Origin of the sequence: Neolewinella maritima, assembly GCF_923081025.1 — a bacterium.
GTDB classification, from domain to species: domain Bacteria; phylum Bacteroidota; class Bacteroidia; order Chitinophagales; family Saprospiraceae; genus Neolewinella; species Neolewinella maritima.
This window is the reverse complement of the sequence record NZ_CAKLPZ010000001.1, coordinates 1,954,876-2,012,546: the sequence shown is the minus strand read 5'-3', so window position 1 is coordinate 2,012,546 and position 57,671 is coordinate 1,954,876. Positions and strand designations below refer to the sequence as shown.

Sequence of the window (57,671 nt, the reverse complement as noted above, 5' to 3'; positions counted from 1 at the left end):
CTCCTGCCGGCTTTGCGGCCCAGGCGGCGGTTGTAGCGGGTGAACAGATTGCCCCCCGGCGAGTCGCCCGTGCTGAAGTCGTCGACCGTATAGTCACTCTGCGCTTCCCCCGTTCCATCGCTGATCTGGGTGCGGGCAATACCCCGATTTTCGGAGCCGGTCAGGTAGGCGGAGCCCCCCACACGGAACCGCGAGGTCGTATCCAGTTCCTGCTCGTATTCGAAGCCCAGCCGGTGGCTGTAGTTGGATGCCGCATCGGTCTGTACGCTATTGATCTGCCGCTCCTCGCTTGCGCGGGTGAAGCCCTGCCGTTCGGTGAGCGACTGCGTTTGCTGCCGATCAAATAGTGTGTAGTCGAGCGTGAGCTGTCCGTTTTCGCCCATAGAGCGGCCGAAGTTGATGCCTGTAGCGATACTGCGGTTTTGTCCCGGGGTTTGTCCGCCATCGTAGTAGGGTAGTTGACCTTCATCACCCCAGCTAATAAAGCTGCCGCGCCCGGAGCTCCGGTTGAAGTTTTGAATTTCGTCGCCCGTGAAGCCTACTCGGTTGACATTGTTGATCGTACCGAGCAGTCCTAATTGAGTGGCGTCGCTGATGCGGAACAGCTTGCCACCCGCATCGTAGCGGGGGTCTGCATCCGCATTACTGGCTACACCGCCGCCACCGTACAGTTCGCCGAATACCTTAGCCTTGTAGTCATCCTTCATCTCCAGGTTCACGGTCGTGTTTTCCTCTCCGTCGTCTACACCAGTGATCTCCTCCGCGTCGGATTTCTGATCGAATACCTCCACATTTTTTAGGGCAGCCGCATCCAGGTTCTGGGTGACCAGGGCGGCGTTGCCCGCAAAGAATGGTTTACCGTTGATCATAATCTCCTGCACGGGCTTCCCGCGCCAGGTGAGCTGTCCGTTGGCGTCGATGCTCATACCCGGTAGTCGGCGGAGTAGATCCTCTACCTTGGCGTTCTCGCCCACGGCAAAGGCCCCCGCATCGTAGAGCATGGTATCGCCCTTCATGCGGATGGGTATGCGGTCCGCAGTGACCTCAACACCACTGAGCAGGAAGCCAGCGGGGTACATCCGCAGTTCGCCCAGACCCAAATACTGATCCGATTCCGTGACGGTGATGGACTGATCCGGCCGCTCGAAGCCGAGAAAGCTCACGCGCAGCAGGTATTCCCCCGCTGGTACTTTCTGCATCAAAAACTCCCCCTTGGCATCCGTGGTGCCGAATGCGGTCAGCAAGGTATCGGAAGTACGCAGCAGAATTGCGTTCGCGCCGGGTAGCGTAGTGCCGGTGGTATCGACCACGGTGGCACTGATCTCGGTGCTCTGCGCGAACAGTCCGGTAGTAAGTAAAAAAAGTGTGAATAACAGGGATAGGTGTAGGTGTTGCATAGCCAGGGTAGTAGGAAAGTAGGGCGATTAATAATTGCGTTGCCAGCCACGCCGTCGCCGCTCCATCGCTTCCTTGCGCTTGGCGGCGATCTTTTCGAAGCGTTCGCGGCTGATCGTATCGCCTTCGGTGGGCTTTTCGAGTTCCAGCTCCGTGGGATTAGGCTGCATGGTGGTCATGGTGTACTCGGTGTATACTCCTTCGTTCTCCACCTTGAGGTAGACGATGGCGCCGGGTAGGCCACCGTAGCCACGCGGACCGATCCCCAGGGGGATCGTCTCCGTAAAGTAGGCCGTCAGGGTATCCCCCTCCGGCGATACGGTGAAGGCCAGCTTGCTGGGCAGGGTATAGGCCATGTTCAGCTGCTGATTAGCGGGTATCTCCCACTCCGGGACCAGCCACTCATCTTCCATGATAAAGCTGCGGTCCATGATCCGCCGCTGATCCGTTACGGTGCTATCGACCACGCTGGTGTAGTAGACATCCGGGTTCTCCGTATCCGCCCCCCACCAGCCCCGGCGGTTATCCGTATCGGGCGCTTTGGGCAGTTGCTGGTAGCTGAAGGCTTGTTCGTTGAAGGTCAGTCGGCCGGTCTGGTCGAAGACCCCCTCGGTCTTCATCTTCTCTACCCGCTTCTTCTGCTCGATGCTCATACCGTCCCACACCTCAAACTCCCGGTGTTCCAGGTAGTCGATCGTACCGGCGCTGATCTGGGCGCGTACGCAGGTGCAACACAATAAGAGAAGGGTAATGAGTGATAAATGGGGCATAGGAAATATATAACGGTATACCGTAATATACTAGCTGGATGCAAAAGCGTGGCATAAGGACGTGCAGGAAATGTTTTATTAACTATTTATTCACATACCCCGCACCGGCGTCCGCGCCCGTGAACCAAGCACCCCTGCTGAATTGTTTACCTTTGTTCCCAAAGACGAACCACCGATGACCGTAGCCGAACGACAGGATCTGATCTCGCGCGTAGATGCCGCCCTGGACGAAGTACGCCCCCACCTGGCCATCGATGGCGGCAACATCGAGGTGCTCAACGTGAGCGACGAGCAGATCGTGCAGATCAAGTGGCTCGGCGCCTGCAACGGCTGCTCCATGACCGCCATGACCATGAAGGCCGGCGTAGAACAGACCCTCAAGAGTCGCCTGCCCCAGATCAATGGCGTCGTAGCGGTGAACTAGCCGAGGTGCAGCTTTTTTACGATCCCACCCTTACCGTAGGTACCCACGCGCTGCGCCCCGAAGAGGCTCAGCATGCCGCCCGCGTACTCCGCAAGCGAAGCGGCGACGTACTCGATCTGGTCGACGGAACGGGCGGCTGGTATCAGGGCGAAATCACCCAGATCGATAAGCGGAGCTGTATGCTGGACGTCCGCCTGCTCCGGCAAGAAGCCCGGCGTACTGCCCACCGACTTACCCTATTGGTGGCTCCGACCAAGAACATCGATCGCTTCGAGTGGATACTGGAAAAAGCCACTGAGATCGGTATCGACCGCATCCAGCCCATCCGTACCGAACACTCCGAGCGTAGCCGCCTGCGTACCGACCGGCTCGAACGAGTGCTGGAATCCGCCATGAAGCAAAGCCTGAAGAGCTGGCTGCCCGAGCTCGGCGAACTAGTCCCGTATGCCGAAGCTATTGCAGCGGCCCGGGGGGACCGCTTCCTGGCCTATCTGGGCGATGATCAGTCTGAGCTACTCCGCGACCTGCTGCGACCCGCCGACGAACTAACTGTAGCCATCGGGCCGGAGGGAGGCTTCAGCCCGGCCGAAGCAGCACAGGCCAGTGCGGCCGGTTTTGTATTTGCTAGCCTGGGTCCGCACCGACTGCGTACCGAGACCGCCGCCATTACTGCCGTACACACGCTGGAATCTGCCGCCTGGTAGATAATCCAGGGGACTACTTTCGGCGTTAGGTTAGTATGCGCATGTTTCTTCTCCTGCTGTTGGTTTCCCTGTTTGGTAGCTCGGCCACCAGCCCTCCCGCCGAGACCCTCCGCCTGGGCTTACTTAAGTATAACGGCGGCGGCGACTGGTACGCCAATCCCACCGCACTGCCGAACCTGGCCCGCTTCTGCAACCGCGCCCTGGGCACGCAACTGGATCCGGACTACGGTACGGTCGAAGTAGGTAGCGCCGAACTGTACAACTACCCCTGGGTACATATGACCGGACACGGCAACGTGGTTTTCTCCGCGGCCGAGGCCGAGAACCTGCGCAACTACCTCACCGGCGGGGGCTTTCTGCACATCGACGATAACTACGGCATGGACCCCTACGTCCGCGTAGCGCTGGAGCAGGTCTTCCCCGAGACCCGCCTGGTGGAGCTGCCCTTCGATCATCCGGTGTACCACCAGACCTACGGGTTCAAGAATGGCCTACCCAAGATCCACGAGCACGACGGCGATCCGGCCCAGGGCTACGGCATCTTATGGCAGGACCGACTGGTTGTCTTCTACAGCGTCAGTAGCGACCTCGGTGATGGCTGGGAAGATCAGGCGGTGCACAACGACACACCGGAGATCCGCGCGGCCGCCCTGCAGATGGGGGCCAACCTGGTCGAATACGCCTTCCAGCAGTAGGCCCGTCTAGCGCGGCAGCAGACCGATCAGTTGACGTTCGTCGTGCAGGACTTTATAGAAGTCGTTCACGCGTCTACGCAGCCGCCTGCGCTGGCTACGCAGAACTTCGGGATACGTATCGACGAGCTCCCGCACCTGTTGTTCCCGGTCAATGAAAACCTGGGCACCGGCCAGTAGCTCGTCCGCGGTGATGTGACGTCCCAAGAACCGTGGCTGGTACACCGATCTCAGTCTGTGTACTTCATTAGGCACTGCATAGCTAGTACCTACGAAGCCAGCGTAGTCGAAGTCGTAGGGGATCGGTATCAGTTGATTCGTCCCGTTGATGCTCAGAAATTCTACGTTATGGCGATTGAAGACGTTCCAGTCCGTATTCAACACCAGGTAGTTGAACAGACACATATTGACGTAGGCGGCCTTGTCCAGTCCCCGGGTGCTGATCTGCTCGGATTCGACAAGGCGGGCGCTGTAACGCGCTTCGAGTTGCTCCTCCGTTTCGATTAGAAAGCCGCGAAGTATGTCCTCGTCGGGTACGGTGATCCGCACGGGCACGGTGCGGTGATGGTACGTACTCAGTAGAGCGTGCAGATCGTAAACCAACTGTTCCCGACGCAGGTAGCTCTGCCCCATAGTCCCGTCGGAGCACTGCAGGACCAGCTTTAAGTCATTGAGGGAATCCGTATAGCCGGCTGCCCCGAGTGCTTCCTTATCCAGCTTGATCCGTAGGGAGGGGAGCCGGCAGACCTCTAATCTGATGTTGCCCCGCGTCCGGATGCGGCCGGGGAGGGTGTGTACATCGACCTCCAGAAGAAGCGACTGATAGGCCTTGTCGGATTTGTGGCGCAGAAGTTGCTTCCAGTCGGTGTGCAGGTTCAGCGCTACGGTATCCTGCGTGCTGCTCAGCCAGTCAAATAGCGAGGACTGCGCGTTCGTGCTGTTGATAGCGGCAGCGAAGGCAATCAGTATGACCCACCACCGACGCATCTATTTCGTGCCGGCGGTGATCAGCGGGATCCGCAATCCTTTGAGGGTGCCCCGGTAAGGTGTGCCCTGATCCAGGATTAGCACCTCGCCCGCACTGCCGAATTTGATGCTGGAATCTACCGCGATCACCCGGTTATCGTAGAACCCCTGTATAGCGGTAAAGCTCGTATGCCCCACTACGATGCGCTTGGCATCCAGCTTTCGGAGTACATACCCCAGATCGCGCGCCGAAAAGGTCCCCTTAGTGAAGTAGCCCCGGTACCAGAGGGGCCCCAGCCGACCGTGCAGCAGGTCCATGCGGTTGCTGCCGCTGACTACGTCATCCATATCGTCGGCGTCGATGAGGTAGGTATGGTAGAGTTCGTTGAGCTTGGTGATACTGCTGACTTCGCGCACCATTTGCCGGCTCAGCCCACCGTGAATGAACACCGTCTTGTCGATCTCCACGGCCAGCGGCAGGCTCCGTAGCCAGCGACCCAGGTAGGTGTTAGGTCCGTAGAGCTCCCGGTAGAACTTGCCCATCAGGCTAGTGGTCACCCGGTACTTCTTATGGAGGTAGCGGTCGTCGCCCTCCAGCACCATGGTCTCGTGATTGCCGAGCAGGAAGTGTACCATCCCGCCCGCGCGCTCGGCCTGTACCTGTAGATTGTGGATGAGCCAGAGTGTTTCGGTCACCTGGTCACCGCGGTCGAATATGTCGCCCACCACCACCAGGTGACCGGTTCCGAACGACCAGTCATTTGCAGTATTGATAACGCCATTGGCCAGCAGCAGCTCACGACCGGTATCGAACTGACCGTGAATATCGCTGAGCGCAATCACCTTGTCTATACCCTCATAGTGCATGATGGACTGCTGCTCGAACGCACGGCTTACATCCACCAGCTCCGGTCTGAAGGAGGTGAAACGGGGAAGTGCCGCATAGTTTTCCGGTGTGTATACTAGTTCATCCGCCGTACGCTGTTCGGTATCGACCCAGCGGGCTACTACGCCGTCGTCCTCGTAGAACAGGTATGGTCCGTCGGGGAGCGGTAGCGTATCGGCGCTCAGGGCCAGGGCAAGGGAAGCTAGGAGAGGCAGCACGTGGTCGTTGATTAAGTAGTCCTAAAGTTAACTCCCTACGCACCAAGCGGTTGTATCCGACGTGTTAAGACTGTTTAGACTTGATTTCTGCGACCGCGGTCGCAGGTGCGGTACCTATACCGAACAGCGGTACTTTTTGGGCCACCTTATGCGTTGACGCGTTGTACTTCAAAGTCCCCGAGATGCGCCAGTTATTCGTCAGTTTGTTAGTTGTGTGTAGCTGTAGTCTGATGGCTCAGTTCGGTGCAACTGCCTATTACAACTTCAACGATGCGCGACTGCTAGACTGGCCGGGAGCGGATCTGGGTACCGATCGATTGCGCTACGACAACAGCGTGGAGGCCGCCCTGCACTACTGGTTTCGCCTTCCTAAGCGCCGTATAGAATTTCAGCCCACGGTCTACTATGCGCGACAGCTGTCTGGCTCGACACCCGCCAGCAATGAATTAGGAGCTCAGTTTAAGACAAATATTTACCTGTTCGATCTGTCCACGGACTGTAATTGTCCTACCTTCGGTAAGCAGGGTCCGCAGTTGCAGAAGGGCTTTTTTATGCAGCTCAGTCCGGGAATTAGTAGCCATCAGTTCACCGATCAGGACCGTCACACGGCGTTTACTGTCGGCGGCGGCATCGGCGTAGACATCGGTATCAGCAACTTGCTTACGCTGACGCCCATTGCGGCGGTTCGGCACACGCTCGGTGGTATACCAACTTTCGAGCAAACTACCACCGATGGCATCATGGTCACCGGCGGGGACCAAAGTTTGACGAGCTTCCAACTTGGCATACAGGCGACCTTTCGCCTTGACAAACGGCATTACTAGACCGGGGCAGACATCGTAAATGTATCGAATCTCGGTTTGATGCACAGCACGTGGACTAAGTACCTTGGAGCGTATGCTCCGACCGCTTAATCAGTACAGCCGCAACGTCACCAACAACCCCGAGCAGCCCGCCGCACGGGCTATGCTCTACGGTATCGGTCTCACCGATGCCGATATGGACAAAGCACAGGTCGGTATCGTATCCACGGGCTGGGAGGGCAACCCCTGCAATATGCACCTCAACGATCTGGCGAAGGAGGTCAAGCAAGGAATCAATGCCGAATCGGAGTTACTGGGCCTGATCTACCATACGATCGGAGTCAGCGACGGTATCAGTATGGGCACCGACGGCATGCGGTACAGCCTGCCCAGTCGCGACGTGATTGCCGATAGTATCGAGACGGTCGCCGGCGCCCAGTGGTACGATGCGCTGGCTACCGTAGTCGGCTGCGACAAGAACATGCCGGGTGCGATGATCGCACTGGCCCGGCTCAACCGTCCGGCTATCCTGGTCTACGGCGGTACCATCAGCCCGGGCTGCTACGAAGACGAAAAGCTGGATGTGGTGTCCGCCTTCGAAGTGCTCGGCAAATTCCAGACCGGCCAGGTCACGGAGCAGCAGTACACGGAGGTGATCCGCCACGCCTGTCCCGGAGCCGGAGCCTGCGGCGGCATGTACACGGCCAATACGATGGCCACGGCGATCGAGGCTATGGGTATGGCCCTGCCATACAACAGTAGCATCCCCGCCAATCACCCCGACAAGCGGGCCGATACCGCCCGGGTGGGAGAATACATGCTCCACTTGCTCAAAAAAGATATTAAGCCGCTCGATATTCTCACTAAGGAAGCCTTCGAGAATGCCATCGTGACCATCACCGTACTCGGGGGCAGTACCAATGCCGTACTTCACCTGCTGGCCATGGCCCGCACTGCCGGCGTGGACCTCACGATCGACGACTTTCAGCGCATCGGCGACCGCACGCCCTTCCTGGCCGACCTCAAACCCAGCGGGAAGTACGTCATGGAAGACCTCTACTACGTAGGTGGCGTACCCGCGGTGATGAAGGAGCTGCTAAAGCGCGGTATGCTGCACGGCGACTGCCTTACCGTGACCGGCAAAACCCTTGCCGAAAACCTCATCGAGGCTGAAAGTCTGCGCCCGGGGCAGTCCATTATTGCTCCCTTCGACCAGCCCGTCAAGGCGACCGGGCACCTACAAATCCTCTATGGCAACCTGGCTCCTGAAGGTAGCGTAGCCAAGATCACGGGAAAGGAGGGCACCCACTTTATGGGCCCGGCCCGGGTATTCGACTCGGAGGCTGCCGCTAATACTGCCATTGGACAAAAGCTGATCCAGGCCGGTGATGTAGTGGTGATCCGCTACTGCGGGCCGAAGGGTGGTCCCGGTATGCCCGAAATGCTTAAGCCCACCAGTCAGATCATGGGGCAGGGCCTGGGCAAGGAGGTGGCCCTGATCACCGACGGTCGCTTCAGTGGGGGTACGCACGGCTTCGTAGTCGGGCACATCAGTCCCGAAGCACAGGTAGGCGGTCTGCTCGCTCTGGTAGAAGATGGGGATATCATCAACATTGATGCCGATCGCAATGTGTTAAACCTGGAAGTAGACGAGCAGACGCTGAACGCCCGACGTGAGCGCTGGAACGCTCCTCCCCTGAAGGCCACTTTCGGCGTGCTCAAAAAATTTGCGAACTGTGTCAGCAGCGCCTCCCTGGGCTGCGTCACGGACCTTTAGTAGCTGTAAACTATCCTAGTATGATCTCCACCGCCACCCACCGCGCCCCTAGTCCGACCACCTCGGAGCTGCCTAACCCGGCCGTCCGGATGAACGGTGCCCACGCGCTGCTACAGTGCCTGGTGAACGAAGGGGTCGACACGATCTTTGGCTATCCCGGCGGAGCCATTATGCCGATCTACGACGCGCTGATCGACTTCGAGGACCGGCTTACCCATATCCTGCCCCGCCACGAGCAGGGGGCCATTCATGCCGCCGAGGGCTATGCGCGTATCAAGCGGCAGACCGGGGTGTGTATGGCTACTTCCGGCCCAGGTGCCACCAATCTCATCACGGGATTGTGTGACGCGCAGCTGGATTCGCTACCGATTGTAGCCATCACCGGCCAGGTGCCCGGTTTCCTGCTGGGTAGCGATGCCTTTCAGGAAGTAGACGTAGTTAACAGTACGATTCCGGTCACTAAGTGGAATTACCAGATCACGCGGCCGGAGGAAATCGGCCCGGTGCTGAAAAAAGCCTTCTTCATTGCGAATAGCGGTCGACCCGGACCGGTAGTCATCGACATCACCAAGGATGCCCAACTGGCGATGGTCGACTTTGTCTATCCGGACTCGCTATCGATCCGCAGCTACGTACCCCATAATAAGCCCAAACGCAAGCAACTGCGGGAGGCCGCTCGCCTCATCAACGGGGCAAAACAGCCCATGATTTTGGGGGGACACGGCATTCATATCGCGCATGCGCAGCCTGTGTTCCGGCAGTTTGTAGAGAAGACGGGCATTCCGGTAGGCGTGACCTGCCATGGGCTTTCCGCTCTACCCAACGACCATCCGCTGTTCACCGGTATGCTGGGTATGCACGGCAATTACGGACCTAACCTGCTGCAAAACGAAGCCGACGTGATCGTGGCCATCGGTATGCGCTTCGACGATCGGGTGACCGGCCTGCTGGCTAAATACATCCCCGACGCCAAGGTCGTACACATCGAAGTGGACCCCGCCGAACTGAATAAGAACGTCAAGACCGACGCGCCCGTACTGGGAGACGCGCGGGAGGTACTCGAACAGCTGCTGCCCCTGGTGGAAGAACGCTCCTATCCGGAGTGGGTAGCGCGCTTCCGCGAATGTGCACGTATCGAGCACGACCGCGTGATCGCCGAAGCCATCACCCCGACGGCAGACGGCCAGATCCGCATGGGTCAGGCCATTCGCGAAGTCAGCCGGCAAACCGATGGGCGCGCGATCGTAGCCACCGACGTGGGGCAGCACCAGATGATGGCCGCGCGCTATTACGAGTACAAGGGCCACGACCAGTGGGTCAGTTCCGGCGGAGCCGGTACGATGGGCTACGGACTACCCGCCGCCTTCGGTGCCAAGTACGCCGATCCCAGCCGACAGGTCGTCGCCTTCATCGGGGACGGTGGCTTCCAGATGACGCTGCAGGAACTAGGCATGTGCGCCCAGTGGAACGTCGGCGTCAAGATCGTACTGCTCGACAACAACTTCCTCGGCATGGTACGGCAGTGGCAGGAGTTGTTTCACCAGCGACGGTACAGTGCGGTAGAGCTCCAGAACCCGGATTTTGTCACCATAGCCAAGGGATTCGGAGTGCCGGGCCGGAGTGTCCGTGACCCGAACGAAGTAGGTGAAGCTATCGCCGAAATGCTAGCTCACGACGGACCCTACCTACTGCACCTGCACACGGTCAAGCAGGATAACGTATTTCCCATGGTGCCCAGTGGAAAATCGATCAGCGAGGTCATTCTCAGCGCGGAGGATCTGTAGGTGATGACGAGGTGAGGCGAAGAAGTAGTGCAGGGTGTCATAGGGAGGAATGGGGTAGTGGAGCACCGTGTTTCCTTCCTTACTACCGCACCCGCGCCCCCGCTCCGCTCCAAAAATCCACCACCTATAACACCTACCCTAACCCCTTAACCCCTTAACCCCTTAACCCCCTAACCCCTTAACCCCCTAACCCCTTAATCCCCCCTGACCCCCCCTCTAGCATGACTAAGACCTTCACTATCACCGTGTTTACCGAAGACCAGACGGGCTTGCTGTCGCGGGTAGTGGGTATCTTCAATCGACGCAACCTGAGCATTAGCAGCCTGACGACGAGTGCGAGCAGTGATGAATCGATCTTCCGCTTTACGATCGTGGTGAAGGTGACGGAGGAGATGGTGATCAAGCTGGTGGCCCAGCTGGATAAGCAGGTCGACGTGCTTAAGGCCTTTTACTACGATGACGACGATATCGTATACCAGGAGATCGCGCTGTACAAGGTGCCCATCGAGGTATTTACCAATGGGCGCAACGTAGAAGTGATGATTCGCCGGCACAACGCGCGGGTACTACTCATCGAACCGGAATACGTGGTGATCGAGAAGACCGGTCACGAATACGAGACGGAGGCCCTGCTGACCGAACTACGGCAGGAAGGACTGTATGAGTTCGTGCGCTCCGGCCGCGTGGCGGTGGTCAAGCCTATGGAACGGCTCAACAGCTACCTGCAGGAACTACAGGAGGAGGGGGAGTAGCGGCGGTGCGCTATCTTGACCCCATGACCTACCAAAACCTACAGTTAAGCCAGCAAGATGGCATCCTGACCATCACCCTTAACCGCCCAAAGGCCCTGAATGCCCTTAACACGCAGACCGTGCAGGAGCTTCAAAGTTTCTTTAGCAGCGACTACCGCGATCAGGACGACTTCCATGGTATCATTCTCACCGGAGCCGGCGACCGCGCCTTCGTAGCCGGCGCGGACATCAAGGAATTTCTGGGTGTAGCCGCGGACGGCAACGGAGCCGCCATGGCGCACCGGGGCCAGCAGGTGTTCGCCCAGATCGAGCGCTTCCACGTGCCGGTGATCGCGCTGGTGAATGGCTTCGCCCTGGGAGGCGGCTGCGAGCTGGCCATGGCCTGTCATATGCGGATCGCCACGTCCGCGGCCCGCTTCGGGCAACCAGAGGTGAACCTGGGGATCATCCCCGGATACGGCGGTACCCAGCGGCTGAATCAGTACATCGGAAAGGGAAAGGCGACGGAATTGATTCTGACGGGTAACATGATCGACGCCGAGGAGGCGCACCGCCTCGGACTGGTCAATCACGTCCTGCCCACCCTCGACGAAGCCCGCGACAAGGCCATAGAGCTACTCACTACGATCGGCGGGAAAGGACCCATCGCCATCCGCGAGTCGATCCGGGCGGTGAACGCGTATTACGACAATCCGGAAGGCTTCGCCACGGAGGCTGAGGCCTTCGGTAAGGCTACTATGACGGAGGATTTTAAGGAAGGCGCGGCTGCCTTTGTCGAAAAACGCAAAGCCAACTTCCAGGGCCGCTAAAGAAAAAGGGGTTGAAGGACCACCTGTCCTTCAACCCCTTTAATACTGGAGCGGCTAGTGGCTAGAGTACTTCCTCCAGCTCCACGTAAAACAGCAATTCGCTATCGGGTGCAATGCTGCCATCGGGTGTACCTCCGGGGCCGTATGCCAGCTCCGATGGAATGATGAACGTAGCCCGGTCACCCACCTGCAGCAGGTCGATGCCTTCGTCCCATCCCGGGATCACGCGGCCCTGGCCCAGGGGAAACTGAATGGCAGATCCCCGCTCGAAGCTCTGGTCGAAGATCTCACCGTCCGAAGATAGGCGGCCGATGTACTGTACCGACACCGTCTTGCCGGGAGCGGCTTCCGCGCCACTACCTTCTTCGTGCAGGATGTACCGCAGTCCGCTGGGGGTAGTCTGTAGTTCGCCATCCAGCTTACCGGCCTTGTAGTCGTTGTAGACCTGCTCGGAGAAGGTCAGGCGTTCGTCCATACGACCGCGCACTTCCTCGGCCTTCACCCGTGCCTCTTCGGCGACGGCTTCCTGACGGGCAGTGAACTCATCCTGATCGATGATCTCGGTCACTTCCAGATCGTACAGCAGGACGGAATCGTTTTCCATCCCGGGGGGCTTGCGGGGGAATTGGTCGAGGTTAGCGCGGATGAGCACGCGCTCGCCGACGCGGATGTTGCGCAGTACGTCTTCGACCGGACCGGTCTCCGAGGTGACGATCGAGTCCGAGAGGGCCTGGATGACCGGTGGTGGGCCACCGCCTTCCTTGGTGTTGATCAGGACGCTATCGCCCTCCGTCTTGAGGATGGCATTGAAGTAGATGAACTCACCGGCCTCGGCTAACTGGCCGTCGTCGTTTGTGGACAGGTAGGTGTAGCGGCTGCCGGCCTCCGTGGTCTGGGTGCCGTCCTTACCTCCCGTGCTATCGCAGCCGGTTGCCCACAGCGTAAAGCCCGCAAGCAGGATGAATAATAAGTTACGCATAGTCTATTGGTTGTTAAATTGGTGGTAGCTCGCTTCGATCTCCTCGGCGTAGCGGGGGAGTGCTTTCTTGAAGCGGTTGATGGTAGAACCCAGGGGAGCAAAGCTTGCGCCTCCGGCGGCATTGCGATGGCCGCCGCCCCGGAAGAGGGCCTTACAGATCTGTTGTACGTCCATCTCTCCCTTCGAGCGGAGGCTCAGTTTGACGATGGTGGGTTGTTCGTGAATGAAGGCGGCGATCATCATTTCCGGCATCCGCAGGATGTAATTGACCACGCCCTCCGTGTCGCCCCGCTGGATGTCGAAGTGCTCGTAGTCCTCCTTGGTCAGGTAGATCAGCCCGGTGCGATACTCCGGCAGCAGCTCCATGCGGTTGGCCAGGCAGTGGCCCAGCAGGCGCAGTTGCTTTTCGGACATGTTATTCCACACGTGGTCGGCCACCTTGTAGGCATCGGTACCCGCTTCCAGTAACCTGGCTGCCGTGCGGAAGAGTAGGGGAGTGGTACTGTACTTGAACCCACCGGTATCGGTGAGAATGCCGGCGTACAGACAGTCGGAAATGGTGCTATTGACGCGGTTCGCATCGCCGAGCTCATCGATGAATTCGTATACCATCTCGCAGGTAGAGCTGCGCTCCGGCCGGCTGAAGATGGGCGCGGCAATGGGCTGGGGATCCAGGTGGTGATCGATCATGATGCGCGGCCGCGCGTCGTCCTTCATCGAGTCGGCCATCTTATCGACGCGGTCGAAGGAGTTGAAGTCGAGTAGGAAGAACAGGGTCGCGGAGGCAATACGGGCTTCGGCCTGCTCAGTCTGGTCGTCGTAGATCACGATCTGCTCCACCTCCGGTAGAAAGCCAAGAAACTCAGGGTAATTGGAGGGCAGCAGGATCGTGACGTCGTGCCCCCGCCCCCGCAGGTAGTGCAGCAGGCCCAGGCTGGAACCTACTGCGTCGCCATCCGGGTTGCGGTGGCTGAAGATCACGATCTCTTGGGGGGTTGCCAGCAAGTGGCGAGCCTCCTCTATGGAGTTGGGCATAAGCAGGGGAACAACGAAGGCGCAAAGTTCCGAAAAAATGATGGGGTGGCCAAAACTTCCTACTTTTGCGGCCCTAATCAACTTAGCGCAATCACCATGGCCACCAATCGCACCTTCACTATGATCAAGCCCGATGCCGTCCGCAACGGACACATCGGCGCCATCCTCGCCCAGATCAACGAGGCCGGCTTCCGCATCGTAGCCCTCAAGTACACGAGCCTGAGCACCCAGAAGGCCGGTGAGTTCTACGCCGTACACGAAGGGCGGCCCTTCTACGACGAGCTGGTCAGCTTCATGAGCAGCGGCCCCATTGTAGCGGCCATCCTGGAGAAGGACAACGCCGTCACCGATTTCCGTAAGCTCATCGGTGCCACCAACCCGAAGGAAGCCGAGGCCGGTACCATCCGGGCGAAGTACGCCAGCAGCATCGGCGAGAACGCCGTACACGGTAGCGACAGTGATGACAATGCCGCTATCGAGGGGCAGTTCCACTTCGCCGGTACCGAGGTATTCGCCTAGCACCCGCGTGCCCGCCCTGCCTGACTTTGCTGCCCTGCGCGTCCTCGTAGTCGGTGACGTGATGATCGACCGGTACCTCACCGGCCGGGTAGACCGCATCAGCCCCGAAGCACCCGTACCCGTCGTACGCTGGCAGCAGCAGGAAGACCGGCTAGGCGGGGCCGCCAACGTAGCACTCAACGTGAAGGCCCTCGGCGCCTGGGCCGCGGTCGCCGGTGCGGTGGGTACGGATCCGAATGCAGCCTCGCTACACGATCTACTAGTGGCAACCGGTCTGCCCGGGCACTTCATCGTGGCGGATCCAGACCGGCCAACTACCGTCAAGACCCGGGTGATCAGTCAGGAACAGCAGTTGCTGCGCGTAGATCAGGAAAGTACGGAGCAGTTGCCCAACCATATTGCCGCGCAGCTGGTGACGGCCATTGCGCAGCGGGCGGATGAAGGGGGGCTAAGCGCACTGATATTGCAGGACTATAACAAGGGGGTGCTTAGCCCTACGGGCATCGCCGAACTACTGCAACTGGCCGGGCGGCACGGCATCCTTACCGCCGTTGATCCCAAAGCGGATAATTTTTGGAACTACCGGGGGGTGGACCTATTCAAACCTAATCTGCGGGAGGTGCAGCAGCAGCTGGACTTTGCGGTACGCCCCCGTCTGGACGACCTGGACCGAGCGGCAGCCGTGCTGTTTGGTCGACTGCAGTGCAAGCAAGTTATGATCACCCTGTCCCAGCACGGCATCTATACCCACGACGGGAGTACCTCGGCAATCCACCCTACGCCGGCCCGCCGGATCGCTGACGTCAGCGGAGCGGGGGATACCGTAATAAGTGTGGCAGCATGTGCACTAGCCAGCGGGATGAGCGTTGGTATGGCAGCCCAACTGGCTAATGTAGCAGGTGCTCAGGTCATTGCCCGCCCGGGCGTAGTGGCCGTAGAGCTGAACGAACTGCGGCAGGAGTGGGCGAGACTGGGTTGAACACCCTCCGACGGACCAAGTTATATACCAACTTCACGTAAGACACCCTATGTATTTATTCGAATTATTTGGCCTGGAGCTGGACTTTCAACCCCTGTTCGACGAGCTTCAGCGCTGGTGGTCCCTGCTCCTACGCAACCTGCCTAACCTGCTGTTAGCCGCCATCGTAGTGGTGGTGGGGTACATCATTACCGGCTTCACGAAGAAGTACTTCAACAAGATCAGCCGACGGGTCATCGCGGACTCTACGGTAGCCGGACTGCTCAGCTCGGTACTCACAGCACTACTCATCCTAGCCTTTCTGTTCCTGACCCTTTCGGTCCTCAAGCTGACGGGCATCGTGACCAGTCTGCTCGCCGGCGCGGGTGTGGTGGGATTAGCGCTGGGCCTGGCGTTCCAGGATCCCATCCTCAACCTCTTCAGTGGTATCCTTCTATCGGTTCGGAGTCTGTTCCGGGAGGGCGATCTGATCGAGGTGAACGGACACCTGGGCAAGGTGAAGGAGGTGACGCTGCGGCACACTACGCTGATCACCCTGCAGGGACAAGACGTCATGATCCCTAACAAGATCGTCGCGCAGGACATCATCAAGAACTACAGTAAACTGGGCATCCGCCGGGTAGATTTGAGCTGCGGGGTCAGCTACGGGGACGATCTGGAGAAAGTTCGCGAGATCACCCTCAATGCCGTGAAAGAAAAAGTCGACTACGACAAGCACCGCAAGGTAGAGTTGTTCTTTAACGAGTTCGGAGACAGCTCCATCAACTACACGCTACGCTTCTGGTTGTCGGACGGCAAGAGTGGACAGGCCGACTACCTGGAGGCCCAGAGCGAGGCTATTATGGCCATCAAGCAAGCGTACGACGCCAACGACATTATGATCCCATTCCCGATCCGCACGCTGGATTTTGGCATCAAGGGAGGAGAAAAATTGTCTACCATGTTGCCAACCGAACATCAGGAGTGATCCGCTGTTTTACCCTAAAGAGAGTGCAAACCGACAACTACATTGTCAACTAACACGCACCAGGGCCCCGCACTCCGGCCCCAAATTTTAAACCAAAGTATTACAATATGAAAATTCGCAATCTAACCTTAGCCCTTCTTCTCAGCTTCAGTGGCATGTTCTACAGCTGTGCTGAAAACAGCCCCGCAGACAATGCCGCCGACGAGATCGAGGTAGAAACCGAGAACGCGCTGGCCAATATGGGCGCCGAGGTTCGCGAGGAAAGCAATGAACTCGACCGTGAATTCCGCGACGCACGTGCCAACATCGACGCCCGGATGACCGAGCTCGAGCGTGACATGGAAGACGCAAACGACGAGATGAAGGCCGAAATGCAAGAAGAGTACAACGAGCTGGAAGGCTACCGTGACGACATCGATGCCCGTATGGACCGCGTCGGTAACAACATGGAAGCTGGCTGGAAAGACTTCAAAGGTGACGCCAAGCAGGGCTGGAGCGAATTCAAGCGCGAGTCCGACGACCTGATGATGAACATCGAGCGCACCTTCGACCCCGAGGGTGACCTGGAGTAAGCGCTAGCCGCTACTACAATCGACCACCCGGTGGAGCCTGGCTAAGCACCTGCTCCACCGGGTTTTTTGTTTCTATAAATACACGTAATAATGATTCGCAAAGGAAGTAAAGTAAAGTGGAAGTGGGGAAACGGGGAAGCTACCGGTAAGGTGGAAGAAACATATACCGAGAAGGTCACCAAGACCATCAAAGGCAATGAAGTGACCCGCGATGGAGAAAGCGGAAATAAAGCCCTGTACATTAAGCAGGATGATGGAGATGCCGTACTCAAACTGGAATCAGAAGTAGAAAAAGCCTAACCCCATGGACCAAACACCAATCAACAAATCCAGCTACGACGTACGCCCGGAAGGGACCGACGGGACCATCAACGAAATCGCTATGCTGCACCGTCAGTCAGCAGGCTACTACCGCGATATCGCGAAGGCACTAAAGCCCGATGCCGATACCGCCGGGAACTACTTCGAAGAACTAGCCGCCTACCACGAAGAGATGATGGGTAAGCTTAATAGCATCCTCGCCGATATAGCGGGTGGGGTACACACACCCTCGCGCAGTTCCGAGACGCTACTCAAGAAGCAGGAAGCAGCACTCAACCGCGCCCTGATCGCTAAGAATGTATCTGAATTAAGCAGTCTGGCGCATCAGAACGAGCAGGCCATCAGCCAATCTTACGAACAGGCCCTGGGGAATACCCAGCTACTGGACTTCGCCGAGGACATCCTCCAGGCGCAGCATCAGGAGATCCTCGTTTGGGTCAACCGCGCAGACCGTTACATGACGGTGCCGCAGGACCGCAACGAACACTACGACGACAACGATAAATAATGAAACAGCTACTTGTACTTCTGCTACTGAGCAGCACCTGTCTGGTGGGTCAGCAGACCGCCACCATCAAGGATGGTACTACCACCTACGACAAGAAGACGCTGCCTTCTATGACCATCCAACTGGATGCGCCGGTGGACCGGGTCTACGACGTATGGGACGATTTCTGGGACGAGCGGTACGATATCGACATCGACCGCACGGACAAGGATAACGACAATATCGCCTATCTGGCCGAGCAGGTAGCACTGCGCAGTATGGGCGATAAGCGCATGGATGTATACTCCAGCGTAGGGGGTACGAAGGAACGTGCCATGGTCAACCTGAGTCTTGCTTATTCCGATACTGATGTGGTCACCGCCACGAACCACGCGGGCGACTACCGGACAGCTTCCGCACTGCTGCAGGAGTTCCGGACATACTTCTACCAGCGCTACTTTGACGGTCAACTGAACGAGACGCAGGAAGAATTGGCTGACCTGCGTGACGACTCGCAGGACGCATCTAAGGATGCGGAAAAGGCACGAGAGAAGATTGCCAAATACGAGGACAAGATCGAAAAGCTTCGGCGTAAGATCGAGGACACGCGCGAGGACGTAGGAGATGAATTACAGACTGCGGAAGAAAAAAGCCGCCGCGTACGGGAGCTGGAGGAGAAACTTCAGGAGCTTCGGCTCGCCCGTAAGAAGTACTTAGGCTAACTTTGCCCCACTTAATCGAACTATCCCTTCATGGCCCAGACCACCGAAACCACCTCACACGAAAATCCCCCTAAGCTCGATGCACCCATCGCCCACGATTTTAACGTGGACAAGGAGGGACGGAAATACGGCATCCTGCTCGGTATACTCGTGGCGGTTTACCTGCTGATCGTCAACGCCATTACGACCGAGCTGTCCATGAGTCTCCGCTTTGCCAAGCACCTACTGATCATTCCGGTCGTCTGGTATGCTACCAAGGCATACGCTGATGCGATCTACTCCTCCAATAGCATCTTCAAGGCGGAGATCGGCCTGCTGTTTCGCATTGGTGTCTGGGCTACCATTGTACTGGCGGTGGGTAACATCACGCTATCTGCGATCAAGCCGGAGCTGGGTTTCGAGCAATTCATGAACGATAACGAAAGCTTCGGAGATGCTATGATGAATAGCTTCTTCGTTGCTATGGAGACACTGGTCTTCGTGCTCATCATTGGATTTGTCTTCATGCAGTACTACAAACGCGGTGGCTCACCGGAGGATTGATGCCTGGCCGGCCTTCACATACATCGTCTTCCTCCGCCCGCCGTGGGGTAAGCTTTCAGCGCATCGCGTACTTCCTGATCTGCCTGTCTATCGTGCTCTATGCACTATATGCAGGTAGTTCTTTTTTTATACCCATCACCTACGGGGTCTTTTTCGCCCTCATGCTGCAACCGGTGTGTAAGCGCTTTGAGAGCCTGATCGGTAATCGCATGGTGGCAGTGATCCTGACTCTGGTAGCCTCCAGTATCCTGATAATCGGGGTGATTGTGTTCTTCTTTAATCAGGTCCAGGCTATCCTGACGGAGGCCGACGATATCTACTCCGGACTGCAGGAGACGCTCTACGAATGGGCGGAATACGGTGGAGACACCTTCGGGCTGACTGGTGCCGAAGTGGAGACCTACATCGATCAGGCCATCACCAGTGTATCGGACGAACCCCTCGGCATCGTATCGACTGGTCTGTCTACCAGTGGGGTGTTGCTAGCCAACTTCTCATTAGTCGCGATCTATACCTTCTTCTTTTTACTGTATCGCACGGCGGTGAAGAACTTTGTGCTCGGCCAACTCAGTGACCAGGACCAACAGGAGGGGCTAGAGACCATGAACGAGGTACAGCAGATCGCTAAGAGCTACCTGGGGGGCATGGGCCTGGTGATGCTCATTCTGGCCGTGCTGAACAGTCTGGGACTTTTCGCGATCGGCCTAGACTATTTTCTGGTGTGGGGCTTTCTGGCCGCCATCCTGGGCATCATTCCCTACATCGGTACCGTGATTGGAGGTATGCTGCCCTTCATGTTTGCCATCGCCACCACGGAGAGCCTCTGGCAACCGATCATGGTGGTCGTGCTGTACATGACCGTACAGTTCGTGGAAGGTAATTTTATCACGCCGAAGGTACTGGGGGGCAGTGTAAAGCTCAACGCGCTGGCTGCGATCATCGCCGTAATTCTGGGCAGCTTCTTCTGGGGCATTGCCGGTATCATCATCGCTATTCCGCTGCTGGCGATGGTGCGCATCGTACTCACGCACATCGAGCCACTGCGCCCGATTGCCCTCCTGCTCAGCGACGATCTGTACGAGCGATCGGAAGAATTTCTGGGCCCGCTCAATGGTCCTAAATTTAGGCTGGCCCTACTGTTTAGCGGAAAAGCACCCTTTGTACTGTCCAGCCCGCGCACCCGACTAGGGCATAAAGGAACGAAGAGCAAAGGCCACCCCGATGCCGAGGTAGTTGCCGATCCCGAATCCAAGTAACGACACCGCCAGCGCAGTAGCGAGTAACTGACGGTTGCCCAGGGCAGCCGCCACCTGCACCACGAATACGGGGCCGTACACAGCTGCCACATAGCTCAGTACTACCGTATCGCGGTCGAGTCTACATACCGCAGCCAGCAGCAGATGCAATAGGGTAGTGGCCCCCATGGCAAGGACGGAGAACCACAAGAGATCCAGGCCATATTCCATCAGGGTCCGGAAGTCTGCCAGCATACCCACGCACAGACAGAACACCAGAATAAAGTACTCTCCCAGCGGATAGGTATCGCCTAGCCTTCGCGGCAGCCGGGTCATGGATACGCCCAGACTCAGCGTAGTGATGGATAGTACAAGCAAGGTAGAAGAGAAGGGGTCACCGGTCATCAACCAACTGATGGCCACACTAAGGGCTACCACGAGCAGGGCCGCGCTAAGTTGGACCAGTCGACGCTTCCGGCTTATACGCCCCGGTAGTTCCGCTGCACCTGCGTGCTCGCCCACTGCCTGAGTTTGTACCACGGGAAAAACGCGGGCATACAGCGCAGGCAGGAAGGTGATCAAGCCCAGTAGGTACAGGCCACCGACCACTACGTCGGCCGCCTGCAGCAGTACGAGATAGTCTGCCGGAGCGGAGAGAGCCAGTGCTACCGCCTGTAGATTTGGCGTACCGCCGGTGTACAGCCCGGTCAGCATACCGGCGACCATCCAGCTATTGGGCACGGTGTCGCTGCACAGTATGGCTACGGACACGGTAGCAACAACTGCCGCCAGGGTACACAACCCGAAGGCCAGGATCATACGACGCGCGTGGCGAACTGCCTGCCGGGGTCGAATAGTAAATAAAAGGAGGGGTAGCCCAATCAGCATACTACCTCCGGCAAGCTGTTCGAGCGTACCGGCCGGCACGCTGAGTATGCGAAGGTTGGCGATTAATATGCCCAGAGCGTAACAGAGCACGATGGGGCTGCACCAGGCAGGAATACGCTGCAGCCGCTGGGCAAAGGCGGCGATCGGCGGAAAACCGAAGGCCAGGACGTAGATCAGAAGGGTCGCCCCATCCATTTAGTACCGCAGGTGCAAAAACTCCCCGCGGCCAGATCGGCGGGCGGAGACCACGTAAATAGTACCGAAGTCCTCAGCGTCAATAGTGACAGTAGCGCCCGGGCCAACTAGCTCGGTTAGGAGGTCAGGCGTAGTGTTACTGTGTCCCACTACCAGAACGGTCCGGCCGGCGTGCGACCGGACCAGGTTCTTGGCCAGGGCAGGCAGGCCACTGGCATCGTACGTCTGAATATCAAGTCCATGGTCCTGGGCGGTAGGTCCGGCGGTAGCCTGGGTGCGGCGGGTATCGGTAGAATACACGGCAGCAAGGTCTGCTTCAGAGAGCATCAGCTGTAGGCGCTTAGCGCGCTCGGTGCCCGCGGCGGTCAATTCCGGGTCTTCACCAGCGGCTTTTTCAGCGTGGCGGACCAGGATGACGGTGGTTGTCGCGGCGGCTGCCTCTGCTGACGCATCACTGGAAGAGCCGGCGGGATCGCAGGATGCGGTGGTCAGGAGCAGCAGGGAGAGGATCAGGTACTGGATCATATTCCTTCCTTCATTTTTTCCGCGTTCTCGGCTACCTGCAGGCCTTCGATGATCGGTTCCAGGTTACCGGCTACGATTTTGTCCAGACTGTGAAGCGTGAGGTTGATACGGTGATCGGTCACGCGGTTCTGCGGGTAATTATAGGTGCGGATCTTTTCGCTGCGGTCGCCGCTACCTACTAGTGACTTGCGGGCGCTAGCAATTTCGCTGGCCGCGGCGGAATCCTGTGCATCCTTGATGCGCCGGTAGAGCTGGGCCATGGCGATCTCCTTGTTTTTGTGCTGGCTCCGTCCGTCCTGACTTTCCGAGACGATGCCCGTAGGCAGGTGAGTGATACGGATGGCGGACTCCGTCTTATTGACGTGCTGACCACCGGCGCCGGATGCACGGAAGGTATCGATCTTGAGGTCTGCCTTATTGATATTAATATCTTCCTCCTCCACCTTAGCCAAGACGGCTACCGTGGCGGCGGACGTGTGTACGCGTCCCTGGCTCTCGGTACGCGGTACGCGCTGCACCCGGTGCACTCCGGATTCGAACTTGAGGCTGCTGTATACATCATCGCCGTGCACCTCGAATACGAGCTTGGAGTAGCCGCCGGCGGTGCCTTCATTTTCGTCGATCACCTCCACCTTCCAGCCCTGGGTATCGACGTAGCGCTTGTACATATCGAACAGGTCGCCGGCGAAGATGGCGGCTTCGTCACCACCCGTGCCACTGCGGATCTCCATGATGATATCACGCTCGTCTTCGGGGTCCTTGGGGACTAGCATTATTTTGACCCGCTCGTCAAGGTCCTCCTTAGCGGCCCTGAGCTCTTCATACTCCAACTGGGCCATTTCGCGCATCTCCGGATCGGGGTCCTTACGCATGCTCTCCGCGGTACGCAGGTTGTCCGTCAGATCCTGGTATTCCAGGTACGTATCGGCTACTGGTTTGAGCTTGCCGTACTCCTTATTCACCTTGGTGAAGCGATCCGGATTAGTGATCACCTCCGGGTCGGAGAGTTGCTCTTCGAGGTTCTTAAAGCGGTGAAAAATGGCTTCGAGCTGGTCGATCATAGGGGCGCACTTGGCTGGGTCGGGCCAAGGTACGGCGGGGCGGCTACAAAAATTCCAGGTGGCCCTTTTTCATCCGTACGCGGACAGCCGGGGCCAGGTCGATATCCTCGCGTTGCCGCCGTTGTACCGTGAAGTTCGACGCCCGCAGGACATCGGATCGCACCCGGCCGAAGCGCGTGGGTAGACCGGCGGACTCATCCCCCATTGCCAGTACCGCGGCCAGTGGCCCCTCGAGGTCTTTGGTGAGTCTGTGGCAAAAGGGATCCAGGGCCAGACGCACAGCGACCTCGCCGCGGCGATCGACGACCGCACTCGGTACCAGACTATTGGCGGGCGTGAGCACCGTGAGAATGCGCCCATGGTAGCTCAGCAGGGTGTCCAGCTTAGGGTGGAGCTGGGGAAACCAACTAAGTAGGGTAGCGCGGTCGCTGAAGATGAGCTCCGGACGGTTCGTAGCGGTTACGGGGCACACCGAAAGCATGCGCTTTACGGAGGCGAACTGTCGGGTGTCGGTGACCATCTGCCAGAGGTTAGCCGTGGGCAGCAGCACGAGTCCGCCGGCGCGTAGTGTAGGAAGTGCACCCACACCGCGTGGGGGAAGACCGGGGTGCGGGGAAGTGGGGGTAGAAGTACGGATCATTCAGTGGAAGTAAGCCTTCAACCGATAAGGATTGAAGGAGGAAAACAATCGTCCAGGGGGCCAAAAGACCCTCCAAAGAGTATAGCGACGGCCGACCGACACCAACGGGTAGTGTTGGATAGGCCATTCAGCAGAGGAAACTGTATTTTGGCCCTAAGATTGTTTTCGCACTCAAACTTTCATCTTGACCCGCACGCCGCTACATTATTTGTTCACCGCTGCCGTGGCACTACTGTTCCTACTGGCACCGGGAAACCTACGGGCGGACCATATTGTCGGAGGTGAATTTCAGTACCTGTTTATCGGCTGGCTTAACGACGATCCCAGTACGGGCATCCGACGCTATCAGGTGTACCTCAATGTATACCGAGACTGCATCGGCGGTGGAGCCTGCTTCGATGGCGGGGACAATCTGGACCGTAAAGCACCCAAGGAGACCTGCGTAGTACAGCCGGGAGAGCCCGCAAAGTCGGCCGATATGCACATCACGGTCTATGATGGCGACCGGGTGGTACCGGAGTATTCGAGCCTGTCCGTCCCATTCGTCGGTGGCTTCAGCGATGTATCGGTCAATTTGGGTAACCCCTGCCTGGTCCTCACCGAGGAGGTCTGTCAGGAGCTCCATACCTACACCTTTACCCTGGAGCTGCCCGTGTCGGATGATCCCTACACCATCGCCTACCAGCGCTGCTGCCGCAATGAGAGCATCCGCAACCTACTGAATGGCAATTCCATTGGTGCCACCTACTTTATCCAGATTCTGCCCGAAGCGCAGCTCCGCGAGAACGATAGTCCGCGCTTCAACATCTTTCCCCCCATTGCCATCTGCATCAACGCGGACTTCCGGATCGACCTGGGCGCGGAAGACAATAACGGCGACAGTCTGGCCTACAAAATGTGTGACGCCAAGATCGGCGCCGGCCGGGATGAACTGGGACCGGGCCCCCGTACCCCCACGCCATTTGACGATCTGGCCCCCCTTATCGAAAGCCCCTTCCCGTACACCTCCGTACAGTACCTGGAACCGCGGTACAACGTCGATAACCAGCTGGGTGTAGGAAGTCAGCTACGCATCGATCCCGTCACGGGAGAGCTCAGCGGCCGGCCCCTATACCCCGGTACGCACGTTATTGCCGTCTGTGTCGAAGAATGGAGCAGGGACAGTGTGCCCGTCTTCCTGGGAGAAACGAAACGGGAGTTCCAACTCAGCGTGAGCCGGTGCGGCTCCACCGTGAGTGCCGACCTGCTCGAGACCGAGATCGATGAGCAGGGCCGCTTCTACATCAAGCAGTGTGGGTTCGGGCCCAATACGATCATTAACGAAAGCACGCTCGAATCGTCCATCACCTCCTACGACTGGGAACTGCTGGGCCCGGGCGGATCACCGCTCTCCGGTACCAGCAGGGACTTTAATACCAATATCAACCAGCGGGGGATATACGAAGGCCAAATGTTTCTTAACCGCAATTCGTTTGCGGAAAACTGCAAGGACACCGCGCTCTTTCTGTTGGAGGTACTGCCCGGTATCGATCCCGATTTCGAGACTACCGAGGTCGTATGCGATCCCGAGCCCGTGCTGTTCACCGATCTGAGTACTACGGAATCCGGCCAGCGCATAACGGGCTACGCCTGGGACTTCGGCGACTCTACCGCTCGGGGTAGGTCCCTGAACCGGGCGCCCAGCTACCTCTACCAACGGGGTGGTGAGTTCAACGCGGTGCTTACGGTCACCGACGAAAATGGCTGTGCGGATAGTATCTCTAAACCGGTGCCCTACTTTCCAAGCCCACGAACGCTGTTGCTCGAACCCGATCAGGGATTTGGCTGCGCGCCCTACACCAAAGATTTTATCAACCGCTCCATTCCCATCAGCGATGCCTACACCTTCGAGTGGCAGTTTGGCGACGGGGGCAGCTCCGACGCACGCGATCCGACGCACGAATACGAACAGCCCGGTCGCTACGACGTCTACCTGGGGGTCACCTCACCCATTGGCTGCTTCGTAGATACTATTTTCCAGGAGCTGGTGGACGTGCGGACTTCTCCCATCGCCGACTTCGGATTTCTACCCGAACGGCCGACGAATGTGTTGCCGGACTTTACCGTCACGGACCGTAGTATTGGTGCCAATAACTACCGCTACACGGTTACCAACGGGCAAGGAGACCAACTCTTCACCACTCCCCTGGCCGAGTTCGATTACCGGCTACGTGATACCGCTACGCTGTACATCAACCAGCTCGTCTCTCACCCCAGTGGGTGTCAGGACTCGATCACGAAGAGTATCAGTCTGTACCTGACCAATGCCTTCACCGCACCGAATGCCTTCACCCCCAACGGAGACGGGGTCAACGATCAGTGGCGCCCCGAGGGGTACTGGGAGGGGGCCAGTGACTACCGCCTGCGCATTTGGAACCGCTGGGGAGAGCTCATTTTTGCCACCAGCGATGTAGAGGGTGCCTGGGACGGTACCTTCAAGGGGTCCAACAGCCCCGGTGGGGGATACCTCTGGGACGTAGCCTTCGTCAACTCACAGGGAGAGGTCGAGTCCTTCAAGGGGGGGCTGGTACTGATCAGGTAAACGCCATCGCTCCAGGTCCAGACTGTCCGGTAGCCGAACGATAGATTCCATAATAAATCCATTGTACTGCAGTGCGCGGCGCGATGCCACATTGGTTGGCTCTACGTGCGCCAACGGCCAGATACCCTCCCTGCGTGCTAGATCCCGTACGAGTCCGATCGCACGGGTAGCGATCCCCCTGCGCCGGTACGCCCGGGCTACATTATAGCCTAGTTCGACCTCGTCTTCGATCTCCAGGATGCCCTTACCCCCGATACTACCCACGATATTATTTTCTACAACAATCAGGTACGGAGCAGTCCAACGGTACTGTCGGTCCTCGCCGGGGGGTAGTCGGCGGGCCGCATCCAGCACCACCCGGGGGGGCAGCGCCGAATCCACCACCGAGTAGGATCCGAGGATCGTACTGTCAGTTAGCAGCTTGCCGAGTTCGTCCCGGGTGGGTTGGAAAAGTTCGATCACTGCGGCGGCGGGGGTAAGACTTCGGCACGGTGAAGCAGCCAGTTACCCTCCGTGTACTGCCAGTGGTGCCGAAACTGTTCCTGGTAGCTACCGGGTTCACCGGCGTAGGTCCACGAAAAGGTTCTCAGTCCGGCCACTTCGGGCTCGGTCCCTGCTACTACAGACGAGCTATCGACGGACAGCTGAAGGTTCGGAAAGACGGAGCGTAGCTCCCCTAGTTCCCCGATAAAGCGCTCCTTATCCTTCGTGGTAGCCGGCTGTGCGTAGGTGATGACAAAGTCGTCGGTCAGCAGGCGTTCCAGGATGGCAGCGTCGAGTTGCTCGTAAGCGGAGTGAAATAGGGCTTCCCGTCGCTGCACGGCATCCATATCATGCACGTCATCACTACCTTGGGCGGGGCCGCAGGTGCAAAGCAGAAGAGAGAGTAGCCATACCGGTAGGATAACGCGCATACCTGTGTAACGTCAGCTAACCAAAAAGGTAAACCTATGCTTCGATTTGTCAGTCTTGTCTCGCTCGCCCTGCTGGGTTTACTGTGCACCTGCGGCCCCGCCCCCGCAGATGCAGAGCAGGAAGTGGTGACGGCCGAAGGACTCATCGATCGGGCGATCCAGGCACACGGTATGGAGCGATGGGATAGCCTGGTCAGCGCACGCTTTGTCTTTCGCGAGCGAACGTACAGCGTTGATAACCGGCAGGGCAGATTTGCCTACACCCGCACCTTTCTGGACTCTTCAGGCCTCACCGTGCGGGATACACTGAGCAACGACGGGCTGATCCGTGATCAGGCAGGAATCCGAATACCACTATCCACTAAGGATAGTGCCGCCTACGCAGGATCGGTGAACTCGGTGCGGTACTTTTTTATGCTGCCTTACGGACTGCAAGACCCGGCCGTCCGGGCTACCTTACTGGATACCGTGACGATCGATGACGGGCTTTACCACCGGGTGGAGGTACGCTTCGATGAGGAGGGTGGGGGAGATGGCTTCGACGATGTGTACCACTATTTCTTCCGTGATGACACCGGCGAGCTGGATTATCTGGCCTACACCTTTTCAGATGACGACGGTGGACTGCGCTTCCGCAAGGCCATCAATAAGCGCCGGGTGGGCGGGGTGCTCGTGCAGGACTACATCAACTACGGCGTAGACGGACAGGACGACCGTGCGATCGACGACGTGGACGAGCGGTACCGGCGGGGTGAACTACCGGAGCTAAGCCAGATCATAAATACGGAGGTACGGATCGAAGGAGGAGGGCAGTAGATCCGTGACAAATCTGCGCTGCCGCCACCAGGGGTGCGGAAGACTCAGTCGCGCGTCTTCGTAGCGCAACTCATCCAGAAAAATTAAGTCGATATCGATGGTACGGGCACCCCAGTGGACGCTGCGTACCCGACCCAGTGCATGCTCTATTCCCTGGGTAATATCTAGAATATGGTGAAGCTGGTAGGTTAGTGCAGTTGATTCGTTGAGGCTGTGTATGTCGCAGATTACCAATTGATTGAGGAAGTCTGGCTGCTGCGTATTTCCCCAGGCGGCAGTTTCTATAATTGCGCTCTCGTAGATCAGACCTCCCAGACTCGCTGCCAGCTGGGTACGCGCGGCGGCGAGGTGAGCCGTTCGGTCTCCGAGGTTGGAACCGAGGGAGAGGGTTAGTTTTGCCATTCCCCAAAAGTACGTATGACACTACCACCCTATACCGTAATCGAAGGCAACATCGGTGCCGGCAAGACCACCCTGGCCGAGCGACTGGCTGCACAGTTCGGCCGTCGGCTGATCCTGGAGGAATTTGCGGATAATCCCTTCCTACCGCTATTCTATAAGGACCCGGCGCGTTACGCCTTTCCGGTCGAACTATTCTTCATGGCCGAACGGCACAAGCAGCTCGAAGCCGAGCTGGCGCACCGGGAGTTGTTTACCCAGGCCGGTACCGTGGCGGACTACGTATTTATCAAGACCCTGCTGTTTGCACGGAACAGCCTGTCGGACCAGGAATTTCGCCTATTCAACCGGCTGTTCTCCGTGATGGATGCCGGCTTCCGGGATCCCGACCTCATCGTCTACCTACACCGCCCGGTCGCTGCGCTGCAGGCTAATATTCGTCGGCGTGGCCGGTCGTTCGAAGCCGAGATCACGGATAAATACCTGGGGTCTATTCAGACCGCTTACTTTCAGTACTTCCGCTCGGTACCTCACTTGCCCGTTGTGGTAGTGGACGTAGGTGATACGGACTTCACGCAGCCAGCTGCCTATGCACAGCTGGTCGAGCTACTCACGACGAAGGAATACGCTGCGGGCATGCACACTATTACTCCTTTCGCTCATCTCCAATCATCTCTTTAGGCCAGCGTACCCTGGACTTGAGGTGATAGGTGGATAGGCGATTGTGGTAATAGTATAGCATGGAGAAGTTATCACTCACTAGTCTGCCCCGGGAGTCGTACTTGAGTGGTTTGTCGATATGGTAATTACCGATACTGTCGATCGCATGGGCTAGGATGCGGTCCGGTGCTTCCCGCAGTTCATTCGATACTTTGGCGTTTCCTTCTAGTTCCATGTCCAGCAGCCGGTCGCGGATTTGGGTCATGACTTTGATCAGGGCATCCGTGCGGAAGTAGAAGTCTTCCGCCGGAAGCCGTAGGATCGCGTAGAGGTCATCCTTTGGAAAGCTGCGCTCGAGCATCGCGTAGGCCGTGTAGCTCACCAGATGACTCGGTAGGACGATGCCATCGGCGTGGTAGCGTGCTACGATGCGGTTAGCGAGCAGGCGGGTGTACTCACTCTCCCGCTGCAAGTCCTTATTGACCTTGCCGTGCTGATCGCGGAAATACTCGCGCGTACTCACGTGGCGACCACTCATGGCATAGCTCTTGCCGTCACTGTCGACCCGATTGCCCACTACGTCCATCGGCTGGCCGAGCGAGATGGTGATCTCATTGCCCTTGCTGAATACTCCCCAGATAAATTTCAGGATGCTGCGCAGCGAATGAAAGCTATCCTTCGCCTTGATGTAGCGGTCCTGTCCTTCCCGGCGCAGGTGCTGCTCGATGAGGAATTGCGCCTCCAGTACGAAGGGGTAAGAGAGGATCACCGGGACGATGAAGACCTTATCGTCGCGCCCTTGCTGGTAGCGGGCACGCTGGGCTTCTACCGCGGTACCGAGTAGGCCCATCTTCAGTTTAGTTTCCAGCTCGCCGCTGCGCGAGCGGGTGCCGCCGGGGAAGAACAAGGATGGTACCCCGCGCTGAATGAGCAGTTTGCTCATCATCTTCAGGGTGGTCATGTAGAGCGGGTTTCGCTTGCGGCGGTCTACCCGGTAAGCCCCTAGCCGGTTCATAAAGTAGGCCGTGTAGCCGGTATTGTAAAGGTTCAGTCCCGCACCAAAGGACATCGCGGGCAGCCCAGCCACCTGATCCAGGGCGTAGCCGATGAGGATACTGTCCAGGTTACTGAAGTGTGTAGGTACCATCACTACCGTGCCCTGCTTACTCAGTTTGCGGACATGATCGACGTAGCCACGTACCAGTAGCTTCTCCTGAAGCAGTATCTTTTTAGAGAACAGACTGGTGAAGGTGCGTCCGCCGGCCGCGTTGAGCAGCCGACCGAAGAAGAAGGTCAGAAAGCGCCGGGCAAAGCGGAAGGTGGGTATTTTGAAGGTGCCTACGATCTCCTCGGCGTACCGACGCACGATGCGGTGGAGGATCGTTTTGGCAGCCTGGTCAGCCGTAGTGGGTTCATCCTCATCAAGGCTCTTAGTGGCCAGCATTTTAGCCAGCCGCTTCCAGTATGCTCGCTCCTGGGGGGGGTCTACCTTCCAAGGCTCGGTGCGGGTGCGTTCCTGCTCGCTGAAGATGGTTTTACTCAGGGCATCCGGAAGTCCATCTCCACACTCCTGTAGGATGCGCCGGCAACTGGAGGCTTCGAGGATGTTGACAAACTGTTCCCGGTCTTCACTCAGTTCATAGATAGCCCAGCCCTGTACGTCCGGTGCAGTGTGCGCATACCGTTTGCCCTCCCGTTCGAAGTCGGGGGGTGGTAGAGGGGTCTCAACTGGGTTTGCGCTCATAGAATCCTCAAGTTACCGGGAAATAGGCGAAGGCCACAAAGGTAGCTGCCGCAGCTACTACCCGGGCTGGCCGTAGAAAGGCCATGGTAAATCCAGCAGACTCGCCTCCATAAAGTCGACGATCTCATCCCGGCCGTCTTCATTGGTCGCGCTGGTCAAAAAACACGGGGGTAGCTCTTCCCAGGTTTTGAGTAGTTCCGTCTTGAAGGCCTCCACGCTGCCGCCATCCCGGCTCTTTTTCCGATCCGTTTTGGTAAAGGCCAGGACAAAGGGTACACCGTGCTCACCTAGCCAGTTGACGAATTCGAGGTCGATCAGCTGGGGGGGGACATTACTATCGATCAGTACGAAGGCAGTGACTAGTGTTTGTCGGTTCAGGAAGTACTTCTCCGTGCGGGATTCCCACTTGCCGCGGGTCTTCTTACTCTGTACGGCGTAGCCATAGCCGGGCAGGTCCGTCAGGTACCAGCTATGGTTGATGAGAAAGTAATTGATCAACTGCGTTTTACCGGGCTTGCCACTGGTGTGGGCGAGCTCCTTGCGACTGGCCAGCATGTTGATGAGACTGCTCTTGCCGACATTACTGCGGCCGATGAAGGCGAACTCGGGCCGTCCGTCCGTAGGAGCCTGTGCGACGCGGGCGTGGGAAGAGGCGAAGGAAGATGTTTTGATCTGGGCCATGGGATGGGTGGTCGGGAGCGTACTCCGGGATAGGTACTAGAAATACCAACGCCCACCCGAACGGTAGTCGGGTGGGCGTTGAAGTAGGATGCTGCGGACTATGCGTCCTTTTCGGCCTTGGGTTTGGCTTTCTTTTGCACCTTTTTGGGACTAATGATGACGTTCATCCGGCGACCTTCCATCTTCGGCATGGCCTCGGCGGCACCCAGGTCCTCGAGCTCTTTCATAAAGCGCAGCAGGAGTAGTTCACCCCGGTCCTTAAACACGATGGAGCGACCGCGGAAGTGCACATAAGCCTTCACTTTGGCACCGTCTTCAAGGAAGCCGCGCGCGTGGCGGACCTTGAACTCGAAATCGTGATCGTCCGTATTAGGACCGAAACGGACTTCCTTGATGACCGTCTTGACGGCCTTGCTGCGAATCTCCTTTTCCTTACGCTTCTTCTCGTAGAGAAACTTCTTGTAATCGGTGAGACGTACGACGGGCGGGTCTGCATTCGGACTGATCTCTACGAGATCTAGTCCTAAGTCCCGTCCCCAGCCTTTGAGTTCGCGAATATCGAAAACGCCGCTCTCGACCTTGCGACCGAGCTCTTCGCCGATCTGCTCCAGGTTGTCACCGACAAGGCGTACCTCGGGGACCCGGATCATGTCGTTGATGCGGAATTGGGGGGTGGGTTCTTCTCTGCGTACGTAACGATTGCGGCCGCCGCCTCTTCTCTTTGCCAATAGCTTGGTGTTAAATGATAGAATGGTAAGGAATATCGGTTAAATATGTTTGGTCACTCAGTTGGAGTTGTTCGGCCCGATACCTTACCACCGGGCCGAACTCCTACTGCGACGTAAAACTACTCTTCGGAAGTAACGGCTTCCTGCTGCGTGATCACCAGTCCGTCGCCGGCCTCGTTGAGTTTCGCCATCAGGTTGGAGCCGCCTTCGGGATTGTGATTCAGGATGAATTCCGCGAGGGGATCCTCAATGTACTTCTGGATCGCCCGGTGAAGCGGACGGGCACCGAACTGCGGATCGAAGCCTTTCTCGGCTACGAACTTCTTGGCGTCCTCGTCTAAAGCCAGGCTGAATTCCAGTCCGGTCAGTCGCTTGTACAGATCGCTCAGGGCAATGTCGATGATCTTGAAGATCTCGTCCTGACCCAGGCTATTGAAGATGACTACATCGTCGATCCGGTTAAGGAACTCGGGCGAGAAGGTCCGCTTCAGTGCGTTATTGATGACCGCCTTGGAGTTCTCTTCGGCGTTCTCGGTACGGGCTTTGGTAGCAAAACCTACGCCCTGACCGAAGTCCTTCAACTGGCGTACGCCGATGTTGGAGGTCATAATGATCATGGTGTTCTTGAAGTCCACCTTGCGTCCCATACCGTCGGTGAGCTGACCGTCGTCGAGCACCTGCAGCAGGATATTGTACACATCGGGGTGGGCCTTTTCGATCTCGTCGAGCAGAATCACGCTGTAGGGCTTACGCCGTACCTTCTCGGTGAGCTGTCCACCCTCTTCGTAGCCGACGTAGCCGGGAGGCGCGCCGATGAGCCGGCTGACGCTGAATTTCTCCATGTACTCCGACATGTCGATGCGGATCAGACTTTCTTCGCTGTCAAAGATGTACTTGGCCAGTGCCTTGGCGAGCTCCGTCTTACCAACCCCCGTGGGGCCCAGGAAGATGAATGTACCAATAGGTTTGCTGGGATCCTTCAGACCAACACGGTTGCGTTGAATAGCCTTGGTCACCTTAGTGATGGCGTTGTCCTGACCGATGATGACGGCTTGTAGGTCAGATTCCATGCCGACGAGCTTCTTGCTCTCGTTCTGAGCTACGCGACGTACCGGGATACCGGTCATCATACTGACCACTTCGGCAATGTCCTCTTCGCCGACCGGGTAGCGCTTGGTCTTGGACTCTTCCTCCCACTCCTTCTTGGCATCCTCGAGGGTGCGCTGGAGCTTGGATTCCTGGTCCCGTAGGTCAGCGGCACGTTCGTACTGCTGGTTCTTGACCGCAGCGTTCTTCTGCTCCTTGACCTCTTCGATCTTACCCTCCACCTCCTCGATGTGGGCGGGTACGGTGATGTTCTTCAGGTGGGTGCGGGCACCTACCTCGTCAAGCACGTCGATCGCCTTGTCGGGCAGGAAGCGATCGGTGATGTAGCGATCGCTCAGTTTTACACAGGCCTCAATGGAGTCGTCGGAGTAGTCCACATTGTGGAACTCCTCGTACTTCGACTTGATGTTGTGCAGGATGTGCACGGCCTCCTCGGCGCTCGGTGGATTAACCAGTACTTTCTGGAAGCGCCGGTCGAGGGCACCGTCCTTTTCAATGTGCTGACGGTACTCATCCAGGGTGGATGCGCCGATGCACTGCAGTTCGCCACGGGCCAGGGCTGGCTTGAAGATGTTACTGGCATCGAGTGAGCCGGTAGCACCACCGGCACCTACGATAGTATGGATCTCATCGATGAAGAGGATCACATCGCGGCTCTTTTCGAGCTCGGTCATGATGGCCTTCATCCGCTCTTCGAACTGTCCGCGGTACTTGGTGCCGGCGACCAGGGCGGCCAGGTCCAGCATCACGATACGCTTATCGAACAGCGTACGACTCACTTTGCGGTCGCGGATGCGCAGGGCCAGACCTTCTACGATGGCGGTCTTACCTACACCGGGCTCACCGATCAGGATCGGGTTATTCTTCTTGCGTCGGCTCAGGATCTGGGATACCCGCTCGATCTCGGTCTCGCGACCGATGATGGGGTCCAGCTTGTCCTCCTCGGCCAGGGCCGAGATGTCGCGTCCGAAATTATCCAGCACGGGGGTGCGGGACTTGGAGTTACCCTGACCCCGTCCGCCGCGCTGTCCGCCGCGTCCGCTGTCATCGTCCTCAAAGCTCTCTTCCCCGGCACCGGGGGCTTGGTTCATCGGGAGGGTATCGTCTTCGGTAAAATCTTTTTCGTCTTTCACGTAGTCGAGTTCTGCTTTATAAATTTCGTATTCCACTTCGAACTGCCGCAGGATCTTCGTGGCGGGCAGCTCTTTGTTGCGTAGAATAGACAGGATCAGGTGCTCGGGGCTGACCTGCGAAGTCTTCAGTGCTTTGGCTTCCAGGAAGGTGACCTTCAGGACGCGGTCGGCCTTATCGCTGAGCGGAAGGCGCGAAATGGAGTGGCTGCTGGCCTGACCGCCGTTGCGCTGGATATTTTCCCGAAGGGTATCGGCCAGCGCCTCGATGTCAACCGCCAGGTTGCGCAAAACGCGGGTAGCCAGGCTGGACCCCATGCTGAGTACACCAAGAAGCAGATGTTCGGGACCCACGTAGGTGTGACCCATTTTTTCGGCTTCCTGCTTACCCCGGGCCATGGCCTGTTTTATTTCAGGATTGAATTCCCGCTGTGGAGGATGTGGCATTAAATAGATATTGGAGTTTTCTTAAATAGGCGGGCGGCGCTTGCGATAGCTATCGGGAGATGCGGTGAATTGATCCGCTAGACCAGGCAGTGCCCTAAAGTTACTGCCTAGGGGGAAGAACTGTGCCAGGGTGGGGCGACTGTCAAAAAAGCCTGACAAATCGCCGAGTTACGCTAACAATATTCGGCCGTCCGGGGCACTTACATACTGGAAACAAGGTGACGCCCTTTTGGTTGGGCCACCCGACGTACCTTCGTCGTCGCACTGACCCCAACGTCTGCTACCGTGACACAGTACTTTTTCACCCTCCTACTTATTCTATTCCTGGCACCTGCGGCCTCGGCTACCGGTGATAGCCTGTACTTTCTGCTTCCCCGCGATACGGTGGTGCTACGGCATGACCCAGCATCCGGCCTGCTGCTGTTCGATCACTACCTGGCGCCGCGGCAGACACTCTACGGGGCAGCGCGTTTCTACGGCCTTACCCTGGACGAGGTGTACCGACTCAATCCGACCCTGCGCTCGGGCTATACGGCCGGCACCCGGGTCACCGTTGCCATCCCGCCCGTGGCGCTGCGCAGTAGCTTCACCCCTGACAGTGTGGCGTGGTTCGTACCCGTACGCTACCGCATGGCGCCCGGCGAAACGCTCTACGGCCTCACCCGCCGCACGCTGCGGCAACCGAACGATCAACTCATCCGGCAGCTGAATCCAGAGCTCGACCCCCAGCAGCTGAGTCCGGGACAGGTACTCAAGATCGGCTACTTACGGCTAGACGGGGTACCCCGCGATAGCCAACTCCGCGTGGAAGACCCCTTCATCATGCGCAACTACAGCCTGCGCGCGGAATGGGAGACGAGCGCGACCGGTAAGTCAGTCCACACGGCAAACGGGAAAGCCGCCTGGACCAGTAGTGGCGACAAGAACAAGTTCATGGTCCTCCACCGCACGGCTCCCCTGGGGAGTTTGGTGGAGATCGAGGATCCCCGCAGCCGTAAGACGCTCTACGCCCGGGTCGTAGGCCGCATCCCCGAACAGGCCTACGACCCGCGGGTGGTCGTGGTGGTCAGCCCCCTGCTGGTCAGGGCCTTCGGCGTGCGGGACAAGGAATTTTATGTGCGTACCCGACACCTGTAGCAGCACCGTTGATCTTACGCGGAGTCGCCCCTACATTGATCGAATCCGTCACTACGCGTACCTTGGCCCGCCATGCGCCTGAAGCAGCTCGACATCAAGGGATTCAAAAGCTTCGCGGGGCAGACCGTGGTGAACTTCGATGCCGATGTGATTGGCATCGTGGGCCCTAATGGATCGGGCAAAAGCAACATCGTGGACGCCATTCGCTGGGTACTGGGCGAGCAGAAAGGCAGTGAGCTGCGTCTGGATAAGATGACCTCCGTGATCTTTAACGGAACGAAGAAGAAGAAGGCCGGCAACCTCGCCTCGGTCTCCCTCACCTTCACCAATGATAAGGCCCTGCTGCCGACGGAGTACAACTTAGTGACCATCACCCGCATGCTCTACCGCAGCGGGGATAGCGAGTACCGACTTAACGGCGTAGCCTGCCGGCTCAAGGATATTCGTAACCTGTTCCTCGACACCGGCATCGGGTCCAACTCCTATGCGATCATCGCGCTGGGTATGGTGGACGATATCCTGGCGGACAAGGACAACAGCCGCCGCCGCATGTTCGAGCAGGCTGCCGGCGTGAGTAAGTACAAGAACCGCAAGAAAGAAACCCTCCGTAAGCTCAAGCACACGGAAGATGACCTGGACCGCATCGAGGACGTGCTGCACGAGATCGCCGGACAGCTCAGTAGTCTAGAAAAGCAGGCTAAACGGGCCCGGAAGTACCGCGATCTGAAGGGGCAGTACCGTGATCTGAGCTTGCTGTTGACCGGACTACGGGTGGAAAAACTCCGCATTGACCACAGCCGCGTCCAGCAGGAAACTACGGAGGCCGAAGATGCCTACCGCGCCGTGGACACCAAGATCGTAAGCCTGGATGCCGAACTGGAACGGGCCCGACAGCAGCACCTCGATAAGGAGAAGCTACTGGGCGAACGCCAACGCAAGCTCAATGCCCTCGTCGGCGAATTGCGCACGCTCGAAAGCGAAAAGCAACTGCTACAGCAACGTAAGACCTTTGTGGCCCGCCAGACTAAGCAGCTGGATGGTGAACTGTCCACCGCCGGCAGTCAGCTTACGGAGCACGGCGAGCAGATCGAGCGCATCAAGGAGCAGTTACAACAGGCTCACACTACCCAGCAGGAACGGCAGACTTCCCTGGACGAGGCCCGGACCAAGCTGGAAGAAGTACGGTCCGGACACGCGGGTGTCAAAACCCAGCTGGACAGTAGCTTGCGCCAGCAGCAGGACGAAGAGCGCCGCATCTTCGAGCTAGAGAAGCGTCGTGCCATCAACGGCAACCAGGTACAGAATTACCGCTTTCAAGTTGAGCGCAACACCGCCGACATGGCCGACCGCCGCGGTGAGCGTGAAAGCCTGGAAGCTAGCCTGCAGGAGTTAGGCACGAACGAAGCAGCGCGTCAGGATGCCATCGAGGCGCTCGAAGCCCAGGAGAGTACCCGCCGGGAAGCCGTTGCGGTCGCCGAAACAAATGTAGATCACCTGCAGACCGAGGTCGGCCGCATCAATCGCAACCTGGACGCCCGTCGCAACGAATACAAGCTCACCAAGAGCATGATTGATAGCCTGGAGGGCTTCCCGGAATCGATCCGCTACCTCAGTAAGCAGCGTTCGTGGATGAGCGACCCCCAGCTACTATCCGATCTGGTACTGGTGGAGCCCGGCTACCGGGCGGCCGTCGAGAACTACCTAGAGCCCTATCTCAACTACTACGTGGTAGCCACAGTAGATGAAGCCCTGGCCGCCATCCGACTGCTGAGCGATAAGCAGAAGGGAAAGGCAAACTTCTTCATCCTCGAAGCGGTGCCGCAAGCGGCCAGTTCCGTTGACCCCACAGCCTCCCCGCCCGGCACCCGCCCGGCTACTGAAGTAATCACGGTAGACGCGGTGTACCAACCGCTGATTGATCGCCTGCTGCAGGAGGTCTACGTCGCTACATCAGTCGAACTGCCGGACGCACCCAGCAACGGACAAACGATCCTGTCTACGGACGGCCGTTACATCCGCCGCCCCTTCGCCCTTACGGGCGGATCACTTGGACTCTTCGAGGGCAAGAAGATTGGTCGTAAGAAAAACCTGGAAGTGCTGCAGAAGGACATCCGCAGTGCAGAGGCCAGTGCAGCGACCATCGAACAGAATCTCACGGCCGAGCGACGCAGTTTGAAGGAATTGCGGGAGCAGCGGTTGGACCGCGACATCCAGGACCAGCAGCGTGCCCTCAGTAAGCTTCAGCAGCAGCGGGCCGGACTCCAGGCGCGGGTAGACGGCTTTACCCGCTTCGACACCGATACTACGGCTACGAATACGCGGCTCGCCGCCGAGATCGAAACCCTGCAACGTACCAACCAGGAAATCGAGGCCGAGCTCACTGCGCTCACCGACCGTATCGAGGCGTTGCGCGACGCCGTATCCGGTACCGACGAAACCTACCGCCGGCTCAGCGAATCGCTCAGCGCGGCCAGCGCTACGTACAACCAGGAGAACATCCAGTACATCCAGCAGCAGAACCAGGTACAGAATCTGGAGCGGGAACTGGCCTTTCGCCACAACCGCCGGGAGGAGGTAGCGCAGCAGGTCACCGCCAACCGCGAGCAACTCAAGGACCTCGCCCGGGAGGCCCGCCAGTTCGACGAGCAGGAGATCATGCTGCAGCGCAATCTGGAAAGCTTGTACGCCGATAAGGCCGCCTACCAGGCTACGCTCAATGATGCCGAACAAGCCTACTTCGCTGCCCGCACTACGATCAATGGCTACGAGGATCAGCTGCGTCGCGAAAATCGGCAGCGGCAGGATGCCCAGATCCGCGTCAACCAACTTCGGGAAAAGCTCACCGACGTACGCTTCCGCATCAATGCGGTGGAGGAGCGCCTGCGCATCGAATTCGACCTGACGCTAGACCAGCTCGCTGAGATCGAGATCGAAGAATGGACCGGTACCGTACCCGATCTCGAACTCAAGGTGGATCGACTCCGTAGCCGGATCGGTAACTACGGCGAGGTGAACCCCCTGGCGGTGGAGGCTTACGACGAGATGAAGGAGCGCCACGAGACCATCAGCGCCCAGCGCGACGATATCCTTGCCGCCAAGGACACCCTCATCAAGACCATCCAGGAGATCGAAGACACCGCTACGGTGCAGTTCCTCGATGCCTTCGACCGGGTGCGGCTGTACTTCATCGATGTGTTCCGGAGTCTGTTCACCGAAGACGACAACTGTGACCTGATCCTGCTGGACCCCGAGAATCCGCTGGAGTCCGGTATAGAGATCGTCGCTAAGCCCAAGGGTAAGCGGCCGCAGACCATCAATCAGCTATCGGGGGGTGAAAAGACCCTGACGGCTACAGCCCTGCTCTTTGCTCTTTATTTACTCAAGCCGGCCCCCTTCTGCATCTTCGACGAGGTGGATGCCCCGCTGGACGATGCCAACATCGCCAAGTTCAACCGGATCGTTAAGAAGTTTAGCCGCGACAGCCAGTTCATCATCGTCACCCACAACAAGCTTACGATGGAGGCGGTAGACACCATTTACGGCGTGTACACCACCGAGCAGGGAGGCTCCGGCGTACTGCCGGTACAGTTTACCGAGCTAGCCGGCAGCACCGCTTTTACCGCTGCTTAGTAGGACTTCCCGGATGCTGCTGATATCCCCTAGGTACTTCTCCAGAAAGGGAAGCCAGGCGGTTACCTTTTCCCGTAGCTCCGCATCCTGCGTCCCCGCACTAATGGCGGTGTAGTACCGCCGGGCACGGTCCCGTAAGACTTGCGTATGCCCCACTCGGCGCAGCGCGTTGAGCACCACGAAGCGGTAGCGGGATCCGATACTGATGGCCATGATGGCGTCGAGCATCTGCTCCGGCTCGCGTAACTCCGGTGTCGGACGGCTACCCAGGATATTGAGTATTTCTACGTACACCTTATCGTAGCGGGAGGCCAGCAGCTCGCGCATCCGCTGCTCGATAGGGTAGGGCAGGGGTGGGTTATCCGTAGCGTCCTCCCGGTAGGCCTTGAGCTGAAGGACTGCATTGCGCTGCAGGCGGGGTACGGGAGAAATCAGGGAATCGCTCACTACTGCCATCACTTGCTGGTAGCTAGATCGGCGGACCAATTCGCGCCAGCCGGACTCGAGCTGCTGCGGCCAGTTCACGGGGGGCAGGTCGGTATAGGTAGCTGCGCTGACCTTCTCGTTCATGGCCGCTAGGTCGATATGGAGTGGTCCCTCGACGGATAGGGCGGCCTGTAGTAAGTCATTCAGCACATAGTAGTCTTGCTCCCGCTCGAACTGCTTAATGATCTGACCAGCAATGAAGTCGGTAGGGTAACCGAAGTCATAAAGAACAGTACATACTGCCTCGACCTCACCACCATGCTCCGTCAGAATAGCCAGAAGATGCGGTAGCACGGCATCCCGATCAAAGCGGGTAAGGCCGCGGATATACTGTGTAAGTTGCTCGTCACCGAAGGTGGCCCGCTGGTAGATCGTCTGCAGCCGTTCCCGCGTCGCGTCGTCGCTGTAGTGCTCGAGGCCCCGCAGCAGGTTAGCCGTATATGGATGGCGTCCCTCCCGTTCCAACTCGCTCAACAAATAGGTGCGTGCTCGCTCGGTGCGGAAGTTGCCGATCGTTTCGTACACCAGTTCCGAGGTCCGGGTAAATTCCAGGGGCAGCAGGTTGAGCAAATAATCGAACAGCTGCGGTTCGAGCCCCTGTAGCTGCTGCCGATCATCTAAGCGGGCTAGTTTGCGCAGCACCTTATCTACCCGGCGCTGTCGGAAGGCAAATACCTGGATCCATTGGGCGTGGGTGGCCCAGTAGGTCGCGTAGTCCGTCACCGGCTCGCTAGGCGCGGCATGTTCGCTGTAGTGTGCCACGAGTGGTGCTAGCTCCTCCACCGGGGCAGTGGCGAACAGATTGGCTTCGATTCGGTACGTCAGCGTCTCCGATAGCCGTAAAAAATACGTCCGCGCATCCCGCCAGCTGGCCCCGTAGGTGAGTTTATAGACCGTCTCCGGCAGGCCCTCTAAGGGAAGCTGTATGGCGGTCACCCGTCCGCTTTCAGTCAGCTCGATACCGAAGGCGGCCGGACCGAATGGAGTAGGAAGCGTCAGGGAGAACGGTGGGGGCATAGCAGCACTAACAACGTCGTACACTCGATATTAGATGAGCACCACACGGTCCTTTCCGAAGGGCGGGTCCGGGGGCAGCTGGGGTGTCTCGTCCGCCACGGTGAATATGCCAAACACGATGGGTACAGCGTAGCCCGTCGTGGGGTAGTCCATCACCCCATCCGTCAGTACCAGCACCACATCCGGGCGCGGCCGCAGGTGCAAAGCAGCGGAAATACCGGCGCTCATATCGGTGCCGCTGCCCCCCGGCAAGTGCGTGAGCTGGTAGGCATGCTCGGCAGCCAACAGGCGTACGGGTTCGTACGCCTGGATGTCGCAGGGAATGATCGTTACGGGGTAGTCGAACTGCCGGATCACGGCCGCGACCTCACCGAGGGCGCGTTGCAGTTCCGCCGCCTGCATGGATCCCGAGGTATCCACCACGATGGCGATGCGGGCGGTGCGATCACCGGTCAGGCTAGGCGGTAGGATCGGAAAGTAGACCGACTGCCGGCGACTGGGGCGGGCGTAGCTGTAATCAGTCCGGCTACCTACGCCGCGCTGGATGGCTACACTCATGCGGTGGCCGAGGCGCTGCCGCCAGTTGGTGCGGCTGCCGAGCACCTCGGCGGCCCAGTCGCGCCAGCCGCCCGGTATACCACTGCCTTCGGCGTCCCGCGTACGGCGGGCTACTTCCCTACGCAGGATCTCTTCATCTAGCGGACTCAATTCCTGCCGGTCCCCGGCCTCCCAGGGGCGGGCTTGCCCGTGAACGCCGCTGCCCTCGTCGATGGTGAATTCGTAGGTCTGACCGCCGGCATCCATCGCGGCCAGGTAGGTTTCGGCCAGGAGTCCGCGCCCGAAGCCGAACTGCTCGGGTAGCATACCGGGGTAGGCCGTCGGCATGTGGAGTCCGGCCCAGTCGCTATCGTTGATCTCGAAGTCGCAGGCGATGTTCCAGCGGCGGGCGTCGCGGCCACCCGCCCGCTCGGCGTGCTGGCGCAGTCGGTGACTGGTCTCGTGGACCCACAGAAAGGCCAGCTCGCTCAGCGCCCGCCGCCGGTCGTTGTTGAACCAGATGTTGCGGACGACCTCCGGATTCCAGTAAACATTGTAGTGCAGATCGATGGCCGCTACGTCTACCCTAGGCGTGACAATGATCCGGCTCCTAAACAGGGCCGGCGCAAACCAGGGCAGCACCTCGGCCGCATACGCCCGGGCGAAGCGAATGTGCTCCACCAGCTCCGCATAGTCATCAACTGAGGACATCGACGAACTCGCTGAAGGCCGGATCACTGAATACTTCCGTCACCTGGGTAAGCAGTGCGCTGCCCTGTCCGTTGCCCTGCACCTGCGACCGCGCCGCCAGTTTGTTGAGCCAGCCGGCGCGCGCCAGTTCCTTGAGGGGGACGAAGATGATGTCGCGCCGCCCGTCCTGGAACACCTGCTGCGTGAGCGCCAGGTAAATGCTCGAATAGGACATCAGTTCGGGGGTGTCGAGTGCGCGGAGCACGTAGGCGTTGAGACTGAAGAAGACGACGTACAGCTCGGCGTCGTCCAAGCCGGTAATATCAACTTCCGTACGGCCTTCGAGTACGGCGCGCGGATCGGGTAGGCGTAGGTTGGTCAGGTACTCCAGTAGGGGGATGGCGGTGGCTTCCCCTAGGCAGCCGGTAAGAAGCTGTAAGATCACGGTCTGCTGCCGGCCATCTCCTGCAGACAGCGAATAGCCCAGCAGGTCGCAGGCGCAAAGCAGCGCGGCGGCAAAATCCCAGCTGCGGGGGCTGGCAAAGCCGTAGGGATTGTCTTCCGGACTACTATGCAGGCTATTGGGCCGCAGGCGCAGGAAGGCGCCGATCTTGAGCTTCCAATCAGGTAGGCACTGGGCGTGCTCTTCCCGATCTACGCTGGGCAAACTACCGGCTTCCCAGCCCTGGGTCAGGGAGCGAATGTAGAGGGCTTCGGGAATATCCCACTGTAGGTGCACGAAGCGGTTGCGCAGGGGAGGGGATAGCTCCCAGCCTCCTACCATAAGATCGGGAGGGTTGGCCGCAGCGACAATGCGTACCGTATCCGGCAGGGGGTGAAAGCCTACCCGGCGTTCGAAGACTACCCGCAGCAGGGCCGACTGTACCGACGGCGGGGCCGTACTCAGTTCATCCAGAAACAAAATGCCCGCCGGGTAGCCGCTGAACTCGCCGACCCACTCGGGTACGGCGTACCGCACTTCGCCCTTGTCCAGCACCGGCAAACCGCTGAAGTCCGTAGGGTCGTGAATGGAGGCAATGAGCGTGGTCACCCGGAGTGCCTCATCAGCCAGCCCTTCGATAAAACTCGACTTCCCCACTCCGGGGCGACCCCACAGCAGTACGGGAATACCGATGGGCCCCTGCGGCGAGGGCGTGGCCAGGGCGATGAGGAGCGCTTCGGCGCCGACGGGAAGGTGGGAAGACTGAATCACGGGGTCACTTCGGCGGGGGTTAGCTGCTCGGTACGGCTGCGGCGCAGCACTTCGATCACTGAAGTCCACGTCATATCCGGGTACCGCTCGTTCGCCAGATCGTGCAATTTAGCCCGTCCGCTGAGCATGTTGCGCATGTACTGCATCCCCTGCCAGGCGGGGTAGGTTGACTTTCGGCCGGGAGCGAAGATGCGTGTGAGGTCGATCAGCGTGGTCAGTGCGGTGAGGTTACCGGCCCACTGCAGCTTATACTCCTCTCCGAAGGCTTGGGTAGCGGCTGCCTGTAGCTCGCGCGGACTGAGCGTATCACCAGCGATACGCAGGTAGCGCGGGGTGTGGGGGTCCAGGGCGGCACGGGCGGTGAAGGCCGCCGTATCGGCGATGGTCGTGAAATCGAGCGGCTGGTCGGCATCCCCCCAGTAGACGACCCGGCGAAATTTTTGGACCACTAGCGGGGCCTCCCCCGTTAGGAGATTGGCAAACATGCCGTTTAGGATAGAGGTGGACCGGATTGGGGCCACGTTGAGCATGCCATTGAATTCCTTGCGCAGGTCGAGATTTCGGTTAGTCCCCCGTGGTAGGGTAGTATAGTCGATCGAGAAATCGGAGGGAATGAAGCGCGGCACGCCAGCGTCGACCGCTGCTTCCAGTAGGTTGGTCTGGGCGGTGATGATCACTTCGCGTAGGCCGGATAGCGCGGACACTACGCAGCTTCCCCCGCGGCACCCTTCGGTGAGGGAGCTCATGTCCCCGAAGTCGACCGATCGTATCTCAGCCCCGGCACTGACCAGCGCCGCCGTACGCGCTGGATCGGTGCCTTCGCGCACGATCGCCCGTACACTGGCCCCCTGTGCGAGTAGGGCGAGGGCGATACGCTGACCGAGGTCGCCGGTGGCACCAGCAACGATAACGGGGGAGGGAAGGGACATAGAGAAGCTTTGGTAGGGTAACCGGTGGCGGCGGTGCGGATGTTCTGTTAGTAAAGCAGGCGATTACCGTACATTGGCTAATTCTAACCCCCTCAAACCCCTCTACCTTGGCTACCTACAGCATCGGCTACGACATCGGCTCATCCTCCGTAAAGGCCGCCCTGGTGGACACCGACACCGGCCGCACCGTAGCCCGCGTCCAGGCCCCACAGGAGGAGATGACGATGCAGGCCCCCCAGCCGGCTTGGGCCGAGCAGGACCCTGAACTCTGGTACCGCTACGTGGTAGACTGCACCCAGCAACTCCTGACGCGGCCGCAGGTGCACAGCGAAGACATCAAAGCGATAGGCATTGGCTACCAGATGCACGGTCTGGTACTGGTGGATGCGGAGCATGAGGTGGTACGTCCGGCCATCATCTGGTGCGACGGCAGGGCCGTAGAGATCGGCGCCGCAGCATTTACCGGTATCGGTGCAGACCGCTGCCTGAGCCACTGCCTGAACAGCCCCGGCAACTTCACCGCCGCCAAGCTGAAGTGGGTAGCCGAAAATGAGCAGTCAAACTATCAGCGTAGCGCGTACGCCATGCTACCCGGCGACTACATCGCGCTACGCCTCACGGGCCAGCCCACCACCACCATTACGGGACTCAGCGAGGGAGTACTCTGGGACTTCAAGCACAACAAACTAGCCAGCCTGGTCCTGGATGAGCTGGAGCTGGATGCAACTAAGCTTTGCACCCGCGTCCCCGCCGTGGGCGTACAGGGGAAAGTGAACGAAAAGGGAGCCGGAGAGACGGGGCTTGCCGTCGGAACGATCGTGGGTTACCGCGCCGGTGATCAGCCGAACAATGCCATGAGTCTGAACGTCATTCATCCCGGGGAGGTAGCGGCTACGGCGGGCACCAGCGGGGTGGTGTACGGCGTGACTGACCGGCTGGCTTACGACCCGGATCAGCGGGTGAACAGCTTCGCTCACGTCAACCACGGTAGCGAGCAGACCCGCATCGGTATTCTGCTGTGCATTAATGGTACGGGCATCGCCCACCGCTGGATCCGCCAGCAGGTCTGCGGCGAGAACACTACTTACGGAGAAATGGAAGAGATGGCTGCGACCATCCCCACCGGAAGCGAAGGACTCCATTTCCTACCCTTCGGCAATGGACCGGAACGCATGCTACAGAACCAGGACATCGGCGCGCAACTCCTCGGGCTGGACTTCAACCGCCATACCCGCGCCCACCTGGTGCGTGCGGGCATCGAGGGGGTGGCCTTCTCCTTCGTGTACGGCATGCGGGTGATGAAGGAGCTGGGTGTGGACCTGAGCACCATCCGCGTAGGCAACGACAATATGTTTCAGAGCAGCGTATTTGCGCAGACTGTGGCTACTCTAACCGGGGCCCGCATCGAAGTGCACAACACCAATGGAGCAGTGGGCGCGGCCCTGGCTGCCGGGGTTGCCGCCGGTCTGTCCCCCGACCTAGCCTCCGCGGTGGGCCGACAGGAAGTGCTAACTACTATCGTGCCCAGCGAGGACCAGCGGTCTGCGCTCGAGGACGCCTACCAGACCTGGAGGACCAGTCTGGACGTAGCCCTAGCCGCAACTAAATAATTCACCTTCTAGCCCTTCACTCCATACTGGACGGGGGTACCAGTATTGTAAAAAAAGAAGCTCCACATATCGGCCTGCTCCTCGATCGTCTTGGAGATCGGCTTACCGGCCCCGTGACCGGCGTCGGTGGCGATGCGGATGAGCACGGGCTTCTCACCGGCCTGACTGGCCTGCAGTTTAGCAGCGTACTTGAAGCTGTGGGCGGGCACTACGCGATCGTCGTGGTCTGCTGTGGTGATCATGGTAGCGGGGTACTGGGTGCCCGGTTCCAGATTGTGCAGCGGACTGTACTTGCGCAGTACCGGAAACATCGTAGAATCCTCGCTGCTGCCATACTCGGGGATCCACCCCTTACCTACTGTGAATTTGTGATAGCGTAGCATGTCCATCACGCCTACGGCCGGGAAGGCTACGGCGAATAGCTCGGGTCGCTGCGTCATGGCCGCTCCTACTAGTAGTCCGCCATTAGAGCCGCCGGCGATAGCCAGTTTTTCCTTGCTGGTGTAGCCCTGCTCGATCAGGTACTCGCCGGCCGCGATGAAGTCGTCGAATACATTCTGCTTGTTCTCCAGCATGCCGGCCTTGTGCCAGGCCTCGCCGTACTCGCCGCCGCCCCGCAGATTAGCCATAGCGAACACCCCACCGTTCTCCAGCAGGGGAAGGCGCATGACGCTGAAGCTGGGCGACAGGCTGATATTGAACCCCCCGTAGCCGTACAGGTAGGTTGGATTCATACCGTCTAGTTCCAGGCCCTTTTTGTGCACCAGGAACATGGTCACCTCGGTGCCGTCCTTGCTGGTGTAGGTCACCTGCTTCTCCTCGTAGTCGGTAGGGTCGAACTTTAGCTCGGGTTGGAAGAAGGGCTCGCTCTCGTTCATATCGACGTCGTATGCGAAAATGGTGGGCGGGTAGATGAAACTCGTGTAGACGTAGAACAGCTGCTTCTCGTCCTCCTTACCACTGAATCCCCCCGCGGAACCTACGCCGGGTAGCTCGATGGTGGTCTTATTATCGCCGTTGTAGTCCATACGGTAGTAGCGGTCCGTGGCCTGCTCCAGGTAGTTGGCGAACAGGTAGCCGCCGCCGGTATTGACGCCCTGCAGCAGGTTTTCGGCCTCGGGGATCACTTCGGTCCAGTTGCTCTTGCCGGGCTTGTCCAGGTTGATCTTTACCAGGTGGTAGTTGGGTGCGCCGATGTCGGTGTGTACCCAGAATTCACGACCGGCGGTGTGGATGACCTGACTCTTGTTCTTGGTATCATCGAACAGGGCAATGGGCTCGATCTTGCTGGGAAGGGTGCCGCTACCGTCCAGGGGAAGGTAGTAGGTCGCAAAGCCGTCCGTACCCGGTGCGGCGTACATGATGAAGTAGTCCTCGTCTTCGGTCGTACCACCGTAATGGTAGTAGTTCGGATTGGCACGGTCTTCGTAGACCAGGCGATCGGCAGACTGCGGCTCTCCCAGTTTGTGAAAGTAGACGGAGTGCTGGGTGTTGTTGCCCTTAAGCTCGTCACCTGCGGCGGGCGCGGGGTAACGGCTGTAAAAGAAGCCGTCGCCGTACCAGCCTGCTCCGCTGAACTTGACCCACTCCAGTTCGTCGTCCATATCCGTATTGGTGGCGATGTCGCGGATGTAGATCTTGGTCCAATCGCTGCCCGCGTCGCTGCGGCTATAGGCCATGTAGCGGTTGTCCTTATCGGCGCCGAGCAGGTTGATGCTGGTGGTACCCTCTTCATTGATGGCGTTGGGGTCGATGAAGACCATTTCCTCGCCGTCCATACCCTCCTTATAGTAGATCACGGATTGGTTCTGCAGTCCGTCGTTCTTGGAGTAGAAGTAGTACTTACCTACCTTATAGGGACTCGATAGTCGGGGGTAGTTGACTAGCTCGGTGAGCCGCTCCTCGATGTCTTTGCGAAACGGGATCTGCTCCAGGTAGCCGAAGGTGGTCTTGTTCTCTTCCTGCACCCAGGCCTTGGTTTCGGCACTGTTGTCGTCCTCCAGCCAGCGGTATTCATCGGCTACGGTGGTGCCGAAATAGTCGTCTTCCGTACCATCGGTACGGGTCTCGGGGTAGGTCACCGGCAGGTTCGGGTAGTCGGTACTGCGCATAGTTGTCGGATTGGTTTCGCGGGCACAAGCCACTAGCAGCGTACAAAGCAGGAGGGGAAGGAATAGTTTATCCATGGTTCAAAGTTAGAACGTGTAGCGTAGACCGTTGGTCCACTGATAGCTGGTGGCGGGTACGTCCTCTAGTCCCTGCACCAGCAGCTCATCGTGGGTGATACTGTACTTGGTGTTGAAGGCCAGCCGATCCGTTAGGCCTAGTGTCAGGGCCGTGATGCTCGATAGCCGCGGCAGACGAAAGTCCGGGATCACTGGTTGGTAGTAGGTGGTATTGGTCAGCGCCAGGTTCTTCAGCGGGAACACCGAGAAGCTCACGTACGCACTGAGGCGGTGATCGCGGTAAGTGATGGTACCCTCCGCGACCTGGTCATACTCATACATGTAGAGCAGGCCGACGTAGATGCGGTCATCCTGCTTGGCCAGTAACTTTAGCCGTGGGCCGGTGCCGATCAGGGTACGCAGTCCCAGCCGCAGCTGCTCGTTGTACTGCACCTGGGTAAAGGCCTCCCACCGCCATTTGTCGCTCAGGTAGCGGGCGTAGCGCAGGTGGGCGAATCCGGCGTTAAGGGCATTGGCACCACTTACCTGCACCAGGCGGTAGTCGGCGAGACCGAGCAGGGCCTGTCGCTTGCCCTTGCGGTCTACGCGCAGGTTGCCGTTCAGGCTCAGCACGGTATTTTGGTTGCGCGTCAGGTTACCCCCCAGGTCCAACTGCCCGTACCACCCCAGGGTGTCGAAGCCCCTACGTTGGTCCTCGATATTCACGATTTGGGCGCGCACGCAGGTGCAGGGAAGGAGCCCCGCCAGCAGCATACAATACATCCACTTCCACATCGGCTACCGCTCCTGATATTCGGGTACGAGAGTAGGGGAGGGAGCCAAGTAACGGGCACCCCCGAAGAGTAGTCCGGCAAAGAGTACGTTACCCGCCAGGCTGTTCAGCAGGAAGGGTAATCCGGCCGCGTAGGCGGCCAGCAGACCGGCGCCCGACTGTGGGTACAGCGGCGAGGCGAGCCAAACTCCGAAGTTGGTGATAAAGAAGAAAAGCAGGGTAGTACCTACGGTCACCCCACCCAGGCGGAGCCAGCTGAAGGTGCGGCCGCGCAGTAGACCGAAACTCAGGGCGATAGTGAGCGCGAAGCCTAGATATACCCAGCCATTGAAGCCCCAGTAGAAGCCGCTGTAGTACTCAGCATACACAAGATTATTCAGTGCCAAGTCACTCAGGTAGAGCGCGGCAAAGGGCACCACCCAGGCCATCCACTTACGGGCAAAGGCAGCTGCTCCGAACAGTGCCATTGCGCCTACCGGACCGAAATTGGGCCAGTGGGGCAGCAGGCGGCTGGCGGCGGCCAGTACGACGAGCAGTAGAACGGCGATAAGGTAGGGGGGGCGTGAATTAGGCATAGATGGTTACGGTTGCGCGGCAGCGGGTGCAAAGATAGCCCTTATCGATGGTCCGCCTGCTGGCACCGCGGCTGCAAGCCACGAGCCGGTGGTGGTTCCCGGCATCCCTGCCGGGCTGGGGTACGTTAATCGTCTGTACCTAGTCTGACGAGCGCTCTTAAGATTGAGTAGCCTGCACCGCGGCTGGAAGCCACGAGCCGGTAGTGGTTCCCGGCATCCCTGCCGGGGTGGGATGTGGGCGGGTTTGTTTTTGGTGTGGCGCGCGCACCCCTATGTTCGACCCGTTTGCACCGCGACTGGAAGCCACGAACCGGTGGTGGTTCCCGGCATCCCTGCCGGGGTGGGGGTTATAAACGACTGTACCTAGTCTGACGAGCGCTCTTAAGATTAAACAGCCTGCACCGCGGCTGGAAGCCACGAGCCGGTAGTGGTTCCCGGCATCCCTGCCGGGGTGGGATGTGGGCGGGTTTGTTTTTGGTGTGGCGCGCACCTCAATGCTCGATCCGCTGGCACCGCGGCTAGAAGCCACGAACCGGTGGTGGTTCCCGGCATCCCTGCTGGGGTGGGAGTTATAATCGTCTGTACCTAGGCTGACGAGCGCTCTTAAGATTCAACAGCCTGCACCGCGGCTGGAAGCCACGAACCGGTAGTGGTTCCCGGCATCCCTGCCGGGCTGGGATGTGGGCGGGTTTGTTTTTGGTGTGGCGCGGACCTCTATGCTCGACCAGCCTGCACCGCGGTTGGAAGGCGCGAACCGGTTGGGGCAAAGCAGCTTGTGAGTACGCACTGGCGGGCGGCTTGTTCCGGCTCGCACCTTGCAGGTGCGGTCACCGCGGGTCAGCGCGTATGCGCTCGTGCTGATAGGCATACACCGTTGTCTTATGGAGGCTACCTTCTAGAGTAATCCAGTAATTCGCTGGGGGGGCTAGTCGACGTCGGTGGCAGCGATGGTCTGACCGTCACCGGAGAGGGTGACATCATGGGTACGACCCAGGACGCCGCCGAAGAATCCGGCACCGGCTCCGGCCAGTAGGGCGAGGAATCCGAGAATTGACACGGTAGCCAGGGTATCGGCTACATCACCGCCTACCTCCGTAGCTGTCTCGCCTAGCTGGTCTAGCCCCTCCTTCACGGAGGCCTTCGCTTCCTGGTACTGCTGCGACCAGGCGTCTACCGTGCGGCGTGCCTCGGCTTCGGACTGATCGGTACGGGCCACCAGTACGTTGACCAGGGCATCCTTGTCGGCCGCCTCGATCACGTCTCCTCCACTGGTACTGATGCGGTCGATAATGTCGTTGATCTCGCGACCGGCTGCGTTGGGGTTGTTGGCTGCTTGGTTAGCGTTGCGTTCCACGGCATTGGCTGCCTGCTGAGCATCCTGTTGCAGATTATCCGGGTCCAGGGCGGGCTTGCCCGTGTCCTCCAGCAGTTCGAATGCTTCGCGGCGAATATCCTGTAGGCTGATATCGGACTGCTGGATCCGTGCCTGGATCTGCTGCGCCAGATCATCCGGGACGGCAGCTCCTACGGCCTGACCGGTAGTGGAAGCCACCGTAGAGATCGTCGAACCGACTACGTTAAATACCCTGCCGACGGCCGTATTCAGTAGGTAGAGGCTGAGGAGCGTAAAGAGTGCCCAGGTAAGCACGCCATGCAGACCCGCGGTGGTTTCCTTCGGGAAGCCCGCAAGGCGACCCGCAACATATCCGCCAGTGAACAAGGCGATCAGGCTAGATACCACGTACCAGATGATAGCCCCGGTACCGATGCCCGCGAAGGGGCTCGTCTCCGTAGTGGGGTTGATGGTGCTGAACCCGATACCTACACCAAGCAGGTTTAGGGAAAAGGATACGGCAATGGCGATGAGCGCACCGGCAATTATCGCACCCCAGCGTACCCGGTTGAAGGCTGCGTACTCGGTGGGGAGGATCGTAGCATCGGGGGTAGTCCTGCGTGGATTTGAAGGAGTCGGGTTGACAATAGCCATAGTGCGTTGAATTATAGTAGTTTGTGAGAGGGGAACACGCGCATGCCTTCGTTAACGAAGCTAGTATTCTCCAATGTCGGTTTCGGGCAGACTTGTTCGGCAGTATCCGTTGCGGCGCACCCTGGCGGGCTACATCACTCAGAATATACGGGAAAAAGTCAGCACATTGCGTCGCTCGTGCGTTTGCTAGCACTGTACACCTACTCTCCCTGACTCTAAGCCACCCTACGTGCCGTTTACCGCTTTCTTCCGCCTGCTCCTTCTCCTTTGCACCTGCGGCCCCGCCCTCCTGTTCGCACAGTCTGACCGCTGGCAGCAAGCCGTGAAATATGAGATGGACATCGACTTCGACGCGGCCGCTCACCAATACGCCGGAGTGCAGCGCTTAACGTACTTCAACAACTCGCCCGATACGTTGGACCGGGTCTTTTACCACCTGTACTTCAACGCCTTTCAGCCGGGGAGCCAGATGGACCTGCGTAACCTGAATCTGCCGGATGCGGACGAACGGGTATCCGACCGGATCAGCAAACTGACCGAGGAAGAGATCGGCTACCTGCGGGTCAACAGTCTGGAACGGGAAGGGGGCACCCTGGGCTTCGAGGAGGTAGGGACCGTGCTCGAAGTGCGGCTGGATCAGCCCATTTTGCCCGGTGATAGTACCGTGTTTACCATGAACTGGGTTGCGCAGGTGCCCCTGCAGGTGCGGCGCAGTGGCCGGGACAACGCCGAGGGTATCGACTTCAGCATGGCGCAGTGGTACCCCAAAATGGCAGAGTACGACTACCAGGGCTGGCACGCTAATCCGTACATCGGACGGGAATTCTATGGTGTGTGGGGCGACTACGACGTGACGATCAATATCGACAGCAAATACGTAGTGGCCGCTACCGGTTACCTGCAGAACCCGGAGCAGATCGGCTACGGCTACGCACCCGATCCGGCCGCAGCGCGCCCGGCTACCCTGAGCTACCACTACCTGGCGCCCAATGTGCACGACTTCGTGTGGGCGGCTGACCCCGACTACACCCACGATACCCTGCGCCGGGCCGATGGCACTACGCTACACTTCTTCTACCAGGCCGGGGAGGCCACCAGCGAGAACTGGCAGGCCCTGCCTCCGATCATGGATGCCGCCTTTGCGTACATCAATGCACATTTCGGTCCGTACCCGTACGCGCAGTACAGCTTCATCCAGGGCGGCGACGGTGGCATGGAGTATCCCATGGCCACCCTGATTACGGGAGAGCGGAACATGAACAGCCTGGTGGGTGTGTCCGTGCACGAACTGATGCATACCTGGTACCAGATGCTGATGGGCACCAACGAGAGCCTGTACGCCTGGATGGATGAGGGCTTCACCAGCTGGGCCAGCAACGAGGTGATGAACCACCTGCGCGCAGAGGGGCTCGTAGCGGGCGAGGTAGTAGATAACCCGCACCGGCGGACCTACGAAAGTCTGCGAGGATTCCGGGGCACCGGAATGCAGGAGGCACTCACAACGCACTCCGATCACTTTGCGACCAACTCGGCCTACAGCGTGGCTAGCTACGTCAACGGCGCCGTCTTCCTGGAGCAACTGCGGTACATTATCGGCGAAGAAGCCTTCGCACAGACCATGAAGCGGTACTACACGGACTGGCGATTCAAGCACCCCAACCCGAATGACTTTATTCGGATCGCGGAAAAGTCCTCCGGGCTGGAGCTCGACTGGTACCGGGAGTACTGGGTGCATACGGTCCACTATCCGGACTATGCGGTGGCGGATGTCGAAGATGTAGACAGTAGCGGTACTACCCGTATCGATCTGCAGCGCGTCGGCCGTATGCCGATGCCGCTCGAGGTGACGGTGACCCTCAAAGACAGTACCGAACACTACTACTACATCGCTCCGGAGATACTGCGCGGTGAGAAACCGCAACCTGCGTACGCCGAGCAGTGGACCGTGCTGCCGGACTGGGGATGGACCAACCCCAACTACTCGTTCACGCTGGAGATCGATAAGCAGACCATCGAATCGGTGCGACTGAATGCCCGGGGACGGATGTATGACGATAACGTAGATAATGATAGCTGGGATTAATTTTTTCGGTCCGGGCCACGTTTAGCGCTCCGTACTTATCCCCTGTACATACTACACCCCGCCACGTCCTCTGTCTATGAAGCTACTCGTCCTGACTAAAAAGTTTCCTTACCCATTAAAGGACGGTGAAAGCTTGGCGATACACGGACTGACTAAGAGTCTGAGCGAACTGGGCTGTCAGGTCTGTTTGCTGGCCATGAATACGTCCAAGCACTTCTACGCGGGCAACTCCCTGCCGGAAGAAATGAGCCACTACCACGAAGTACGGACAGTGGCCCTGGATAATGCGATAAGTCCGGTAGATGCCGTAGCCAATCTAGTCCGTGGCGTCTCTTACCACATCAGCCGGTTCGACAGCGAGGACTACCACCAGGCGCTCACCGAATGGTTGGAGGCCGAGGAGTTCGATATCGTGCAGCTCGAAACCCTCTACCTTGCGCCCTACATGAGTACGATCCGGAGACTGTCCGACGCACAGGTCGTGATGCGCTCCCATAACGTGGAGCACGAGATCTGGGAACGCTGCAGTGAAAATATTGGCTTTGCCCCCAAGCGGTGGTACCTGCGCCATCTGACCAGACAGTTGCGTGACTACGAACGCAGTCAGCTCAATCAGTACGACCTACTACTACCCATCACCCCCCGCGACAAGAAGCACTTCGAGCGGCTGGGCTGCCGGAGCGAAACCTTTGTGCTGCCTATCGGACTAGAGACGAAGTGTGGTCCACCTACCTACGATAGTTATGCCGCGGCGCCCAGTCTGCATTTCATTGGGTCGCTGGACTGGCTGCCCAATCTCGAAGGATTGCAGTGGTTTCTTAACGACGTATGGCCCGAACTACACCGGCGACTGCCGGAGGTAGAGTTTCACATTGCAGGACGTAATATGCCCCATGCCATTCGGCAGTTACAGATGGATCAGGTGATCGTGCATGGTGAAGTAGCCGATAGCTGCTCCTTCGTAACTGCCCACAGTATCAGCATCGTACCCCTACTGAGTGGTAGTGGAATGCGGGCCAAGATCCTGGAGGCGATGTCACTGGGGCGGGTGGTCATTACTACTACGGTAGGTTTGGAAGGAATAAAGGCGCGCAACCGGCGGGATCTGTTCATCGCCGATACGGCCAAACAGTTTGTACTGGCCATCGAAGACTGTCTGCGACGCGGTCGCAAGCTGGAGCGTATTGGCCGCAACGCCCACGCTACCTTCTACCGGCACTACGACCGGAGGGTACTGGCTCGTCGCTTACTGGAGCGCTACGAAGCCCTGGTACTGACCGAACGGGTTGCGTAGGGAGCCGATCAGTGGCGGGCCCTATATTGTGGCTTACACCTTACGATCATGCCAACTTATATTCTTGCCCTCGACCAGGGGACTACATCCTGTCGGGCCATCCTCTTTGCCCACGACGGTACCCTTGTGGATACCGCACAGAAGGAGTTCACCCAATACTACCCCAAGCCCGCCTGGGTCGAGCACGACGCAAACGAGATCTGGACCGCCCAGGTAGCCGTCGTGCGGGAGCTACTGGACCGGACGGGCACGACCGCCGAGGACATTGCCGCTATCGGCATCACCAATCAGCGGGAAACCACCCTGATCTGGGACCGTACAACCGGCGAGCCAATTCACCACGCTATTGTCTGGCAGGATCGCCGCACGGCAGGAATGTGTGACGCACTCAAGGAACGTGGGCTGGAAGATCACGTACGCCAGACTACCGGACTGGTGATCGATGCCTACTTCAGTGGTACCAAGATCGATTGGTTGCTGGAGCATGTGCCCGGGGCCCGGGAGCGTGCTGAGCGGGGCGAACTGTGCTTCGGTACGATGGACAGTTGGTTGGTATACAAGTTGACCGGGGGTGAGGTGCACGTCACTGATGTGACGAATGCCGGCCGGACCATGCTATTTGACATTCGCAAGCGGGACTGGGATGAGCGTATGCTCTCGGAACTGCGCGTGCCCCGCGAACTGCTACCCGAGGTGAAGTCGAACAGCGAGGTATACGGGCACACCACGCTATTCGGCGGATCGATCCCCATCGCGGGTATGGCCGGCGATCAGCACGCCGCCCTATTCGGTCAGGCCTGCTTCGAGCCAGGCCAGGCGAAGAATACCTACGGTACCGGCTGTTTCATGCTGCTGAACACCGGTACGCGGGCCGTACCGAGTCAGCACGGGCTACTTACTACCGTTGCGTGGGAGATCGATGGGACGACCGAGTACGCTCTGGAGGGAAGTGTGTTCATCGCCGGAGCGGCGATTCAGTGGCTCCGCGATGGCCTCAAGCTGATCGACGAGGCGCCGGATAGCGAATACTACGCCCGTAAGGTGGAAGACACCGGGGGGGTGTTCGTAGTACCCGCCTTCGCGGGCCTGGGCGCACCATACTGGGATATGTACGCACGGGGCGCCATCTTCGGACTGACCCGGGGCACGTCCAAAGCACACATCGTGCGGGCTACTCTACAGAGTCTGGCCTACCAGGTGAAGGATGTACTGGAAGCGATGCAAAAAGATGCCAATACGGAGCTGAAAAACCTGCGCGTAGACGGAGGAGCTAGCGCCAACGACTTCCTGATGCAATTCCAGGCCGACATTCTCGGTACCGCCGTCGAGCGGCCCCGCATTGTAGAGACTACGGCGCTGGGTGCTGCTATGCTGGCGGGACTCGCTGTCGGATTCTGGCAGCGCAGTGACCTGGTCGCTACCTGGCAACTGGATAAGCAGTTCAAGTCTCAGATGGACGCCGAGGACCGCAGCAAGCGCTACGCAGGTTGGCAGAAAGCCGTAGAGCGCACGATGGGTTGGGAAGACGCGGAGTAGACCTATTGTGTGATTGCTCTACTTGCGTACGGCCCGTAGCACACCGTACTGAATGGCGCCGGAGGCAAAGCCTTGCCGCATGTACTTCATGGCCCAGGCCCCCTGTATGGTCCCCATACCCGAGCGGACCAGACCGGGCCAGTTGCGGGGATCGAGCCCGCTTTTGATCACCGCCCCCCAGAAGGGTTCTACGGAAGCGGACCAGTCGGCGGTCTGAATATCCTGCAGTCCCGCCGCAGCGGCACTATCCGCTAGCTGTGGAATGCTCACCATAGGTGGCAGATGGTACAGCTTACAGATCTGCTGTAGAGTGTACTGCTCGGAAGGGGAAAGGTAGGGGGGCTCGGGCCGGTGGCACCAGGTGGCCATCAGTAAGCGGCCACCAGGTTTCAGCATCCGGTGGAACAGTTCGAACAGCCCCTGTTTATCGGCCATGTGTTCGGCCGACTCCATGCTCCAGATCAGATCGTACGTTCCGTCTACTTCGGGGTCCAGCGTGTAGACGTCTTTAGCAATGATCCGTAGTCGGTCGTCTACCCCGGAAAGGGCGTTGTACTCATTGCCATGCTCGGCCTGCACCGGGCTGAGGGTCACTCCCAGTCCAGTTGCCTGCGGATACTTACCCGCCAGGTAGCGACTGCTTCCACCGACACCGCATCCGGCATCCAGAAAGCTGGTTACAGAAGGGGGCGCGCCACCCCAAGCGAGCAATTCGTCGATCATATCCAGCTGGGCCTGCTGGTGGTCTACCTCACGCTTACCGTCTGGGCCGTAGTAGCCATGGTGCATTTGCTCACCCCAGGTGTTTAGCCACAGGGGGGTAGACTGGTCGTAGAAGGCGCGGATACGTTCGTTAAGTCCTTCTGGCATCAGCGCTTGCGGGTCAGGGCTCGTACGACGAAGAAGGTGAGCAGACCGCCCAGGGCACCCAGTACGATCTTTTGCTCCTTATTGAGGGGCTCTACCTCTCCCTCTACACCGCGCAGGGGAGCGGTGACGTGAGCCAGCAACGCCATGGGAATAAAGAGAAAGCCCGCCGCGGAACCCAGCAAGACCCGGCCCGTCAGCAACAGGTTGCGACCCAACCAACCACCTTCGGGATCGGCGGAGACGAGTTCCTGGCGGCTGCGGCGG

Annotated in this window: 53 protein-coding genes (2 of these 53 only partly in view); 26 read left to right on the top strand and 27 right to left on the bottom strand. The window is 58.8% G+C overall.

Going from position 1 to position 57,671, the window contains the following annotated elements; all coding sequences use genetic code 11:
• Positions 1-1,397: the 5' portion of a carboxypeptidase regulatory-like domain-containing protein gene (locus tag MJQ68_RS08400; RefSeq protein ID WP_238750590.1), read on the bottom strand. It extends 1,324 nt beyond the left edge of the window; the window shows 1,397 of its 2,721 coding nt (coding positions 1-1,397); the start codon lies at positions 1,395-1,397; its stop codon lies beyond the left edge, outside the window.
• A 27-nt stretch (positions 1,398-1,424) separates the two neighbouring features.
• Positions 1,425-2,165: a GLPGLI family protein gene (locus tag MJQ68_RS08395; RefSeq protein WP_238750589.1), complete on the bottom strand. Its 741-nt coding sequence runs from the start codon at positions 2,163-2,165 to the stop codon at positions 1,425-1,427.
• A 142-nt stretch (positions 2,166-2,307) separates the two neighbouring features.
• On the opposite strand from MJQ68_RS08395, the gene MJQ68_RS08390 reads away from it, so the two are divergent.
• Genes MJQ68_RS08390 through MJQ68_RS08380 form a run of 3 tightly spaced genes read left to right on the top strand, consistent with a single transcriptional unit; the run spans position 2,308 to position 3,988 of the window.
• The gene (locus tag MJQ68_RS08390) at positions 2,308-2,589 is read left to right on the top strand and encodes a NifU family protein (protein ID WP_238750588.1); all 282 of its coding nucleotides are present in this window, start codon (positions 2,308-2,310) and stop codon (positions 2,587-2,589) included.
• 5 nt (positions 2,590-2,594) lie between these two features.
• Positions 2,595-3,293 carry an RsmE family RNA methyltransferase gene (locus tag MJQ68_RS08385; RefSeq protein WP_238750587.1) on the top strand — a complete coding sequence of 233 codons (699 nt, stop codon included), beginning with the start codon at positions 2,595-2,597 and terminating at the stop codon, positions 3,291-3,293.
• Between the two features lie 35 nt (positions 3,294-3,328).
• Positions 3,329-3,988 carry a DUF4159 domain-containing protein gene (locus tag MJQ68_RS08380; protein ID WP_406612749.1) on the top strand — a complete coding sequence of 220 codons (660 nt, stop codon included), beginning with the start codon at positions 3,329-3,331 and terminating at the stop codon, positions 3,986-3,988.
• Between the two features lie 6 nt (positions 3,989-3,994).
• On the opposite strand, the gene MJQ68_RS08375 is transcribed toward MJQ68_RS08380, so the two are convergent.
• A complete protein-coding gene (locus MJQ68_RS08375; RefSeq protein ID WP_238750585.1) occupies positions 3,995-4,972 on the bottom strand; it encodes a hypothetical protein in 978 nt (325 codons plus the stop codon).
• Positions 4,973-6,055, bottom strand: coding sequence for a metallophosphoesterase (locus tag MJQ68_RS08370; protein ID WP_238750584.1), 1,083 nt, complete (start codon positions 6,053-6,055; stop codon positions 4,973-4,975).
• A 182-nt stretch (positions 6,056-6,237) separates the two neighbouring features.
• Between MJQ68_RS08370 and MJQ68_RS08365 the strand changes: the two genes are divergently transcribed.
• The 5 genes from MJQ68_RS08365 (at position 6,238) to MJQ68_RS08345 (ending at position 11,980) form a co-directional block, all read left to right on the top strand.
• Positions 6,238-6,879 carry a hypothetical protein gene (locus MJQ68_RS08365; RefSeq protein WP_238750583.1) on the top strand — a complete coding sequence of 214 codons (642 nt, stop codon included), beginning with the start codon at positions 6,238-6,240 and terminating at the stop codon, positions 6,877-6,879.
• Positions 6,880-6,952: 73 nt separating this feature from the next.
• The gene (ilvD, locus tag MJQ68_RS08360) at positions 6,953-8,635 is read left to right on the top strand and encodes a dihydroxy-acid dehydratase (RefSeq protein WP_238750582.1); all 1,683 of its coding nucleotides are present in this window, start codon (positions 6,953-6,955) and stop codon (positions 8,633-8,635) included.
• A 20-nt stretch (positions 8,636-8,655) separates the two neighbouring features.
• On the top strand, positions 8,656-10,419 hold the full coding sequence (gene ilvB, locus MJQ68_RS08355) for a biosynthetic-type acetolactate synthase large subunit (protein ID WP_238750581.1): 1,764 nt from the start codon (positions 8,656-8,658) through the stop codon (positions 10,417-10,419).
• 221 nt (positions 10,420-10,640) lie between these two features.
• The gene (gene ilvN, locus MJQ68_RS08350) at positions 10,641-11,171 is read left to right on the top strand and encodes an acetolactate synthase small subunit (protein WP_238750580.1); all 531 of its coding nucleotides are present in this window, start codon (positions 10,641-10,643) and stop codon (positions 11,169-11,171) included.
• Between the two features lie 23 nt (positions 11,172-11,194).
• On the top strand, positions 11,195-11,980 hold the full coding sequence (locus MJQ68_RS08345) for an enoyl-CoA hydratase/isomerase family protein (protein ID WP_238750579.1): 786 nt from the start codon (positions 11,195-11,197) through the stop codon (positions 11,978-11,980).
• 61 nt (positions 11,981-12,041) lie between these two features.
• Here the strand turns inward: MJQ68_RS08345 and MJQ68_RS08340 are convergent, their stop codons facing one another.
• A complete protein-coding gene (locus MJQ68_RS08340) occupies positions 12,042-12,959 on the bottom strand; it encodes an FKBP-type peptidyl-prolyl cis-trans isomerase (protein WP_238750578.1) in 918 nt (305 codons plus the stop codon).
• Positions 12,960-12,962: 3 nt separating this feature from the next.
• On the bottom strand, positions 12,963-13,994 hold the full coding sequence (locus tag MJQ68_RS08335; protein ID WP_238750577.1) for a DHH family phosphoesterase: 1,032 nt from the start codon (positions 13,992-13,994) through the stop codon (positions 12,963-12,965).
• A 96-nt stretch (positions 13,995-14,090) separates the two neighbouring features.
• Between MJQ68_RS08335 and MJQ68_RS08330 the strand changes: the two genes are divergently transcribed.
• The 9 genes from MJQ68_RS08330 to MJQ68_RS08290 all read left to right on the top strand — a co-directional run bounded on the left by MJQ68_RS08330 (position 14,091) and on the right by MJQ68_RS08290 (position 20,360).
• Positions 14,091-14,513 carry a nucleoside-diphosphate kinase gene (locus tag MJQ68_RS08330; RefSeq protein ID WP_238750576.1) on the top strand — a complete coding sequence of 141 codons (423 nt, stop codon included), beginning with the start codon at positions 14,091-14,093 and terminating at the stop codon, positions 14,511-14,513.
• 7 nt (positions 14,514-14,520) lie between these two features.
• Entirely contained in the window at positions 14,521-15,492 is a 972-nt protein-coding gene (locus MJQ68_RS08325) for a bifunctional heptose 7-phosphate kinase/heptose 1-phosphate adenyltransferase (protein ID WP_238750575.1), read from the top strand.
• A 49-nt stretch (positions 15,493-15,541) separates the two neighbouring features.
• Positions 15,542-16,459, top strand: coding sequence for a mechanosensitive ion channel family protein (locus MJQ68_RS08320; RefSeq protein WP_238750574.1), 918 nt, complete (start codon positions 15,542-15,544; stop codon positions 16,457-16,459).
• Positions 16,460-16,566: 107 nt separating this feature from the next.
• The gene (locus MJQ68_RS08315) at positions 16,567-17,031 is read left to right on the top strand and encodes a sll1863 family stress response protein (protein ID WP_238750573.1); all 465 of its coding nucleotides are present in this window, start codon (positions 16,567-16,569) and stop codon (positions 17,029-17,031) included.
• Positions 17,032-17,121: 90 nt separating this feature from the next.
• The gene (locus tag MJQ68_RS08310) at positions 17,122-17,331 is read left to right on the top strand and encodes a hypervirulence associated TUDOR domain-containing protein (RefSeq protein WP_238750572.1); all 210 of its coding nucleotides are present in this window, start codon (positions 17,122-17,124) and stop codon (positions 17,329-17,331) included.
• Positions 17,332-17,335: 4 nt separating this feature from the next.
• A complete protein-coding gene (locus MJQ68_RS08305) occupies positions 17,336-17,860 on the top strand; it encodes a hypothetical protein (RefSeq protein WP_238750571.1) in 525 nt (174 codons plus the stop codon).
• Positions 17,860-18,561 carry a Clp protease/crotonase-like domain-containing protein gene (locus tag MJQ68_RS08300; protein WP_238750570.1) on the top strand — a complete coding sequence of 234 codons (702 nt, stop codon included), beginning with the start codon at positions 17,860-17,862 and terminating at the stop codon, positions 18,559-18,561. The genes MJQ68_RS08305 and MJQ68_RS08300 overlap by 1 nt, the downstream gene beginning before the upstream one ends.
• A gap of 30 nt (positions 18,562-18,591) precedes the next feature.
• Positions 18,592-19,104 carry a hypothetical protein gene (locus MJQ68_RS08295; RefSeq protein WP_238750569.1) on the top strand — a complete coding sequence of 171 codons (513 nt, stop codon included), beginning with the start codon at positions 18,592-18,594 and terminating at the stop codon, positions 19,102-19,104.
• Entirely contained in the window at positions 19,104-20,360 is a 1,257-nt protein-coding gene (locus MJQ68_RS08290) for an AI-2E family transporter (protein WP_238750568.1), read from the top strand. Before MJQ68_RS08295 ends, MJQ68_RS08290 begins: the two co-directional genes overlap by 1 nt.
• Here MJQ68_RS08290 and MJQ68_RS08285 read toward each other — a convergent pair.
• Genes MJQ68_RS08285 through MJQ68_RS08270 form a run of 4 tightly spaced genes read right to left on the bottom strand, consistent with a single transcriptional unit; the run spans position 20,289 to position 23,648 of the window.
• Positions 20,289-21,422: a DUF819 family protein gene (locus MJQ68_RS08285; protein ID WP_238750567.1), complete on the bottom strand. Its 1,134-nt coding sequence runs from the start codon at positions 21,420-21,422 to the stop codon at positions 20,289-20,291. The genes MJQ68_RS08290 and MJQ68_RS08285 overlap by 72 nt on opposite strands.
• Entirely contained in the window at positions 21,423-21,947 is a 525-nt protein-coding gene (locus MJQ68_RS08280; protein ID WP_238750566.1) for a SixA phosphatase family protein, read from the bottom strand.
• Complete coding sequence (gene prfA / locus MJQ68_RS08275; RefSeq protein ID WP_238750565.1) at positions 21,944-23,008, bottom strand: peptide chain release factor 1; 1,065 nt, start codon at positions 23,006-23,008, stop codon at positions 21,944-21,946. Before prfA ends, MJQ68_RS08280 begins: the two co-directional genes overlap by 4 nt.
• A 43-nt stretch (positions 23,009-23,051) precedes the next feature.
• Positions 23,052-23,648, bottom strand: coding sequence for a Sua5/YciO/YrdC/YwlC family protein (locus tag MJQ68_RS08270; RefSeq protein ID WP_238750564.1), 597 nt, complete (start codon positions 23,646-23,648; stop codon positions 23,052-23,054).
• Positions 23,649-23,871: 223 nt separating this feature from the next.
• Here MJQ68_RS08270 and MJQ68_RS08265 point away from each other — a divergent pair, with 223 nt between their 5' ends.
• Positions 23,872-26,229, top strand: a complete 2,358-nt coding sequence (locus MJQ68_RS08265; RefSeq protein ID WP_238750563.1) for a PKD domain-containing protein — start codon at positions 23,872-23,874, stop codon at positions 26,227-26,229.
• Here MJQ68_RS08265 and MJQ68_RS08260 read toward each other — a convergent pair.
• Together MJQ68_RS08260 and MJQ68_RS08255 are read right to left on the bottom strand one after the other, a co-directional pair.
• A complete protein-coding gene (locus tag MJQ68_RS08260) occupies positions 26,179-26,691 on the bottom strand; it encodes a GNAT family N-acetyltransferase (protein WP_238750562.1) in 513 nt (170 codons plus the stop codon). The genes MJQ68_RS08265 and MJQ68_RS08260 overlap by 51 nt on opposite strands.
• Positions 26,688-27,143 (bottom strand): nuclear transport factor 2 family protein, encoded by a 456-nt coding sequence (locus tag MJQ68_RS08255; protein WP_238750561.1) that lies wholly within the window; start codon positions 27,141-27,143, stop codon positions 26,688-26,690. The genes MJQ68_RS08260 and MJQ68_RS08255 overlap by 4 nt, the downstream gene beginning before the upstream one ends.
• Before the next feature lie 36 nt (positions 27,144-27,179).
• On the opposite strand from MJQ68_RS08255, the gene MJQ68_RS08250 reads away from it, so the two are divergent.
• Positions 27,180-27,959 carry a DUF6503 family protein gene (locus tag MJQ68_RS08250; RefSeq protein WP_238750560.1) on the top strand — a complete coding sequence of 260 codons (780 nt, stop codon included), beginning with the start codon at positions 27,180-27,182 and terminating at the stop codon, positions 27,957-27,959.
• Here MJQ68_RS08250 and folK read toward each other — a convergent pair.
• The gene (gene folK, locus MJQ68_RS08245; protein WP_238750559.1) at positions 27,909-28,361 is read right to left on the bottom strand and encodes a 2-amino-4-hydroxy-6-hydroxymethyldihydropteridine diphosphokinase; all 453 of its coding nucleotides are present in this window, start codon (positions 28,359-28,361) and stop codon (positions 27,909-27,911) included. The genes MJQ68_RS08250 and folK overlap by 51 nt on opposite strands.
• 15 nt (positions 28,362-28,376) lie before the next feature.
• Between folK and MJQ68_RS08240 the strand changes: the two genes are divergently transcribed.
• Entirely contained in the window at positions 28,377-29,039 is a 663-nt protein-coding gene (locus tag MJQ68_RS08240; RefSeq protein ID WP_238750558.1) for a deoxynucleoside kinase, read from the top strand.
• Here MJQ68_RS08240 and MJQ68_RS08235 read toward each other — a convergent pair.
• From MJQ68_RS08235 to MJQ68_RS08220, 4 genes are all read right to left on the bottom strand, one after another.
• On the bottom strand, positions 29,005-30,762 hold the full coding sequence (locus tag MJQ68_RS08235) for a 1-acyl-sn-glycerol-3-phosphate acyltransferase (protein ID WP_238750557.1): 1,758 nt from the start codon (positions 30,760-30,762) through the stop codon (positions 29,005-29,007). The two genes, MJQ68_RS08240 and MJQ68_RS08235, sit on opposite strands and share 35 nt — an antisense overlap.
• A gap of 57 nt (positions 30,763-30,819) precedes the next feature.
• Positions 30,820-31,443: a ribosome biogenesis GTP-binding protein YihA/YsxC gene (gene yihA, locus MJQ68_RS08230; protein WP_238750556.1), complete on the bottom strand. Its 624-nt coding sequence runs from the start codon at positions 31,441-31,443 to the stop codon at positions 30,820-30,822.
• Between the two features lie 98 nt (positions 31,444-31,541).
• Positions 31,542-32,171: a translation initiation factor IF-3 gene (gene infC, locus MJQ68_RS08225; RefSeq protein WP_238750555.1), complete on the bottom strand. Its 630-nt coding sequence runs from the start codon at positions 32,169-32,171 to the stop codon at positions 31,542-31,544.
• Positions 32,172-32,290: 119 nt separating this feature from the next.
• Entirely contained in the window at positions 32,291-34,855 is a 2,565-nt protein-coding gene (locus MJQ68_RS08220; protein WP_238750554.1) for an ATP-dependent Clp protease ATP-binding subunit, read from the bottom strand.
• A gap of 285 nt (positions 34,856-35,140) precedes the next feature.
• Between MJQ68_RS08220 and MJQ68_RS08215 the strand changes: the two genes are divergently transcribed.
• Together MJQ68_RS08215 and smc are read left to right on the top strand one after the other, a co-directional pair.
• A complete protein-coding gene (locus tag MJQ68_RS08215) occupies positions 35,141-35,992 on the top strand; it encodes a LysM peptidoglycan-binding domain-containing protein (RefSeq protein ID WP_238750553.1) in 852 nt (283 codons plus the stop codon).
• A 72-nt stretch (positions 35,993-36,064) separates the two neighbouring features.
• Positions 36,065-39,622, top strand: coding sequence for a chromosome segregation protein SMC (gene smc, locus MJQ68_RS08210; protein WP_238750552.1), 3,558 nt, complete (start codon positions 36,065-36,067; stop codon positions 39,620-39,622).
• Here the strand turns inward: smc and MJQ68_RS08205 are convergent.
• Genes MJQ68_RS08205 through MJQ68_RS08190 form a run of 4 tightly spaced genes read right to left on the bottom strand, consistent with a single transcriptional unit; the run spans position 39,590 to position 44,494 of the window.
• The gene (locus tag MJQ68_RS08205) at positions 39,590-41,125 is read right to left on the bottom strand and encodes a hypothetical protein (protein WP_238750551.1); all 1,536 of its coding nucleotides are present in this window, start codon (positions 41,123-41,125) and stop codon (positions 39,590-39,592) included. The two genes, smc and MJQ68_RS08205, sit on opposite strands and share 33 nt — an antisense overlap.
• A gap of 30 nt (positions 41,126-41,155) precedes the next feature.
• A complete protein-coding gene (locus tag MJQ68_RS08200) occupies positions 41,156-42,373 on the bottom strand; it encodes a vWA domain-containing protein (RefSeq protein WP_238750550.1) in 1,218 nt (405 codons plus the stop codon).
• Positions 42,360-43,565, bottom strand: a complete 1,206-nt coding sequence (locus MJQ68_RS08195) for an AAA family ATPase (protein WP_238750549.1) — start codon at positions 43,563-43,565, stop codon at positions 42,360-42,362. Before MJQ68_RS08195 ends, MJQ68_RS08200 begins: the two co-directional genes overlap by 14 nt.
• Positions 43,562-44,494 (bottom strand): NmrA family NAD(P)-binding protein, encoded by a 933-nt coding sequence (locus MJQ68_RS08190; protein WP_238750548.1) that lies wholly within the window; start codon positions 44,492-44,494, stop codon positions 43,562-43,564. Before MJQ68_RS08190 ends, MJQ68_RS08195 begins: the two co-directional genes overlap by 4 nt.
• A gap of 107 nt (positions 44,495-44,601) precedes the next feature.
• Here MJQ68_RS08190 and MJQ68_RS08185 point away from each other — a divergent pair, with 107 nt between their 5' ends.
• Positions 44,602-46,104: a xylulokinase gene (locus MJQ68_RS08185; RefSeq protein ID WP_238750547.1), complete on the top strand. Its 1,503-nt coding sequence runs from the start codon at positions 44,602-44,604 to the stop codon at positions 46,102-46,104.
• A gap of 8 nt (positions 46,105-46,112) precedes the next feature.
• Here the strand turns inward: MJQ68_RS08185 and MJQ68_RS08180 are convergent, their stop codons facing one another.
• From MJQ68_RS08180 to MJQ68_RS08165, 4 genes are all read right to left on the bottom strand, one after another.
• A complete protein-coding gene (locus MJQ68_RS08180; protein ID WP_238750546.1) occupies positions 46,113-48,290 on the bottom strand; it encodes a prolyl oligopeptidase family serine peptidase in 2,178 nt (725 codons plus the stop codon).
• A gap of 9 nt (positions 48,291-48,299) precedes the next feature.
• Complete coding sequence (locus MJQ68_RS08175; RefSeq protein ID WP_238750545.1) at positions 48,300-49,010, bottom strand: DUF481 domain-containing protein; 711 nt, start codon at positions 49,008-49,010, stop codon at positions 48,300-48,302.
• Between the two features lie 57 nt (positions 49,011-49,067).
• On the bottom strand, positions 49,068-49,637 hold the full coding sequence (locus MJQ68_RS08170) for a DUF6580 family putative transport protein (RefSeq protein WP_238750544.1): 570 nt from the start codon (positions 49,635-49,637) through the stop codon (positions 49,068-49,070).
• A gap of 925 nt (positions 49,638-50,562) precedes the next feature.
• Positions 50,563-51,624, bottom strand: coding sequence for a hypothetical protein (locus MJQ68_RS08165; RefSeq protein WP_238750543.1), 1,062 nt, complete (start codon positions 51,622-51,624; stop codon positions 50,563-50,565).
• 229 nt (positions 51,625-51,853) lie between these two features.
• Between MJQ68_RS08165 and MJQ68_RS08160 the strand changes: the two genes are divergently transcribed.
• The 3 genes from MJQ68_RS08160 to glpK all read left to right on the top strand — a co-directional run bounded on the left by MJQ68_RS08160 (position 51,854) and on the right by glpK (position 56,537).
• Positions 51,854-53,707 carry a M1 family metallopeptidase gene (locus MJQ68_RS08160; RefSeq protein ID WP_238750542.1) on the top strand — a complete coding sequence of 618 codons (1,854 nt, stop codon included), beginning with the start codon at positions 51,854-51,856 and terminating at the stop codon, positions 53,705-53,707.
• A 76-nt stretch (positions 53,708-53,783) separates the two neighbouring features.
• Positions 53,784-55,001, top strand: a complete 1,218-nt coding sequence (locus tag MJQ68_RS08155) for a glycosyltransferase family 4 protein (RefSeq protein ID WP_238750541.1) — start codon at positions 53,784-53,786, stop codon at positions 54,999-55,001.
• 48 nt (positions 55,002-55,049) lie between these two features.
• The gene (glpK, locus tag MJQ68_RS08150; protein ID WP_238750540.1) at positions 55,050-56,537 is read left to right on the top strand and encodes a glycerol kinase GlpK; all 1,488 of its coding nucleotides are present in this window, start codon (positions 55,050-55,052) and stop codon (positions 56,535-56,537) included.
• An 18-nt stretch (positions 56,538-56,555) separates the two neighbouring features.
• Here the strand turns inward: glpK and MJQ68_RS08145 are convergent, their stop codons facing one another.
• Together MJQ68_RS08145 and MJQ68_RS08140 are read right to left on the bottom strand one after the other, a co-directional pair.
• A complete protein-coding gene (locus MJQ68_RS08145) occupies positions 56,556-57,407 on the bottom strand; it encodes a methyltransferase domain-containing protein (protein WP_238750539.1) in 852 nt (283 codons plus the stop codon).
• On the bottom strand, positions 57,407-57,671 hold the 3' portion of the coding sequence (locus tag MJQ68_RS08140; protein ID WP_238750538.1) for a methyltransferase domain-containing protein. The gene runs 662 nt beyond the window's last position; only the last 265 of its 927 coding nucleotides appear in the window; its start codon lies beyond the right edge, outside the window; it ends in the stop codon at positions 57,407-57,409. Before MJQ68_RS08140 ends, MJQ68_RS08145 begins: the two co-directional genes overlap by 1 nt.

Coding starts and splice junctions, on each gene's coding strand:
- MJQ68_RS08395 (WP_238750589.1), bottom strand. CDS start 2,165: ATGCCCCATTTATCACTCATTACCCTTCTCTTATTGTGTTGCACCTGC.
- MJQ68_RS08380 (WP_406612749.1), top strand. CDS start 3,329: ATGCGCATGTTTCTTCTCCTGCTGTTGGTTTCCCTGTTTGGTAGCTCG.
- MJQ68_RS08375 (WP_238750585.1), bottom strand. CDS start 4,972: ATGCGTCGGTGGTGGGTCATACTGATTGCCTTCGCTGCCGCTATCAAC.
- MJQ68_RS08365 (WP_238750583.1), top strand. CDS start 6,238: ATGCGCCAGTTATTCGTCAGTTTGTTAGTTGTGTGTAGCTGTAGTCTG.
- ilvD (WP_238750582.1), top strand. CDS start 6,953: ATGCTCCGACCGCTTAATCAGTACAGCCGCAACGTCACCAACAACCCC.
- ilvB (WP_238750581.1), top strand. CDS start 8,656: ATGATCTCCACCGCCACCCACCGCGCCCCTAGTCCGACCACCTCGGAG.
- ilvN (WP_238750580.1), top strand. CDS start 10,641: ATGACTAAGACCTTCACTATCACCGTGTTTACCGAAGACCAGACGGGC.
- MJQ68_RS08345 (WP_238750579.1), top strand. CDS start 11,195: ATGACCTACCAAAACCTACAGTTAAGCCAGCAAGATGGCATCCTGACC.
- MJQ68_RS08340 (WP_238750578.1), bottom strand. CDS start 12,959: ATGCGTAACTTATTATTCATCCTGCTTGCGGGCTTTACGCTGTGGGCA.
- MJQ68_RS08335 (WP_238750577.1), bottom strand. CDS start 13,994: ATGCCCAACTCCATAGAGGAGGCTCGCCACTTGCTGGCAACCCCCCAA.
- MJQ68_RS08330 (WP_238750576.1), top strand. CDS start 14,091: ATGGCCACCAATCGCACCTTCACTATGATCAAGCCCGATGCCGTCCGC.
- MJQ68_RS08320 (WP_238750574.1), top strand. CDS start 15,542: ATGTATTTATTCGAATTATTTGGCCTGGAGCTGGACTTTCAACCCCTG.
- MJQ68_RS08315 (WP_238750573.1), top strand. CDS start 16,567: ATGAAAATTCGCAATCTAACCTTAGCCCTTCTTCTCAGCTTCAGTGGC.
- MJQ68_RS08310 (WP_238750572.1), top strand. CDS start 17,122: ATGATTCGCAAAGGAAGTAAAGTAAAGTGGAAGTGGGGAAACGGGGAA.
- MJQ68_RS08305 (WP_238750571.1), top strand. CDS start 17,336: ATGGACCAAACACCAATCAACAAATCCAGCTACGACGTACGCCCGGAA.
- MJQ68_RS08300 (WP_238750570.1), top strand. CDS start 17,860: ATGAAACAGCTACTTGTACTTCTGCTACTGAGCAGCACCTGTCTGGTG.
- MJQ68_RS08295 (WP_238750569.1), top strand. CDS start 18,592: ATGGCCCAGACCACCGAAACCACCTCACACGAAAATCCCCCTAAGCTC.
- MJQ68_RS08290 (WP_238750568.1), top strand. CDS start 19,104: ATGCCTGGCCGGCCTTCACATACATCGTCTTCCTCCGCCCGCCGTGGG.
- MJQ68_RS08285 (WP_238750567.1), bottom strand. CDS start 21,422: ATGGATGGGGCGACCCTTCTGATCTACGTCCTGGCCTTCGGTTTTCCG.
- MJQ68_RS08280 (WP_238750566.1), bottom strand. CDS start 21,947: ATGATCCAGTACCTGATCCTCTCCCTGCTGCTCCTGACCACCGCATCC.
- prfA (WP_238750565.1), bottom strand. CDS start 23,008: ATGATCGACCAGCTCGAAGCCATTTTTCACCGCTTTAAGAACCTCGAA.
- MJQ68_RS08270 (WP_238750564.1), bottom strand. CDS start 23,648: ATGATCCGTACTTCTACCCCCACTTCCCCGCACCCCGGTCTTCCCCCA.
- MJQ68_RS08255 (WP_238750561.1), bottom strand. CDS start 27,143: ATGCGCGTTATCCTACCGGTATGGCTACTCTCTCTTCTGCTTTGCACC.
- MJQ68_RS08250 (WP_238750560.1), top strand. CDS start 27,180: ATGCTTCGATTTGTCAGTCTTGTCTCGCTCGCCCTGCTGGGTTTACTG.
- folK (WP_238750559.1), bottom strand. CDS start 28,361: ATGGCAAAACTAACCCTCTCCCTCGGTTCCAACCTCGGAGACCGAACG.
- MJQ68_RS08240 (WP_238750558.1), top strand. CDS start 28,377: ATGACACTACCACCCTATACCGTAATCGAAGGCAACATCGGTGCCGGC.
- MJQ68_RS08235 (WP_238750557.1), bottom strand. CDS start 30,762: ATGAGCGCAAACCCAGTTGAGACCCCTCTACCACCCCCCGACTTCGAA.
- yihA (WP_238750556.1), bottom strand. CDS start 31,443: ATGGCCCAGATCAAAACATCTTCCTTCGCCTCTTCCCACGCCCGCGTC.
- MJQ68_RS08220 (WP_238750554.1), bottom strand. CDS start 34,855: ATGCCACATCCTCCACAGCGGGAATTCAATCCTGAAATAAAACAGGCC.
- smc (WP_238750552.1), top strand. CDS start 36,065: ATGCGCCTGAAGCAGCTCGACATCAAGGGATTCAAAAGCTTCGCGGGG.
- MJQ68_RS08205 (WP_238750551.1), bottom strand. CDS start 41,125: ATGCCCCCACCGTTCTCCCTGACGCTTCCTACTCCATTCGGTCCGGCC.
- MJQ68_RS08200 (WP_238750550.1), bottom strand. CDS start 42,373: ATGTCCTCAGTTGATGACTATGCGGAGCTGGTGGAGCACATTCGCTTC.
- MJQ68_RS08190 (WP_238750548.1), bottom strand. CDS start 44,494: ATGTCCCTTCCCTCCCCCGTTATCGTTGCTGGTGCCACCGGCGACCTC.
- MJQ68_RS08180 (WP_238750546.1), bottom strand. CDS start 48,290: ATGGATAAACTATTCCTTCCCCTCCTGCTTTGTACGCTGCTAGTGGCT.
- MJQ68_RS08170 (WP_238750544.1), bottom strand. CDS start 49,637: ATGCCTAATTCACGCCCCCCCTACCTTATCGCCGTTCTACTGCTCGTC.
- MJQ68_RS08165 (WP_238750543.1), bottom strand. CDS start 51,624: ATGGCTATTGTCAACCCGACTCCTTCAAATCCACGCAGGACTACCCCC.
- MJQ68_RS08155 (WP_238750541.1), top strand. CDS start 53,784: ATGAAGCTACTCGTCCTGACTAAAAAGTTTCCTTACCCATTAAAGGAC.
- glpK (WP_238750540.1), top strand. CDS start 55,050: ATGCCAACTTATATTCTTGCCCTCGACCAGGGGACTACATCCTGTCGG.
- MJQ68_RS08145 (WP_238750539.1), bottom strand. CDS start 57,407: ATGCCAGAAGGACTTAACGAACGTATCCGCGCCTTCTACGACCAGTCT.